Here is a 57,671-nt window from a genome sequence, read left to right as displayed (position 1 = left end):
CGTTCTAGGGGGGGAGGTTGAAGTGCCTTGCCTGATGGGGGGCGAAGGGTGCGACGGCACCTGTAAACTCGAAGTCGCCATCCCCGAAGGCGCCCAAACCGGTCACAAGGTCAAGATCAAGGGCAAAGGCATGCCGGTCCTCAATTCGAAACAGCGCGGCGACCTGCTGGTCGAACTGTTTGTAGAGACACCCAAGCATCTGAGCGCCCGCCAGAAAGAGCTTATGAAGGAATTTGCCGAAATCGCCGAGGCACAGTCTTACGCGCAGTCGCAAGGGTTCATGCATAAGGCTAAACGCTTCTGGGACGACATTACCGGCACGGCGTAGTGGCGCAGAAAATGCCGCGCGCTTAGACGCACCGCCATTTTGAAATGAGGAACTGACAAATCCGGCGCGGGTTCGCCCTTAGCCGGATTTGACTTATGCGCGCCTCCTGCCTAGAGGAGCGAACAGGTTGATAACCCGGAGTTCTAATGACCCAGATTCGTTTTGCCGTTGCCGGCGCCAGGGGCCGCATGGGTCAGGCGGTTATCCGCGTGCTGACTGAGCGCGACCTGACGATTGCGACTACATTTGACAAGGGTGATACGATCGATCTGTCGCAGGCCGATGTGGTGATCGATTTCACGACCCCGTCCTCGACACTGGCTCTGGCCGAAGCCTGCGCGCTTGAGGGGGAAAAGCGGGGCAGGGCACTGGCGCATATCATCGGTTCAACCGGGTTCATGCCCCAACAGCTCATCGCGCTCGACGCCTATGGTGAGCGCAATATCGTGCTGCGTTCGGGAAACTTTTCGCTGGGCGTCAATATGCTGATGGGACTGGTGAAACAGGCCGCAAGCAAGCTCGCCGCAGATGCCTGGGACATCGAAGTTTTGGAAGCGCATCATAAGCGTAAAGTGGATGCCCCTTCAGGCACAGCACTGATGCTGGGCGACGCGGCCGCCGAAGGACGCGGGGTTGATCTGAATGAGGTGCGCGTTGCCGCTCGTGACGGCCTGACGGGCCAGCGCGAGCCTGGCACGATCGGGTTCTCGGTCATTCGCGGCGGTGGCATTATCGGCGAGCACAGCGTACTGTTTGCGGCTGAAGATGAAGTGATAACCTTGTCTCACTCCGCGCGTGACCGCACCCTGTTTGCGCGCGGCGCCATAGAAGCCGCGCTATGGGCCGCACAGCAATCAGCTGGCCTTTACGACATGCAAGACGTCTTAGGCTTTCGCTGAACCCAGCGTCTGACGCCGAAAGCCTCAGAAACCCACACTGGAAGAATGGCCACAACACCCATCAGAACAAACTGAATGCTGTATTCCGGCTCACTGAAGTCGGGTGCAATGGGCGGCAGACCAGACAAAAGAGGCCAAAGACTGCTTAAAGCAAGGGTCAGGCACAGGGCGATTAACAGACGCGCGGCAACGGGTAACCAAAGAAGAAAGGCGGCCAAAAGGCCCGCAAGCACGGCGGGCCACAGGTTAAGCCCGTTTACCGCCGCTTCAATCAGATCACTCAGCAGTCCGTATAGGTCTAGGATATCCGACATGGCTCACCACCCAGATTCGCGCGTGAGGCGAGTTTGGGATGTTTCGCCGGTCAGGTAAACCCGGCAATACTGCACATTCGCGTGAATCGCTTTCTCAAACCCGTCCGGTCGAGCCAAAGCCGCCCGCACCGCGCTCGGTATCATCAAGGCTTTCAACCACTTCCCATTCGATACGGGCGTGACGAGCTACCACCATCTGGGCAATCCGATCACCGCGATGGATCTCGAAGTCCTCAGTCCCAAGATTGATGAGTATGACGCCAATTTCCCCGCGATAATCCGAATCCACCGTCCCTGGCGAGTTGAGACAGGTAATGCCGTGTTTCAATGCGAGGCCTGAGCGCGGACGCACCTGCACTTCAAAACCAAGCGGCACCGCAACCTTCAGACCTGTCGGTATAAGTGCGCGTCCTAAGGGCTTGAGCGTCACGACTTCGCCATCAGCTATGGCCGCGCGCAGGTCAAGGCCAGCGGAGCCTTCCGTCTCATAAGCGGGCAGGGCAAGGCCGGCCGCATGCGGCAACTGAATGATGTGAGCGGTGGGGGTATAGGTCATTTCAGCCTTGTGGTCAGATATTGGATAAGATCAGCGGCCACTTCGGCTTTGGTCAGGTGCTTGCCCGCCGTAGGGCCCGAGGCGTCGATCAGGATCATATTGGTGGTATCACGGTCGAAAACGTCCTTCGACACGTCATTGGCCAGAATGGCGTCCGCTCCCTTTGTCCGCAGTTTGGTCTGGCCATAGACCTCGACATTGCGCGTTTCCGCCGCGAAGCCGATGACGAGCTGCGGGCGCTGTTTCGGGTGGTGTCCGACACTCGCGAGGATATCGGGATTTTTGACGAGGGTGATCGTCAGTTCGCCGTCCACACCCTTCTTTTGCTTGTCCCGGGCTATGTCTCTGGCGCGCCAGTCGCCCACCGCCGCCACGCCGATGAACACATCCGCAGGTAGGGCGGCATGCACCGCATCATGCATTTCGGTGGCGGTTTCCACATCGATACGAGTGACGCCCGCCGGGGTTGCCAGGCTGACGGGGCCAGAGATGAGCGTCACGCGCGCTCCGGCCTCAGCCGCGGCGGCGGCGATGGCATAGCCCTGCTTCCCGGAGGAGCGGTTGGTGATACCACGCACGGGGTCGAGAGGCTCAAAGGTCGGCCCAGCGGTAATCAGTACGTGGCGACCCTTTAAGGGTTGCGCCTTTGGTTTAAGGGCGGACTGAATCGCCGCGAAAATAGCGTCGGGTTCGCTCATGCGACCCAGACCGTATTCGCCACAGGCCATATCGCCTTCGTCAGGCCCGGTGAACAGCACCCTGTCCGCGCGCAACGTCGCCAGATTGCGTTGCGTGGCCGGGTGATGCCACATGCGCACATTCATGGCTGGAGCCATCAGGACGCGCTTATCCGTAGCCAGAAGGAGCGTGGTCGCCAGATCATCGGCAAGTCCGTTGGCCACAGAGGCCATCAGGTTGGCGGTTGCAGGGGCCACCACCACCAGCTCGGCCTGACGAGACAGCGTAATGTGACCCATTTCGGTCTCATCGGTCAGATCGAACAGATCCGTATAGACCTTGTCTCCCGAAAGGGCGGCCGCACTTAAAGGCGTGACAAACTGCTGCGCGGCTTTCGTCAGCACAACACGCACGCTCAAGCCCGCCTTTTTAATGAGACGGATCAGCTCCAACGCCTTATAGGCCGCGATGCCGCCGCCGACGATGAGCAGGATACGAGGGGGAGTTTCAGCGGTCATGGTCAAAGCCTTTACTGGCTTTCGGATCGGTCTGGCAAGACATATGGGTGGCCTTTTCGCGTCTGGCAACGCCGCCGATCCCTGGCGCGTGAGCCGTGCGCACGCGCGACAATCCTATATTACCGGCAGGCGATCGAGAGAGGTCGTCGCATTTGCTAAGTTGAGCTTTTTTGACCCCCGCGTCGATTAAATCCTTTTTAGACAAAATGGGTTAAGGTCGGGATGAATATCAACAAACGGGCCGAGCCGTGAAATCGTTTAGTAAAACCTTGCGTGCCCTATTCAGCGTTCCCGCAGACGACCCGGAACTGGCCGTTGCGCAGTTTCGCGCCCTGTCACGCCAGGTGCCACTCCTCTATTTCTTGCTCATCGTGAGCTCTCTGGCGGTGAGTTATACCTTCTCTCACCAGGCCCCTTTGTGGTTATCCGTGTGGCTCCCGGGGTTTTTGTGCCTGATCGCAGGCGTGCGTGGCATTCATTGGTGGCGCAATCGCCATCAGGACGTCACGCCTGCCGAGGCGATCGCCCAGCTGCGCCGTACCACCCGGATGGCCGCCCTACTCGCCGTCGGCTTCATGACCTGGGGGCTTAGTCTACACCCCTATGGCAACGACCACGCGCAAGGTCATGTCATCTTCTATATGGGGATCACGGTTGTCGGTTGCATCTTCTGTCTGATGCACCTGCGGGCCGCGGCGCTTTTGGTCACGCTTATCGTCAACGTACCTTTTATCATCTTCTTTGGGATTGCCGGAGACAAGACTGAAAAGGCAATTGCCGTCAATATCGTGCTTGTAAGCGGGGCCATCTTCACGATCTTGATGACCCACTATCGGGATTTTGCTGACCTTGTGCGCTCGCGCCGGGATCTGATGGAAAAACAGGCAGAGACGCAAGCGCTGTCCGATGAGAACTTCCGAATAGCCAATCTTGACGCCCTGACCGAGCTACCTAATCGTCGTCGCTTTTTCCATGATCTCGAAAAGGCGTTTACTGAGGCGAAGGACGGCCGCTTGGGACTGGCCGTCGGTGTCCTAGACCTCGATGGATTCAAACCCATCAATGACACCTACGGGCATGCGACCGGAGATAAGGTCCTCGCTGAGACGGCACGCCGTCTGGAAAAAGCTTGCCGAGGTTTGACGGGCGTCACGGCCGACATCTATCGACTGGGCGGTGACGAATTCGGGCTGATCGTTCATAACGCGATTGCCTCAGAGACCCTGAGCGATGTGGGCGGTCAGCTCACCGATGCGATACGTCTTCCCTTTGCGGTCGGAAGCACCCACGCGCACATGGCCTGTTCTGTGGGGGTGGCGCGCTGGAGCGAAACAATTGCCTCTGCCGAAACTCTGTTTGAGAACGCAGATTACGCCCTCTATTACGCCAAGCGGAATTTGCGCGGTCAAACCGTCCTATTCAGTGAGAAACATGCCGCGGAGATTCGTACCCAAACCCAGATTGAGCGCCACCTTCTGTCGGCGGATCTGGAGCAGGAACTCATTCAGCTATTTCAGCCTATAGTGGACCTGGAAACGGGTCGCGTCTTGTCGTTTGAAGCGCTTGCCCGCTGGTATAGCCCTCAGCTTGGTCTTGTACCGCCTGATGTCTTTATCCCCGTCGCTGAGCGTGCGGGCCTTATTGGCGGTGTAACCCGCATCCTTCTGGAAAAAGCGTTGCGCGAAATGCGCCATTGGCCGGAAGATATCGGGCTCTCTTTCAATCTCTCGGCGCATGATATATGCGCGGCGGAGGGCGTGGTGAGACTTGTAGCGATCGTCAATGCCTCAGGCATAGATCCCAAGCGCATCGACTTTGAAATCACAGAAACCGTTATGGCCCATGATTTCATCAAGGCGCGCCAATCGATGCAGACCCTAAAGGCGCTGGGGTGTCACCTGTCGCTCGATGATTTCGGCACCGGCTATTCGTCTCTCAGCTACGTCCATCGCCTGCCGCTCGACCGCATAAAGGTTGATCGGAGCTTCGTCACCGATATTGAAAATGAAAGCGCAAGCAAGGTGGTGCGCTCCATGACCGGTCTGTGCGCGGATATGGGGTTAAAGTCGATTATCGAAGGCGTTGAAACCCCCGAACAGCTTGGGCGTCTTCGCCAGATGGGGTGTGATATGGCGCAAGGTTATTTGTTCGCGAAACCTATGCATCCGTCGATGATCGCCGCCTACTTGGCGGACACAAACCGCATCAAAGCCAGCCCCGCCGCTTAAAGACCCAATAGGGCACCAGCACGGCAATGACCATCAGGCCCACCGCCAAAGGATAACCAAACGCCCAGTGCAGTTCCGGCATATGGTCGAAATTCATGCCATAGATACCTGCGACCAGTGCTGGCGGCAGGAAGAAAACCGCGGTGGTCGAGAATATCTTACCGATCTGGTTTTGCTCGACATTGATCATCCCCAAAGCCGCGTCGAGCTGAAAGCTGATCTTATTCGATAAAAAGGCTGTCTGTTCGGCGATCGACTGCGTGTCCTTCAGCAGTGTCGCAAGGGCGCGGCTGTGACGCTCCTGTGCGGCCTGTGTGCCATTACGCACAAAGCCCACCACGCGTTGAAGACTCGATATGCTTTCATGGATGCGCGAATTGAGGTCTGCCAGCACCCCCAGCGACTTCAGCACGCCGTGCATGATATCTGAGGGCGTTCCCGTCTCACCTTCGAACCCCCGATCTGAAAAAATGCGTCGCGACAAGGCCTCCAGCCCCGTAATCACCTCGTCCGAATGCGACAGGGTACGCAGGACAATGGCCTCTAAAAGTCCTGTCAGGACGTCTATGCTGTTAGGGAAGGCTTTGGGTGTCAGAAGCAGATGCTCCTGCAGGGTCAAAAAGGGCGGCGGATCGATATCGCGCAACGTAATCAGAAAATCCGGAGTGAGTATAAAGGTCACCGTTCCGCACGCACGCGCTTCACGATCATCACTTAAAACCGACGCCGTCATGTAGGTCGTCCCGTCGCGCGTATACATACGGTTGAGCGCATGGTTACGCCAGGTTTCTTCACGCGTAGGCAGGGCGATATTGAGGTTTTGCGGCAGATGACGCAGTTCCTCCTCAGTAGGATTGAGAAGGTCTATCCAGACCGGCTCGTCAGGAACATTCTGATCCGCCTTTTGCTGGGCTTCAGCGATACGCTCGCCGATGCGATGGAAAATGGTGATCATTGGGCACCTCTAGCCGCCATGCTGCGCGCAAAGCTTTTCCCAATCCTTAAGGATTGTCCGACGCTTTAAGCGGCGCGGACGCCGGAAATGAACTCGTGAACATCCTTGCGCAATGTGTCGGCTTGGCGTGACAATTCACCCGAAGCGCTCAAAACTTGCGTGGCCGCCACCGTCGTCTCTTCCGTGGCCCGGGAAATGCCTGACATGTTCTGGGCAACCGCCACTGTGCTTTGAGAGGCTTCCTGGACGTTTCTCGCAATCTCCTGCGTCGTGACATATTGCTCGTCGACGGCCGCAGAAATAGCCGTTGAGACCTCCGACATCTGATCAATCGTGGCCTGAATCTGATCGATGGCCTCGACCGCTTCAGCGACAACGGTGCGAATTTCAAGCACCTGAGCCTCAATATCGGCCGAGGCTTTTGAAGTCTGTTGAGCCAGGGTTTTGACTTCACTGGCCACTACAGCGAAGCCCTTACCCGCCTCGCCTGCCCGGGCGGCCTCAATGGTGGCGTTCAGGGCGAGTAGGTTGGTCTGCGACGCGACCTGCGTAATCAAGTTCACAAAGCCTCCGATGCGCTCGGCGCCATCGGAAAGTTTATGAACGACCTCTGACGAGCGCCGGGCTTCGGCCATTGCCGTGCGGGCAATGTGGACAGAACCTTGTACCTGGCGCGCGATCTCTTGCACCGTTGCCGACATTTCTTCAGTCGCCGCGGCAACGGTTTGGACATTCATCGACGCCTCCTCCGACGCGGAAGAAACCGTCGTGCTCTGTCTTGTCGTCTCCTCGGCCCCTGAGGTGAGGCTTTCTGCCGAGGCTTCAAGTTCTGTCGCCGCCACAGAGACAAACTGGATGCTTTCGCGGGTTTGCGCGTCAAAACGCTGGACGAGCCCCTCTATGACCCGCGCGCGCGCTTCTCTCTGAGCCAGCTCTTCTTTCTCCGCCGCTTCAAGCCGCTGGCGTTCAAGCCCGTTCGCCTTGAACACCTCAACCGCACGCGCCATCTCGCCGATCTCATTACGCGCCTCCCGACCCGGGACCTCGGTCTGGTACTCACCGTTCGCCAGTCGCGACATGACGTCGGTCAACCTGTTAATGGGCAGAATGACCCGGTGGCGCACAATCCAGATACCTATGATGCCTAAAACCGCATTGATGAGTAAGGCAAGGCCTACACCCCACAAAAATCGGGTCTGGGAAATGGATGCCTTATCAAATGACTTCTTGGCTTCAGACACCTGCAGCTTAACGAGAACATCAAAGGCAGCGGTTACGGGGTCAATCGAGGGATATAACTCTGAAGACACATAGGTTTCTAAAGCTATCTGATCTTTGCGAACCATGATGTCACGCAGCTGAGCAATAGAGGCTTTTGCCTTATCCTTTTGCTCTTTGGCCGCCTGAGCAAGGGCCTTCTCGTTGTCATCCATATAGGTCAGCATGTAGGCATCAAAGAGCCCATCAGAATGCTTTAAGGCCTCGTCCATGCGACGTACGCCGTCTTCAAAGCTCACTGTGCCCGCGCGAACCTTGTGCGCATTATCGACGATCGAAACCGCATAATCGTCGCTGATGCCCTTAAGCTGCTCTAACGGTATGACCCGATCGGCGTAAACAGTTTGAAGGCCTTTGCGACCAGCTTCGGCAATCAGAAACGCCAAGCCACAGCTTAACAGAGCGCCGACAATCAAAACGATAATCACGCCTTGCAAGCGCGCGCGGATGGTACGCATAAATTCCTGCCCCAGATACACGCCGCTCAGGGAGCGGTGGATCACCTTTAGAGGATTGCCGTTATGTAAAGGTGGCGGAAGTTAGTTAACGGAAGCCTAAACCTAAAGACCAGCGCGGATCTGAGACTGACGCCTCTAAACCTTCGGCGCAAAGGGCTCACATGTACCGCGTTCAGAAATGAAAAAGGCCGATCCATAGAGTGACGCCTAAGGCGAGTACCGAAGCAATCAATGCAAGGGTCGTCACGGTTCGACTCTGGCGAAGGTCCGACCTCAGCGAGATTAGGGCCCGACGCTCACGTTCACGGTCTTCGGCATCGTCATCATCAAGCTTAAGCTTATGCACCAGCTTGTCGATCAGACGGCGGGCTTCAGCCACGGGCGAGAGTTCGGACTGAATAAAGTCGCGCACAACCGGCCGTGCCGCCTCCCAGATATCGTGTTCGGGATATATACGACGCGCAACGCCCTCGACGCTAACCATGGTCTTCTGCAAAAGGACGAGTTCGGGCCGTAGATGCATATCAAACTGGGCGGTGATCTCGAAAAGTTGCGTCAGCAAACGCCCCATCGAAACCTCCGTCGCCGCCCTGCCCAAAACAGGCTCACCCACCGCGCGAAGCGCCTGCGCAAAGGCTTGAACGTCATGGTGCCGGGGCACATAGCCGGCCTCGAAATGCACCTCAGCCACCCGCTTATAGTTGCGACGCAGGAAACCCCACAGCATTTCGGCGAGATATAGCCGTTCTTTGGGCTTAAGCCGCCCGACGATGCCGAAATCAATCGCCGTCAGCTTATCAGGCGCCTGCGCAAACAGGTTGCCCTCGTGCAGGTCGGCGTGGAACATGCCGTGATTCAGGGCCTGAGACAGGAAAGCGCGGATAAGGTTATCGGCCATGGCCTGAGGCTGCAGTCCGGGCTGCGTAAGCGCCTCAGGCCGGCTGAGAGGAATACCTTTCGCCCATTCGATAACCAGAACGCGCTTAGCCACATAGTGCCATGCCACTTTGGGTGCGGACATATAGGGTTCTGCATTGATAATCTGGCCGAGCTCGTCGGCAGCAGACGCCTCAAGGCGCAGGTCGAGCTCCAAAAGGAGTGACTGCGCCACTGTCGCGACAAACGCTTCGGGTTCTAAACGCCGGGAGGCAGGCGACAGGAAAGCGATGATCTTAGCCGCCAGCGTCATCATCGCTATATCGTCGGCAATAATCTGTTCGATGCCGGGCCGCAGTATTTTCACGGCGACCTGACGTCCGTCTTTCAGGATGGCACGGTGCGCCTGCGCGATGGAAGCGGCACCGATGACTTCGCCAAATTCAAAGAAGATATCATCGACCGGCTTTTCCAGAGCCTCTTCAACCAAACGCCGCGCGGTTGCAGCATCAAAGGGCGGTAACTGATCTTTTAAGTGGCTGAGGTCGCGTATAAACTGATCGCCGAAGATGTCGCCACGCGTTGAGAGGACCTGGCCAAGTTTGATGAAGGCTGGGCCCAGCTTTTCGAACGCACGCGCATAGCGCAGTCCCACCCGGTCTTGCGGCCCGCGGCGGGCAAAGAAAAAGCGCAAGGCATTGGAAAAGAAACGCGACGGCGGATTAAGCTGATAACTGAGTTCGCGCGGGATAAAGACATCCTCGCGCATCAGGACGAACCCGGCCTTGATCAGGCGGAAAAACGAAGCGAACACCGACGCCAAAACTTACGCCCAGCCGTAATGCAGGGCGCACACCCCGCCCGTGAAATTGGTATAGCCCGTACGCCGGAAACCCGCCTTATCCATCATGCCGCGGAAGGTCTCCTGGTCGGGGAAGCGCTTGATGCTCTCGACCAGATATTGATAGGAATCGCGGTCATTGGCGATCATCTGCCCCATAAAGGGAATGACGTTGAAGGCATAAAACTCATAGCCGCTTTCAACGAGACCGGTCGTCGGGTGCGAGAACTCCAGACAGAAGAAGCGCCCACCAGGCTTCAGAACCCGTTTGGCCTCATTCAACGCCACCTGCACATCAGCGACGTTACGGATACCGAACGAGATGATGTAGGCATCAACGCTATTATCGGCGATCGCGAGGTTCATTGCATCACCTACCGACCACGTGATTTCCGGTTCAGATCCTTTTTGGATGCCGGCTTCAATCATGGCCTGATTATAGTCAATGATGCGGATTTCGGCGTCTTTTCCGCCTCTGCGGGCTTTGGCCGCACGCGCCAGCTTTGACAGACGGCGCGCAATATCACCCGTTCCGCCCGCGCAGTCGATGATGACCTCGCCAGGCTGAGGGTTTAGTTTGGCGCAGGCCGCATCCTTCCAAAGATGATGGACGCCCACTGACATAACATCATTCATCAGATCATATTTAGCCGCGACGTTTTTGAAAACGCCGTGGACAAGATTGACCTTTTCCCTCGCCTCTACGTCGCGGAAGCCGAAGGTGGACATTTTAGGGGTTTCGGAAGGGGCCGTCTGTTCGCTCATGCCACGGTTTTTAGACCAGCCGCACGGCTTTGGCGATAAGGAAAGTCCTTATTTGGAGGCCTGCGTCGTTTTTTCCCGCCCGATCAGAGCCAGAGCCGCCTTCGCACGGTACTCGTCTAGCGACACCTTATGGTCTTCATTGTCGTCATAGAGCGAGATGAAGAACTTAGCATCGGCCTTTATCGCCTCGGGGTCATTGCCCGTATGTGGCAGGCGCGGGGCCTCTTCTTCGGTGATAAAGCCGTCGCGGTTACGGTCAAATTCGGAAAAAATTCGTTTAATTTCCGCTTCACGCTGCGCAGGCGTCATCTTGTCCGTGCGCTCGGTAAAGTTGGGCTTTTGCTTAGGGTCGATGACGTCCTGCGCCACCACCGCGCCTGGCACAGACAACAGAGCCAGTGAAATCAGGGTCGCACGCATGAAGAGTCTCCCGAACGGCGCTCAGAGAACATATGAGGATTTATGCTGCCTATTCAATGGGGCCGCAATACGGCATGAGGACGCCGGAGCTGCCCCTCAAAAGAGAAAGTGAAGCTTCACTTGTAAATTCGTGCGCAATTCTGGCCCTCTAAAGGTTGATTTTCGCGTCCAACTCGCCCCCTCACGCAATGCAATCCCGTTGTAAAGTCTGCGTCTTAGAAGACTATGTTGGACGCGAAAAGGGGTGTGTTTTGAATGCGATTTGACACCGATGGGGTCAGTTTGTAAAAACTGTCACCTCTGACGCGGCAGATCGTATCGGGATGGATTTCCCGCGTTGCTTCCGTGGCTTACGGCGCATTTTCGCCGTCGCGATACACGCGCTGGCCAAAAATCGCCTTGAGGCGGTTTTCTTCAGATTTCAAAGACCTTCAGACGCACGATGGCACACACCGGCGGACGTGGGAAGACCGGATTCAGGCTGGCTGAGAGGAAGATAGGGCGGATATCAGGCGATGGCGCTGAGGCCGTTCTTACGGACGACGGACAGAAGCCGCAGCGCGGGACCGCCAGGACGCTTCTGGCCGCGCTCCCAGTCCGATACCAGGTTCGCCGACACGTTCAGATACCGAGCAAACACACCCTGTGAGACGTGCTCATGCTCGCGGATGGCGCGGATGTCCTCCGGGCTCAGCATGGGTGCCGGTGCCAGGCAGGCCTCATCGAAGTGACGCATTGTCCGCTTGTCGATTGCACCCTCATCATGCAGCCCTTCCATCATCTCGTGCAGGGCCGCAAAGGCTTCGCTCTTATAGGTCTTCGTCATCGCTCGTCACCTCTACCCATTTGCCTGTCTCCACCTGGACGGCTATCTGTGCCTCGGTCAGGCCCAGCACAAACCCGGCGGCCAGACGATATTCCTTCAGTTCCTCCGGCCCAAGATTGGCCTTGTCGTTCTTGGCGAAGCCATAAACGAACACGGCTCGATCCTGCGCCTTAAACAGGATGATGGTTCGGAAGCCACCGGATTTCCCGGCACCAGGCCGTGCCACGCGCTGCTTGATCACCCCGCCGCCAAGGTCAGCGTCGATCAGACCTGTTTCGGCATTTCGGATCGCCTCAACAAGCGTCGTGTCCTCGATTTTCTCTTTCCGCGCAAACTTCGCGAACCAGGCATTCTTGTAGATGCGCGCGGAGGGAGGCTGGGATGTCATGTAACCTTCTATCACACCTAGTGTGAGTTTTCAAACGCCGTCCCGGTCGTCGTCATCGTCGTCCGACAGGATCAGGTCGAGGCCCTGCAAGTCGGGCGGCGGCAGGCCGTCACCCGGTGTGCGCAGGCTTGTGGCTCCCGGAGGCGTGCGGGCATGGATCGCCTGAAGCTGGGCGACGGAGACGCGCGTATAGACCTGAGCGCTCTCGAGGTGTAAATTCGTGCGCAATTCTGGCCCTCTAAAGGTCGATTTTCGCGTCCAACTCGCCCCCTTAAGCAATGCAATCCCGTTGTAAAGTCTGTGTCTTAGAAGACTATGTTGGACGCGAAAAGGGGTGTGTTTTGAATGCGATTTGAAATTCCAGAGTGCCGCGCGCGCCGTCAGCATGGAATCCATGAGTTCGGACGTCATTTCGTCGGCCTTAACGGCTTCGCGTACGGCAGCATCGAAGCGGCCCCGGCTGGTATCTCCCAGACGGATACCGAAGGCCTTGAGCGAATGACGGATGGTGTTTTCAAGGTCGAGAAACTTACGCTTGAGGTTACGACGCTGGATCAGAAGGAGACGTACCCGGTAAACGGCCTCGCTCTTGATATAGGCGGTTTTGAACCAGCCGGTGCGCACGATATGGGCCAGTCCCAGCGCGTCCGTGGCGTCGGTTTTGTTACGCTGAGCCCTCAGGGCGGACCGCACATGATGGGTTTCCAGACAGATGGCGGGAAGACCGCGCGCCACCAGTTCGGGCTGCAGCCACGGCGACAAGGCCCCGGCTTCGTGACCGACCCGCTTGAGTTTGGGCAGGTAGGGTTTGAGCGTTCGCCACAAGGTATCGGGGTCGGTCGCCACCGAGGTTTGCAGCACCACGGTGCCTTTGTCGTCGACGACGCAGACCGCTGTGGTGTCGATGGATACGTCCAGTCCGCAGAAATAGTCCATAACGCGCCTCCTTTGGGGTTTGCGCTGAACAGTATCGCTGATTTTAAGGCCAGGCGGATCGGCAGCTTGTCTGACGCCAATTACATCAGCATGCGTAAACAGCGGTAAAGTCTCGAACCGTTATCCGCGCTTTTGTTTAAACAGAAAGGAGGACAAAGCTTCAAGCGCGACCAGAGTCAGAAAAATTGCCGGGAGGCCAAACACGACTTTAGCATGCTCCACGTCGGTCACATAAACAGTGGTCCCGTGATTATCGAACGGCTGCGTGTAGACAGAAGTAGGTTGAAGAATACCTCTGGCGCTCAAGAATCTAGTCATGTTCACCCACCAACTCAACGCGGCGATTCCCAAGCATGCGATCAAAAAACGGCAAACCCAAAGTATTCTGACGCGCATTTGGAACCCCTATTGTATAGCTGTACAAGATCGACCCGTGCAACCTGCCGAGGGTACGACGGCTGGAATAGCATCTGGGGCCAGACAAGAACGACCGGTGCAAGGAGATGTCGGAGGCGATGCTTTACCACCTGTTGCAACGTCGACTATGGAATAACTAGCACCTTTAGTCGCACCAAGACCCACGTCGCCGATAGAAACTGTTGCGGAATTCACAATTTTACCATCGCTCGTCCCGCTTGCACTCGTTATTCCAATAACGCCGCCCTTGAGATTTGTAGTCGAAAACGCACCGGCTTGATCTTTCATAAGGCCGTTTGCCGCAGTTCCATACAAAGTCACCCCCGGTCCTGGAGTAGACGCCCCTGCCGCCGTAGCGCCCTCCACAATAATTCCGGCGTTACCCTTAGTGTCGAAAGCCACGCCCATACTAAAGCTACCTTCGGCAACACCCCTAGACGCTCCCGCCGAGGCGCCAATGATAAACGTCTGTCCTGACGCCAAATTGGCGTCAACTGGAGGCGGAGGTTGATAGCCTCGCCCGGATGGTGGAACTGTAGAAGGCTGGCACGGGGTAGTCTTATCACGACCGCAAGTCCCGGCTGGATCGCTTTTATTTACAGGATCACCCCCCGTGTATCCATACAGGTTCAGGTCATCTTTTGATCCTATGGGGTCGGTTTGTAAAAAGCGGACCCAGACTTGATCGTACCTGCAAGATTAGAAAATTAGCGGCTGTCCGGGCCATAATTGGTAGCCGCGCTATCGCTCGCTACGGTTTCAGCGGCAGCCGTGGCGGTGGCCTCGATTTTTAAAGCCTGAGGAGCAGCGGCCTCAACCTTTGACGGCGCGTGAAGGTCGTCGCGCACATAGTGGTACATGCGTTCATCCGAGCAGGCGCAGACGCGGATATGTTGGGTGCCGTCACGCCAGATGACCAGTGGATATCGGATCTGCACGCCGTTATCGCCCAGCAGCGGTTCAAGCTTCGCAATGAAATCACGGCTCGCCTGTACCACCGCCGAACGCGCAAGATCGCCGTCGGCAGCACGGAAGGTCGGTTGCCACGCCTCTTCATTTGCCGCCCGCCATTGCTTATAGAGAGGATAGGAACGGTTAAGCCAAATCTCAGCGATGGTCGACCGCTCAGACGCGGTGGTCGTCACCTTGCCCTCGACGTCCATCGGGGCAAAGGGCACGATGCGGATGTCGGCAGAGGCCGCCTCAAACTTCGGGAGCTCCTGATCTTCCCATACCTTGCAGGTGGCGCAATTGCGATAGGTGATGACCCAGATTTCAGGGCCCTCCTTACCCGAAGCCGCATAGCCCGACGATTCCAGAAGTTCCTGAATATCTTTCTGCTTTTGCGTGATCGTAACGGGCTGCCAGCGCACAAAATTATCCCAGTAGAGCCAGTAGCCGGCAATACTCAGCACAGCGGCCACGATCAGGAAAATTATAGCGTAGAGTATGTGCTTTCTGGTCATCCGGCGCTCAGCCCCTCTCGAACCCGATGACTATACGCGCGTTATGCGCCTTCTGTTAAGGGTTTGGTTAACAGATTCAGCCCCATGACAAGGCCACAAGAGCGAATATGATGCCGGTGAGGGCCGCAAACCACAGCCAGAGATAAGGGCCCCGTGCCTTTAAGCGGCGGGAATCCTGACTTTTGGATGATGGTTTCGGGGCATGCGAAGCAGTCATAAGGTGAGGCTTAGCAAGAATGCGGGCACCGCGAAAGCCACGCATACTGGGGAGGGAAGACGAAATGGCGCTACCAAAGCCGCGTAACATTGTCGAAGAACTCATTATCGAACGCGCCCCAGGTTTCGCCTCTTCAATTGTCTGGCCTTTGGTTCGGCCAGCCCTTTATGGCCTTCTCGGATACAAGCGGGCCGTGGATATGGCTAAGGCTGTGGCGGATCTCTCCGGGCCAGAGGCGCTGGACTACATCTCACAACTCTTATCGCTCGTCCTCAAGGCCCGAGGGAGTGAGCGCATTCCAAAGACAGGGCGCTGCGTCGTTATCTGCAACCATCCAACAGGAATCGCTGATGGCATTGCCGTCTATGACCTTCTACGTCGTGTAAGATCAGATATCATTTTTTTCGCGAATGCTGATGCGCTACGGGTCAATCCGCGTTTTTCTGAGGTGCTGATCCCAGTCGAATGGGTGGAAGCAAAGCGCACTCGGGAAAAGACCCGCATCACACTCAGTTCAGCCCGTTGCGCATTCGAAGCGGAAAAATGCGTCGTTCTGTTTCCGGCCGGGCGTCTGGCGCGGAGAGGCCCGGACGGACAACTCAGCGATCCTGCCTGGCAAACGACCGCCTTGTCTTTGGCTCAAAAATATGATGCGCCACTCGTCCCCGTGCACCTATCGGGCCCAAACTCGATTTGGTTTCACAGCTTCAATCGCTTCTCGCAGGAACTTCGCGACATCACCTTGTTTCATGAGTTCTTGAATAAGGCCGGCAAACGCTTCGATGTGACGGTAGGGCCCGTCATCTCTTCCGAACAGCTTCAGGGCGAAGTGGGTCTGTTGTGTGAGCGCCTGAAGGCTTATATCGAACGGCAACTCCCGTTTGATCCGGACCTGCCTGCCCTATGAGCTTTTCTGATGATTGTTTTCTGGCTGACGACGCGGCCACAGCCGACTGGGGCGCGTGGCTTGCCACACAGCTTAAATCTGGCGATGTTGTCTATCTTTTGGGGGATCTTGGGGCCGGAAAATCGACGCTGGCGCGAGGTTTGATCAGGTCTCTGACGACGCCTGACGAAGATGTGCCCTCGCCGACCTTCACGCTCGTTCAAACCTACGAGGGCCGCGAACTCGATGTGGCGCATTTCGATTTATACCGCCTGACAGATCCGGAAGAGGTGTATGAGATCGGCCTCTTTGAGTTAGTCGAAACGCATCTGTGTCTCATCGAATGGCCCCAGAGGTTGGGACAATTCGCCTTTGACGCGCCATGGATCGTGCGCCTAAAAGAAGAAGATACGGGCCGACGCGTGACGCTTGAACGGCCCCTTTCGTAAGACCTTAGCCTGAAAGTTCGCATGACTGACCGTGAAGACCTCCGAGTTCGTTTTCTTCAACGGGCGGGCCTTACCGAAGCAAAGCGCCACCCCCTTCCTGGTGACGCCTCGACGCGGCGTTATGAGCGGCTGACACGGACAGACGGCACAACCCTGATGCTTATGGATCAGCCACCGACGGGCGCTCTCCCCTGCCCGCCAGATGCAAATTCAGAGGAACGTCAACGCCTTGGCTATTTTGCTCAGACCCGTCTGTCTGCAGGAAATCTGACAGCCTTTGTGGGGGCCGCCACCTATCTGCGCGCACAGGGATTTTCAGCACCGGCCATCTACGAAAGCGACATGGAAAACGGCCTCATTCTGCATGAAGACCTGGGCAATGCGCTTTTCGCCCGTCTGATTGAAGAGGGCGAACATGAAGCGCCCTTGTACCTTTCGGCGGTGTCTGTCCTGGCCAGGCTACATGAGGTTTCGCCCCCCTCCACTGTCGGCGACTGGCCACTGCTCACCTATGACGCGCTGGCGCTGAAAACCGGGGCAGACCTATTTCTGGAATGGCTGCCGCAGTATGATCCCGGCTTGCGCTTTTCCGAACAGGCGCGCGCCGATTGGGACGGGCTGTGGGCCCCCTTGCGCGCCGAAGCCGAGGCCGGAGCCAGCGTCTTCATCCACCGCGATTACCACGCCGAGAACCTCTTGTGGCTGGGGGATCGTGAGGGCGTGGCGCGCGTCGGCCTGATTGATTTTCAGGACTGCCTTAAGGCGCATCCGGCCTGGGACCTGCATTCGCTGTTGCAGGACGCGCGCCGCGATGTGTCACCTGAGGTGGAGGCGCTTTGTCTCGACCACTATTTCAGCCTGCGCCCCGAACAGAACCGCGAAGCCTTTATGCGGCTCTACACGGCGCTGGCGGCGCTCAATCAGGCGCGTATTCTGGGTGTCTTCTCCCGTTTGGTGACGCGCGATAAAAAGCCCCGCTATGAGGCCTTCATGCCGCGCATGTGGCGACATCTGGGGCGTAATCTCACGGCACCCGCACTGGCGGGGGTGCGGAACTGGTTTATGGCCCACGGTCTGGGGAATCGCATCGCATGACACAGATTAAAACCGCAATGGTGTTAGCCGCAGGGCTGGGCACGCGGATGCGGCCGCTGACCGATGACCGGCCCAAGGCACTGGTCGAAGTGGGGGGGCGCACCCTGATCGACCATATGATCGACCGGCTGAAAAGCGCGGGTGTCGAACGCTTTGTGGTCAATGTCCACTATTTCGCCGACCGGCTGGAGGCTCACCTTAAAAGCCGCAGCGATGTCGAGATCATCATTTCCGATGAACGCGAGAAGCTTCTGGAAACCGGCGGCGGACTTAAAAAAGCACGTCCGCTCCTGAGCGATGATCCGGTCTTGGTCGCTAATATTGACAGTGTGTGGATTGAGGATGAGAACCAGGATCGTGCTATTGCCGACATGCTTGTCCAGTGGCAGCCGCAAAACATGGATGCCCTCCTTCTCCTTGCCGATATGAACCGTTCCAGTGGCTTTGACGGGGCCGGCGACTTCTTCCTGGCTGATGATCAGCGCTTAAGCTTCCGTGGTCAGGCTATGTCGGCCCCTTTCAACTACATGGGCGTGCACATCACCCATCCTGACATCGTGGCTGAGGTCGCTGAGGAGGCTTTTTCGCTCACGCCTATCTGGCGTCAGAAGGCGACAGCCGGCCGGCTATTTGGGGCGCGGATGCAGGGCGACTGGATGCATGTCGGTGACCCCGCCGCTCTTGATGCCGCGCAAGCGCGATTAAAACGGACATGAAAAGCCGCAACCTCTTTGTCACGCCCGCTCCACGCTGGTACTCCATTGCGTCGGGACGGCCGTTTCTGGACGATCTGGCAAGAGGCCTTTGTGAAGCACTCGGCGAAGAGCTACCACACGCGCTCATCCTCACCCCCACCCGCCGCGGGGCGCGCCAAATGGCGCACGCCTTTACGGACCAGTGCCGCGCCAAAGCACTCCTTCTGCCTCAGGTGCGTGCTCTGGGTGATCTTGAAGAGGGTGAACCCCCCTTTGATCTTGAGCATCTGGGCCTTGACCTCCCGCCCGCGCTTTCGTCCACGCGGCGCCGCTTTGAGCTTGCGAAACTTATCAAGGCGCACTACGAAAGTGATGTCGCCCTCAACGCTCGGACCGCGTTAGAACTCGCTGATTCATTAGCGAAATTTTTTGATTCCCTGGCACTGGAAGAGGTCGATGCCTCTGAGAGACTGGACCGTCTTGTCCATGACCCGGATCTGTTACACGAAGGGCTAGGGGCCCTGGCCGAACACTGGCAGGTGTCGGCACGGTTTCTGGCGATTGCTGTTGATCTGTGGCCCAAACGTCTGGCGGAGCTCGACATGATGGATCCGAGCCAGAGGCTCGTAACGCTGATCCATCGCCTGGGCGACCAATGGGAAAAGACCCCGCCGACACATCCTGTTATCGTGGCCGGCACCACCGGCACAACCCCTGCCACTGCCCGATTAATGGGACTTGTTTCGAGGTTCGAGCAAGGCGCAGTCGTTCTCCCCGGCCTTGACCTGTCACTGGCTGAAGAGGTCTGGGAACAGGTGGGTGATTCACATCCTCAGGGCGCCATGAAGTCCCTGCTCGACCGGCATCGCGTCACTCGCCAGGATGTGAGAACCTGGCCTGCGTCCATTGAATCAGATCGCGCCCGCCATGCGCGCCGACGGGTGCTCAATGAGGCGCTACGCCCTGCCGAAGCGACTAAGGACTGGCGCACCCAGATCGCCGCCCTAAAGGCCGGATCTGAAGACGCCATCCGGGATGGCTTAAGCGGGCTGACCCACATTGAGGGCCGCAATGATGAAGAGGTCGCCGCCGTCATTGCGCTTTTGATGCGCGAGGCTCTGGAACGACCCGGCCAGACCGCCGCCCTTGTTACGCCTGATATCACCCTGTCACGGCGGGTGACGGCGCGTCTGTCGCGTTGGGGACTAAGGCCCGACTCTTCAGCGGGGGACGCCCTCATCCATAGTCCGGTCGGACGCTTCCTGCACAGTCTGCTTGATCTCGTTCTGGAACCCTTCGACGCGGTGAGACTTCTGTCTTTACTGAAACATCCACTGTCTCGCTTCGCCGAAAAAAGAGAAATAAATACTCTGGAAATCAAAGGCTTGCGTGGTGCCAAACCGCGAGATGCCGACGAGGTTCTGAGCCGTCTTACCAAGGCAGAGGCCTTTGAAGCCGCTGCACTGTGGCAAGACTATATCCAAACGCACACTATCTGGACCACTCAAAAGACAGACCTGTCCGATTATGTGCGTGCCCTCACTCAGTGGGCCGAAGCCTTAGGCACACACGAGGGTGAGGCCTTGTGGAGCGGTGCAGCCGGGGCCGCCGCTTCAGCGCTGTTAGCTGATCTCATCACCGAGGGGCGCGATTTCAGAGTTGAGGATGATCAGGTCTTCGTCGACATCTTAAGGCGCGCATTGCGCACCTGCACGGTGCGCACCGGTGGCTACACCCATCCGCGTTTGACAGTGTTGGGCGCCATTGAAGCACGCATGTTTTCGGCTGACCGGTTGATCCTCGCTGGCCTGGAGGAAGGGGTGTGGCCGCAGGCTGCGGAGATAGATCCTTTTCTCTCCCGCCCCATGCGAAAGGCGCTCGGTCTGCCGTCACCTGAACGTCGCACCGGCCTGTCGGCGCACGACTTTGTACAAGGCGCCAGCCAGCCAGAGGTTTGGATGGTAACGCGTCAGCGCCGGGAAGGCGAGCCGCAGGTCAAATCGCGCTGGCTGTGGCGACTGGAAACCCTGACGACCGGTGCCGGAGAACATCTGCCAACCCAGCCCCATTGGCTCGATTGGGCCAGACGCATGGATGGCCCTTTATCTTTAGTTCCGGAAGCTCTCAAGCCAGCGACCCGGCCACAACCCGCCCCCCCGGTTGAAGCCCGCCCACTGCAACTGCCGGTGACCCAGGTTGAGATGCTGGAACGTGACCCGTACGCGGTCTATGCCCGTTATGTGTTGCGCCTTAAACCGCTTGATCGGCCCAATGAACCGTTTGAAGCCTTGCGCCGTGGCACGGCCATACACGCCGTTGCCGAAGCCTTCGCTGCCGACGATATGCCGCTGGGCGAAGCCGGGATAAAGGCCTTTTGCGATCTGTTAGAGGCGCAATTGCGCGCTGAAAATCTCAGCGAGGCGCAACTGGCCCTGCAACGCCCGCTGTTTTCTTTGCTTGCACGCGAATATGTGGCCTTTGAAACCGAGCGGCGCGTGGGGCGTCCACGTCTTTTGATCGAACAGTCCGGCAGCCTGACGATTGACTTGCCGCGGGGCGCGTTCACGTTGACCGCCAAGGCTGATCGGGTAGAGATACACGAGCGCGGTGTGGACGTAATTGACTTCAAAACGGGTCAACCCCCCTCGCCTAAGGCGGTGATCGCAGGCTTCTACCCGCAGCTCACCCTCACGGCTGCCATATTGAAATACGGCACCTTTGGCGGGTTTGAGGCCTTGCATCGTGAAAAGGGTCTTAGGGAGCTTATCTACGTACGGTTAGGACAGGATGTCGTTAAGCCTCGGGTGGTTTTCGACAAAAAAAACCCGCTGAGTGCGGATGAGATGGCTGAACGCGCTCTGAAGCGGCTTAAAACCCGCCTTATGCAATACGAAGATCCAAAACAGGGCTATCTGTCCTGGCGCGCTCCACAATATCGGCTGGAGCGCGGTGGCGATTACGACCAGCTGGCACGCCTCTATGAATGGCACGTCCTGGGCGACCGTGACGCGGACCCTGCGACCGAGGAGGGTGAATGAACCCGCAAAACGCCGCCGCCGACCCGGAAGTCTCGTGCTTTCTCACTGCTAATGCGGGCTCGGGAAAAACCTCAACGCTTGTCAATCGCGTGGCGCGCCTTCTGTTGCGAGGCGCAAGGCCCGAGCATATTTTGTGCGTTACCTATACCAAGGCCGCTGCCGCCGAAATGCAGGGCCGCCTTTATGAGCGACTGGGCGGCTGGGCCGTGGCCGAAGACGATGCCCTGGCCGAAGAGCTCCGCAAGATCGACGAAAATCCCGATGACCTCGCCAAGGCCCGGGCTCTGTTTGCCAAGGCGCTGGAGACCCCCGGGGGCCTTAAGATCCAGACCATACATGCCTTTTGCGAAAAACTTCTGCGGCGGTTTCCACTGGAGGCGGGTTTAAGCCCCTCATTTCAGGTGCTAGACGATCTGATCGCGCGTGATCTGGCGCAAAAGGCGCTTGAAGGTCTCCTGACTCTGCCCGAAGGCGCACACCGTGATCATCTGATCCGCACGCTGAAAGCCCAGAAGTTTGAGCAACTCCTGTCGCAGTTCATCTATCAGCACGATCGTATCCGCGAAGCGCTCGATAGCGTTCTGGCCGAAGCCGAACAATATGATCGGTCCTTCAGCGCCCATGTGTTTAAACGTCTCAACCTCGATCCGCCTATGACGCCAGAACAGGTGGTCGACGCGTTCGCCGAGGGGCTGAACTGGGACCTTATGCCGGAAATGGCGCGGTCACTGGCCACCATCAATACCAAGGGCAATCAGAGCCTGTCGGAAACCCTGCTGCGCCTTTCTGAGGCGCGTAGAAACGCCGAACCATTTGATTTTGAAGAAATTTATAACCTTTTTTACACGGCTAAGGGCGAGCCGCGCAAAGAGGTGTGTTCAGTCAAGAGCCACCCGGCCGACCGCGAAGCTTTGGAACGCTGGCGCGAACCGCTGGCCGATGCGGTTGAAAAGCGCAAAGCCGCCGAAACCGCGCTCAACACCCTCTACACACTGCGACTGTTTGAAGATTTCAGCGCCATCTATCAGGATCTGAAGCGCCGCACCGGCGCACTCGACTTTCAGGATCTGATCAGCCGCGCCAAGCGTCTCCTGTCGGGCGCCTCAATGTCGCAGTGGGTGCTGTTTAAGATGGATGGCGGTCTTGAGCATGTGCTGGTGGATGAAGGACAAGACACGTCCGCGGACCAGTGGGATATCGTTAAGGCCCTGACCGGTGACTTTTTCTCCGGCGCAGGCTCATCTGTACTTTCCGGGCGTACTGATCGCACCGTCTTTGCTGTTGGCGATGAAAAGCAATCTATCTACGGGTTCCAGGGGGCCAAGCCTGACCTTTTCCTTGGCATGCGCCGTCACTACCAAAAACTTGCGGAGGCAGCCAAAAAGCGATTTGAAGTGCCACAACTGGTCCAAAGCTGGCGCTCCCTCCCGGAGGTTCTGGGTTTCGTCGATAGCGCCTTTGATGCCCCGGACCTTTCCGAAGCGCTCAACTTCACGGCCGTTCCCATCATCCATGACGCGCGCCGAAGCGAACGGCCTGCGACGGTGGAGTTATGGCCACCTGTCTATCCCCTGCCGGTGCCTGACCTTAACGAAGAGGACGATGACGAGATTGCCCCGGTTGACGCCTCAGGCGCCGCCCCGGCAAAGCGCTTGGCCCAGCAACTGGCCTTTCATATTGCGCAGGAAATCAGACAGGGGCGCAGCGTCATAGACAAAGCGTCACGCGAACCGCGCCCGATGCATGCCGGCGATGTCCTCGTCCTGGTGCGCAAGCGAGACGCTTTGTTCGAGCATGTGATCCGCGAGCTTAAACAGGCAGGTGTCCCGGTCTCCGGGGCTGACCGTCTTAAGCTGTCGGACCATATTGCTTTTCAGGATCTGCGCGCCCTTATGCGCGTGTGTTTGCAAGCGGGCGATAGCCTGTCCCTGGCCTCCGTCCTGCGAAGCCCCCTATGCGACCTGAGTGAAGACGACCTCTTTGCACTCACGCGAATCGAAAAGGCCAACCTTTGGCAGGCCCTGAACCGCCTGGCTGAGGACAATTCGCGATTTTCAGAGGCCCAGAACTTCATAGGCTGGGCGCTCGCCGAAGCCCCACAGCGCACAGCGTTCGATTTTCTAGGGCTGGTACTTAATCGCCGCGATGCTCAGGGGCGCACCCAGCGCCAGCGTTTCGTCACACGCCTTGGTGTTGAATGCGAAGACGTGCTGGATGAGACGTTGAATCTGGCCCTTAAGGGCGAAGGAGTGGGTGCGATCGGTCTGATCGACTTCCTCAACCTTTGCGAATTCAATGCCTCAGAAATCAAGCGTGAACAGGAGGAGGGCGGCGACCGTGTGCGGGTCATGACGGTCCATGGCTCCAAGGGCTTAGAAGCGCCGTGGGTTATTTTGCCGATGGCACCCGGTTTTAAATCGACTCGTAATGACGATTTGCTCCTAATGTCTGATGAGGGCGATCTCGTCTTGTCGGCCCGAGGCAAAGACGGCGATCCGCAATCCGTCAGCGCGTTGAAGGCCGCGCGCAGTTTGCGCGAAGCCAAGGAGGGGTTGCGGCTGTTCTATGTGGCGCTGACACGGGCACGCGACCGTCTGACCCTATGCGGCTATCGCGGCAGCCGGGCCACTCATGGCCCCTTCCCTGACTGGTACGATCTGGCTGAAGCCGGGTTTAGGCGTCTACCAGGCGAAGATGTAAGCGCCGAGGCGCTTGGCATGATCGTCGAATTCGGAACCCCCAAAGATCAGGAACCCACGAAAACGACCGAGGTCGTTCTGTTTGGTAAACGCGCGCCTTTAATGCCCGCACAGGCGCAGGCTTTGCAGGCAAAGACCGATTTACCTGCTTTTGTCACCGCAGCGCCGACGCCCGATCCGGAAGCGGATGTGGTGTGGCGCGCGGTGTCGCAACTGAGCGACGAAGACCGCTCCGCCGAGGACCGCGCGCCTTCGCCGCTGGCGCTACAGAAGGGACAGGGACGATTTGGCCGCGGACTGAAAATTCATAAACTGTTTGAAATCCTGCCCGCTCTGCCCGTGGCTGAGCGCGACGATGTGGCCACACGCTGGCTGAAGCGTCAGCCGGATCTTGATGATCCTCAGCGCGAAGAGATCCGCCAGTCTGTCATGGCAGTCCTGACCGATGCGCGCTTTGCCGACGCCTTCGGACCCCACTCGAGGCCAGAGGTCGCTCTTGCCGGGCAGGTCGGGATCAATGCACGCGGCGAAGCGATCTTTATGTCCGGACGTATCGACCGGCTGGTGGTCGGGGATGAGCGCGTTTTAGTGATCGATTACAAATCGAACCGTCCCGCTCCGGATAGCGCCGAAGAGGCAGCCGCTGATTATCAGCGTCAGATGGCCGGTTACGTCGCCCTTTTGCGTCAGATCTATCCGGACAAGACGGTTGAGGCCGCGCTTTTATGGACCGACGGACCGAAGCTCACCCCCTTAAGTGAGGCTTTAGTAAATCTCAGGCTCGCGGAAATTCAGGGCCATTGATTTCTGAGGCGGGCTTACTTACCTTTGTGACAAGTTTGAATCTGTGCCCATTTCGGGCGAGATAGGAAGTGCACCCATGTCCACCGCCACCGTCAAGGTTACCGACGAGACCTTTGAAAACGACGTCCTTAAATCCGACAAGCCGGTTTTAGTCGATTTCTGGGCCGAATGGTGCGGCCCGTGTAAGCAAATCGCGCCCATCCTCGATGAGGTGGCAGAAGCCTATGGCGACAAGCTCACCGTGTCGAAGATTAACATCGACGATTCCCCCCTGACGCCGTCGAAGTTCGGCGTGCGCGGCATCCCGACCATGATGCTATTCAAGGACGGCAAGATGACCTCGATGAAGGTTGGCGCTATGCCAAAGTCGAAGCTCGTCGAATGGCTGGCTGAAGCCGGCATCGCCTAGTCTTAAAGACTAATGCTGATAGGGTGCGGGCGTGGAGTTCAGGCTTCACGCCCGCATTGTTTTTTTGCACTCACCCCGGCACATCAGCCATATGGCGGCGACAGCGTATAACATTCTGATCAATGGCAAGGCGGGCACGGTCCTCAATCTGGGCCACGACTCCATAACCGCAGCGATTGAAGCCAGCGGCATGGCGGTGAACGAACTCATGTTCGCCGAACCCGCTGAGATGGAAGCCGCTCTCGACCGCTTTGCGCAATCTCCCAACCCCTTACTTGTCGGGGGCGGCGATGGCACTTTACGGTCATGCGCCGATACCTTGAGCCGTAAGAACAAGGCTTTTGGCATCCTGCCGTTTGGCACGATGAACCTTCTCGCCCATGACCTCGGCATGAATACCCTGGATGAGGCTCTCAAGGCCTATGCGAAAGGTGCGACGCAAACGCGGATCGACGCCGGTGAGGTGAATGGCGAGCTGTTCTTATGTTGCGCCTCAGTGGGGGTGATGCCCGAAGCCTCGGTCTTTCGCGAACAGCACCGCACCAACAACTTTCTTTTAATGGTGCCCTATCTTTTCTGGTTCGTCGCCGACTATCTGGAACGGCGCAAAAATGCTCGCGTCGGGCTTCAGATCGGCAAGCGGCTGCATCGCTTCCGTTCGCCCGCCGTGGTGATTTCGGCCAATCGCTATGCTGACACGACGCGCATCGATGAGAGCAACTTTAAACGCAACGACCTTCAAGGGGGCGAACTGGCGGCCTATATCGCCTCGACCAAGACGCGGGTATCACATCTTCGCTTCCTGACGCGGCTTCTGGTCGGCAACTGGAAATCAGACCCGGATCTGACGGAACTTACCGGCACGCAGATGACGCTATGGACGCGCCATCGCAAAGAGAAGGTCTCGGTCGATGGCGAAGTGACAGATCTCAAAACCCCGCTCGAAATCAAACTTAAGCCACGCTATGTGCCGCTGCTGACCCCGTCGCGCGAGGCCTGAATGCGCATAGCCCACATATCCGACCTGCATTTCGGTGCGCATGATCGTCTGGTGACCGAAATCCTGACCCAGACCCTGATGGAGCTTGACCCCGATCTCGTGCTGGCCAGCGGCGACATCACCCAGGACGCCACCGTGCCAGAGTTTGCCGAAGCAGCTGATTTTTTCAGACGTCTGCCCATGCCGGCTTTCGTGATACCGGGCAATCATGATCTGCCAGGGCTTGACCTTCGCCGCTTCGTCCAGCCATGGAAGCGATACCGCGACCATATTGCCAGAGACCTTGAACCCGAACTGCATGCGGATCTGGTGGACATAAAGGGTATCAATTCGGCCCGTATGATCCTGCCGGCGCTTAACTGGGCCTATGGCTCGATCAGCGCCCGTCAAAGGCAGGACATCGCCAGTTTTTTTGCCGCCTCAACGACGCCATGGCGTGTCCTGACACTGCACCATCCCCCTCTTAACCCGTCGGAATTTCCGCTTGATGTGACGGTGTTCAACAGCGAAAAACTATTAAAAACGCTCGGCGAACAGAAGGTCGATATCGTCCTATCCGGCCACCAGCATCACGCCTATGTCGAGACACGGGTAATGAACGGTCACACCACTTTGTTTGTGTGCGCCTCAACGGCCATGTCGATACGCGTGCGCAAACAGCCACAAGGCTTCAACCTTCTGGATTTCAGCGACAAAAGTGTTCGTATCGAGCTGCGACAGTTAAGCGGAGAACGCTTCCTGCCCTATTCGGCTGTAACCCACACCAAGGTATAGTCTCGTCATCTGAATGCGGGGCCTTAAAAACCGGCATCTGTGCGTAAGGCGGCGGTTGTTACGCCTCGACAAGTTGCAGGATCTACGAAATAAGCCCCTATGTTCTCCGCCCTGCCTGTTGATCCCTCGAAATACACCGCCTTTTTAGGGGCGATGTTTCTTATGGCCATTACACCGGGCCCAGCCAACCTGTTTTGCATCTCAACTGGTTTAGGTCGTTCCGCCCCAAAGGTTCTGATGGGTGTGTTCGGCATTAATACGGCCACCCTGATCTGGTTTGTTGCCGCCGCCTTCGGCCTGCACATACTGATCACCACCTTGCCGGTCGTCTTTCATGCAATGACGGTTGCCGGGGCTGTCTATCTTTTGTGGATCGCCATCAAAACGATCCGAGCGCGCAAATCGCACAGCGTGCACGAGCTTGACCTGCCCGGGAACGCTCAGAACCTCGCCCGCGAAGGCCTGTGGGCGACGTGGAAAGACGGTTTCATGGTGCAGTTCCTGAACCCCAAGGTCACCCTCTTTTTCACTGCGGTCCTGCCGCCCTTTCTGGCACTCGACCGCCCGATGGCCACGCAGATGCCGGTGTTCGCCGCAACGGCCATTGGTATGGACGTCATTACCATGACGACCTATGGCCTGAGTGGTCTTGCCCTGACGCGCTTTCTCAGTCGAGGCCGAAACCGCGAATACTTCGAGATGTTCGTCGGTGGGCTTTTGGGCCTGATTGCCGTTCTTATACTCACGCACAGCGCCACTGAGATGTTTAAGTAGCCTCTACATTTTCGCTTGATTTTCTTTTGGTCTATGAGACCCTTCTTTCCAGGTTCAACAGCGAAGGGAGGTGATCCGATGTCTAATCGTCATAGGCCGAAGACGGCGTTTAAGGGGATCTCAGTCCTGTCGTCAGGATTTAATCACCCTTTATCCTGGTAGCGCATCTGAAAGCGACTTCGCCTTCTTTATGATAGCGCTCCAAAAGCCGGGACGGCTAAGGACGGAAAAGAGGACCCCGCAGCTGGCGAGGTCCTCTTTTTTATTGGGCACGTGGCTTACTTCATTACAAACCCGTAGTCTTGTCGATGGTTTCTCTGACGTCATACTCGCGATCATCGTCCTGACCTGTGAGGGCATCAGCATCAAGGTCTTGACCGGTGTCTTTATCAAGGGGTGTCAGGCCGTCCTCATCTTCCTCAAGGCCCTCATCCTCGGTATCGTCTTCCCCGAGACCATCGTCCTTGAGGATATCGTCGTTTGTGAGGTCGTCTTCTGCGTTGATATCGGACTCATCAGGCGTAATTTCGGACGCCTGACCAATAGCGTTAGCCGGATCGGTGTCTGCGGGAATTTGGGTCTGTTGCATCACGTGGACTCTCCTTTGAAAGCCTCAGTGTGCGCTCTTTAACAACAAGGATCGAAGCGGAGTGTGGGTTACACACATAAGGAATAGCCGCCTGAAGCGTGCGATGACTTTTTTAGGTTTTCGTAAACAGGTCTTAACCCTTTGCATGCGATTAACCGGACTTAACCATAAGTCTAGAGTCTGCCCCGCATGAGCACGGTTACCGCCCTCGTCTGGAACCATCTGGAGTCCCGTTTCACCTACATCTGGCGCTCGGTGCCAATGGCACGTCTGCGTGGCGCGCTGGTATGCCTTCTGGGCCTGGCCTCATTGATGGCCTACGCGTCCTATCGCGCGACAGACGCGAGCTGGAATACGGCGACTGCCGAGCCTGTGCATAATTTTCTGGGCGGTTTTGGTGCGATTATTGCTGATCTCGGCCTGCAATCTCTGGGACTGGCAGCATGGCCAATGGCCGCGCTGATGACGTGGTTCGGTCTGGCGCGTCTGATGCAGCTTGATCCGGATGAAGGCCGTCGCACCCTACGCATCCACAGCCTTTATGGCGCCCTGTTCGTGCTGATGCTGGCGGCCGCACTGGCGCCTTTGCATATGGGAGACGCTAATTCGCCCTCTATTGGCGGCTTCTGGGGTACAGGCACCCACCACCTGCTCAAAAGTGTATTCGACTTCATGCGTTTGCCCGGCGGTGAGTTGATCGCAAGCCTTATCTTCGGCGCGGCCGCCTTGTGGGCGTTCAATCAGGCCTTGCGCCTGACATCAGAAAGCTATGTCCGCGCTGCCGGCTTTGTGCTCGGGGGGTTCAGGGGCGCTCTAACGGCCTCCGGGCTGCCGGAAAAGGTGAGTGCGGCGGTAACACGTGAGCCCCGGGCGCCTAAGGCGGCGCGCGGCCAGAAAGCGCCACAGCCCTTCCTCGACGAAGCCGACTACACGCCCGATACCATTCCCGAACCCCAGGTCAACAGCCGCGCGCCTGCCGCTTCGCCTGCCTATGACGAAGACGCGCCACCCTTCGATATGGATGAGCTGGACCCGCAGTCGGAGCGGTTGGCCCCGGCACCGCGTCAGGCAGCACCGGAACCTAAGATTCGCATGGAGGCCCCGCGCGCAAGACCGTCGGCGCGCGAACAGGACGAGCGTCAGTCGAGCTTTGAGTTCCTGAAGCCTGGCAATTTCCGGCTCCCTGAGCTGTCCATTCTCGCCAAGCCTAAGCCGCGCGCCGCTGGCTATGACGAGGCGGCCTTGCGCCAGAACGCGCGGATGCTGGAAAGCGTTCTGGCCGAATTTGGCGTTAAGGGTGTGATCGACCAGATCCGGCCAGGCCCGGTCGTTACCCTCTATGAACTTGCCCCGGCCGCCGGGGTGAAGGGCGCGCGTGTCGTGGCGCTGGCCGATGATATCGCCCGCAATATGTCGGCCCGTTCCTGCCGCGTTTCCATCGTGCAGGGTCGCAACGCCATCGGTATCGAGTTGCCAAATGCCGTGCGCGAAACGGTTTACCTGCGCGACATGCTGGCCTCTGCCGAGTTTGAGAAATCAAGCCACATCCTGCCGATGGTGCTGGGTGAAAACATTGGCGGTGAGCCCTATGTCACCGACCTTGCCAAGATGCCCCACCTCCTGATCGCCGGTACAACGGGTTCGGGTAAGTCGGTCGGCGTGAACGCGATGATCCTGTCGATCCTCTACCGGCTCGATCCGGAACAGTGCAAGTTCATCATGATCGATCCGAAGATGCTGGAACTGTCCGTCTATGACGGCATCCCACACCTGATAGCTCCCGTTGTGACCGACCCAAAAAAGGCCGTTGTGGCGTTGAAATGGGTCGTTAAGGAAATGGAAGACCGGTATCGGCGCATGTCGAAGATCGGCGTGCGCAATGTCGCCTCCTTTAATGAGCGCGCCAAGGCGACCGCCGCAGAAGGCAAGAACTTTATCCGCAAGGTCCAGACGGGCTTTGACGAAACGGGTCAGCCCATCTTCGAAATCGAGGAAATGGTGCCGGAGCCCATGCCCTATATCGTCGTGATCATCGACGAGGTCGCCGACCTGATGATGGTGGCTGGCAAGGACATCGAAGGCGCGGTTCAACGCCTCGCGCAGATGGCGCGCGCCGCCGGTATCCACCTGATCATGGCCACGCAGCGCCCGTCGGTCGATGTCATCACCGGCACGATCAAGGCCAACTTCCCGACGCGCATCTCCTTCCAGGTGACATCCAAGATCGACTCGCGCACCATCCTTGGAGAACAGGGGGCGGAACAGCTCCTTGGTCAGGGTGACATGCTTTACATGGCGGGCGGTGGGCGCATCACCCGTCTGCACGGGCCATTCGTCGCCGACTCCGAGGTCGAGGCCGTGGCCGAATATCTGCGCTCGCAAGGTTCGCCCAACTACCTCGAAGACATCACCGCTGGCGGCGACGATGATGGCGACAGCGAGTCCGGCGGCTTCGGCGGTGACAGCGGCGGCTCGGGCGACGACCTCTACGACAAGGCCGTCTACTACGTCACCATCGACCGTAAGGCCTCGACCTCCTACATCCAGCGGAAGCTGCAGATTGGCTATAACCGCGCCGCCTCCCTGATGGAAAAGATGGAGCAGGAAGGCGTCGTCGGCCCTGCCAACCACGTCGGCAAACGCGATATTCTGGTCGGCCCGCCGCCCGGGGTTTAGGTTTAGTTGAAGGGCGCCGCAGGGCAGGGGCAGAGCCCCTTCAGCACCCATGACGATTAGTACGTAACTGCCACCCCTCCCCAGTTCAATCGGGAGGGGGACCGAGCGACCCGCCATAGGCGGTGAGATGTGGTGGTGTGGATACTTAACTCTCTCCATCCATATCAAAGGCGCTACGCACCACATTCACGAACACTGGACAGCGCGCGTCCTGACGCGGCATAAATCGCTTATGAGCTCTGAACCCGCCTTCTACGCCTATCCCTTTGACGCACCCTTTTCCGAGGCCGTGCGTATCGGCGACACTCTTTACCTGTCCGGCCATATCGGCGATGACGACGATGGCAATCTCGCACAGGGCTTCGACGCCGAAGTTGCGCAAATGATGGCCAATGTGACGGCGTCGCTGGCCCGTTTCGATCTGGAGCTGGACGCCCTGATCTCCATACGTGTCATGCTCACCGACATGAGCCAGCTCGACCGTTTCCACACCCTGTTTGCCGCCTGTTTCGGGGATAAACCCCTCCCGGTTTGCTCGGCCTTCGGTGTCTCGCAACTGGCGCTCGACGCGACGGTCGAAATCGAATGTGTGGCCAATCTCTGACACAGACACCCTCTTTTGGTCCCTGCTCATCCTGACCTTTTTTGTGGCCGGACTGGTCAAAGGCGTCACCGGCATGGGCCTGCCGACCGTCGCCATGGGCGTATTAGGGGCCATCATGCCGCCGGTGGCCGCCGCAGCACTTCTGGTGGTGCCGTCCTTCGTCACCAATGTCTGGCAACTCGTCACCGGTCCCGATGTCCGCAGCCTTATGCGCCGCCTGTGGCCGATGATGCTGGGCATAGTCGCGGGCACCTTGCTCAGCGCGTCGCTCCTGACGCGAGGCGATACGCACCTGACCACCGCCGCGCTGGGGTTCGCCCTTCTGGCTTATGCGCTCTATACCCTTTTCGCCAAACAGATTTGCGTCCCACCCCGGCTGGAGCGCTGGCTATCGCCGCTGAGCGGGATGACCACGGGAGTCATTACCGGCGGCACCGGCGTTTTCGTCATCCCCGCCGTACCCTATCTTCAGGCACTGGGCCTCAGCCGTGATGACCTCATTCAGGCGCTGGGCCTTTCCTTCACCGTCTCAACTATCGCGCTCGCTGCCGGTCTGGCCCTGCACGGCGCGTTCAATGTCGGTAATCTATGGCAGTCGGCTCTACTGGTCGTCCCGGCTCTGATGGGTATGGTCGCCGGGACGTGGCTTAGACAGCGCATTAGCCCGGCCCTGTTCCGCAAAGGCTTCCTGGTCTGTCTGGCGCTTCTGGGCGCGGAGCTGGCTTCGCGAGCGTTTCGCTAAGCAAAGCGCCTCCCGAAAAGTGCGCAGCGATTTTGGGAATCAGATGGGCACCTTGAATAGACTATTCACCGCCCGTTTAGCTTACGGCCATCTTGTGCGGTCCTTATGTCATTTTGACGCCCTCAACCCGTCATCATAGCCGGTTAGGGTCTTTCTCAAGACTTCACAACGCCGTATGAAAGACATCATGACCGAGCTTACCAAACGCGCCCTGCTTACGGGCCTGACCGCCGCCAGCCTGTTGACCACCGCGCCCGCGTGGGCGCAGGGGCGCAATACGATCCAGCAGTTCGTGACCCCGCCGAAGTTCAGTGCGCAGGATCAGGCGCGCATCGAACGCGCCGTCGCCTATCTGCAGTCCTTAGGCACAGGCGGCGGGCGATTTGAGCAAACCGATTACAAGGGGCGGACCACTGCCGGTAACTGGTGGCTGCAACGCCCCGGCAAGATCCGTTTTGAGTACGATGCGCCCTACTCGCTGGTGGTCGTATCAGACGGCAAGACGGTCAATACCTGGGACCCGCGCCTGAAGGCCTTTAACCAGTATCCGCTCAACGCCACGCCGCTGTCGCTGTTCCTGTCGAAGCAGATTCGCCTCGATCAGGGCGTCATCGTCACCGAGGTCACGCCGACCACGGACGGCTTCCGCCTTAAGGCCCGCGACCGGCGCCGCGATGTCGAAGGCTCGATCCTGATGACCTTCATCGAGCGCGGCAATGCCCTGCAACTGGGTGAATGGACGGTGACGGATCAGCAGGGAAAGGGCACACGCGTCAAGCTCGTCACCTTTGACCGCAATGCCGCCGTACGCCCGGACCTGTTTGTGCTGAAGAAGCCAAAGGGCGCCAACTAAGGCCTTGTCTGCGCAATCGCTTTGACCCGCACGCGCGAGCGGCTGGTGACGCCGTCGGCATCGACGACGCTGACCTCATAGAACCCTTCAGCGTCAGGCCGCCATTCGACGCGGCCTTCCGTATCGGCCACAATCGGCTGGCCATTAACGTACCAGCTCAGTGGGCCCTTGCCCCGCGCAGAGGGTTTCAACCCGCGCGTGGCGCGAAGCTTGCCACCCGTCACCTGCCCCTCGACATAGACAGTAGCCTGATCCGGCGGAAAGAGGATGGACGGCCCGCGCACGGCGGGTTTGAGTGCCTTCAATGCTTCCGGCGCCGCCGAAGGCGTCAGGCTTTGCGGGGCCTGCGACGGGGCATTGATCTGATCGAAAACATCAAACAGCAGAGGTGCCGAGGCTTCGCGCCCCGTCTGATCGGCGCGCGAACCGCCATCGGGGCGGCCGGTCCACACCAGTACGGCATAGCCGCCCGCCACCCCGACCGCCAGTGCATCACGAAACCCGTAGGAGGTGCCGGTCTTGTAGGCCGGGCGGCTGGCCGTCTTCATCAGATGCGCGGGCAGACGTCCAGCCGGCGGCGGGGTTTCGCGCAGGATGCTGATGACGCGTGACGCTGCATCCGCGGCCATCAGTCGCTGACCGGGACGGCTGAGATTGGACCTGGCGTCGGCTTCCGTCCAGGCCAGGGGCTTCATCAACCCCTTATCCCCCAGAGCCGCATACAGCGCCCCCAGGTCCTGCAACTTTATACCGGCTCCACCCAGGGCCAGAGCCAGACCGGCATCGCGCAGGCCCGTCTTGGGGCGGATCAGGTGTACCCCCACACCTAGCAGACGCGATTCAAAGGCTCCGGCCCCGATGCGATTGAGCACCGCCACGGCGGGCACATTCAGCGAGTGCGTCAGGGCTTCCTTGGCCGACACCTCACCGTGAAACACCTTGTCGAAGTTTTCCGGCTGATAGTCACCAAAGCGTGTTGGGGCGTCCATCAGGCGCGTATCAGGCGCGATGATCCCCTCTTCGAAGCCGAACCCGTAGATGAAGGGTTTGAGCGTCGAACCGGGAGAGCGTATGGCCTGCACCATGTCGATCCAGCCGCCTGTGCGATCGAGGCCCGCCGACCCAACGCTGGCCCGCACAGCCCGCGAACGGATTTCAATGACGAGGATGGCCGTCGAAGAGTTCGACCCCTGCGCCACCGCTGTTTGTCGCGCCAGCGCTTCCAGTCGCGCCTGCAACGGCGCATCAAGGGTCGTCACCACCGTCGCCTGAAGGCCCCTGGCCTCTGAGGCGAGGCGTCCCGCTGCATGCCAGCCCAGCGCCGGGAAGGCGAAGCGCTTGACGACCATGGGTTCGGTTTTGGCTTCGGCTACCTGAGCGGCACTGAGCACGTCCTTGGCCGCCATACGATCGAGCACAAGGTTGCGCGCCCGCAAGGCGCGTTCCGGGTGGCGATCCGGGCGGCGCGCTTCAGGGGCTTGCGGCAGGGCAATCAGCAGTGCCTGTTCACCGAGCGTCAGGCTTTCGGGCTCATGACCGAAATAGGACAGGGACGCCGCGCGCACCCCCTCCAGATTGCCGCCATAGGGGGCCAGAGTGAGATAGAGCGACAGGATATCGCGCTTGGAAAAGCGCGCCTCCAGTTGCCACGCCCGGAAGACCTCGATCAGCTTCGACAGGTAGTTGCGGGGCTTGGGCTCCAGCAATCGTGCCGTCTGCATGGACAGGGTCGAGCCACCGGAAACGATGCCGCCCGCGCTGAGGTTGGAACCAAAAGCGCGCGCAATGGCCACAGCATCGACCCCCTGATGCCACCAGAAGCGCTCGTCCTCGACCTTGAGGAGGTTTTTGACAAAGGTCGGATCTGTGCGGTCCAGGTCGGCACGGATACGCCAGGTCCCCCCTTCGACTGGCAGTGCCCTCAGCCACGCACCGTTGTGATCGAGCGCCACCGCCGATGCGGCTTTAGCGCGGGTCAGGTCAGGCGGGAGGGCCAGATCGGCTACGCAAACCGCCACCTGAAAGGCCACAAAGCCGATCAGGGGTTTGACCAGTCGAGGGATCAGGGCGTCGGGACTAAAGCGCATGGGTTACCTATAAAGCGTCCCCCCTGATTACAGGGGGGACACCGCTGTTACAGCGGAGGGGGGCAAAAAGCGACACGAACCCCACCCCCGGCCTTTACGGCCGGTACCTCCCCTGAAATCAGGGGAGGGGCTTCTATCTTATCGTGGCGCCACCGTCAGACGACCACCGGCTGTACGCGCATAGAGGTCCTGACGATAGAGGTCCTTCACCTCCACACCGGGCAAATAGTATTCACCCGGCGTGACCGCACGTGCCACATAGGCCATGGCAAAGCCGCTATTGGCCGACACGTCCAGCGCCGCCACATAGCGGTCGTCGCGAGCTTCCTGCACATCCGGCTGGCTAAGGTCGCCCACGAAGCGGAAGGGTCCGTTCTGAGCGTCGTCGCGCGACAGGGTCATTTCAATCTCGAATCCAGCCGGCAAGGCGTCATCGATTACGACCGGACGGGTTTCAGCGTAGTTCGTCCGTCCACTGATGACCACCAGCACCTTCTGGCCCTGCACGACCTGAGACGGGTCGATGCGCTGCCCCTGAAGCGTATAGTAGGCCTTGTCGATCGTGAAGCCCTTCGCCTCTGCCGGGGGCGGGGCCACCGGCACACCGGTGACGGTGATCGTGCGCCACACCGCTCCCTTGCCCTGATTGGTGAACTTCGCATCCTTCACCGCAGAGATCTGGAAACGTTGCAGGCTCGACTTGCCGTCCAGCGCCTTGACATTCTCGCCCTTGATGCTGAGCGGCCCGGACTGAGCCAGCATCAGGGAGGCCGCCTTAAGCACCTGTGCCTGTTCCTGCGTGTTCATCTCGTCCGGGCCTTTGACGTGGCGTTCCAGCAGCGGGATGAGGGCCTTAGCCGTGTCAAGCTCCCCGGCCTCATAGGCCAGAGCAATGACGGCGGCCACGTCGCGCAGAGGCGACTGATACCAGTCATAGGTGGCCTTATAGCCCATGCCCTGCGCCGCCTGACGAAAGGCCGATCTGGCCCGCGCCTTGTCGCCCATAAGAGCCAACGCGGCCCCAATCTGCGCCTTCGATACCGGAGACCGCTCCGCCTTGAACTGCACATCGTGATACCAGCGCAGGCGCGCCAGATCGCCAGATCCGGCCTTGGCCATCACGTAGAGCGCGTAGGCCGAGGCGCGTGAACGCATTTCTTCGGAGACGGTCTTGGCGGCCATGGCGTTCCACCACGGACCTTCCTCGATCTTGAGGCGGTAGGACACCGAGGTGAATCCTTCCGGTTTCGACATGTCGCGCATGGCGTTCATCGCCTTGTCGATGACGTCCTGCGGCACATAGACGCCGCGCTTGCGCGCCTCGATCAGGAAGTCTGTGGCATAGGCGCCGATCCAGCCTTCGGCTTCGCCGTCGCCAGCGCGCCAGAGCCCAAACGCGCCGTCAGCCGACTGACGATCCAGAAGACGGTTCACCGCCCCCTTAAGGATGGTCTGGGCCCGCGCCGCATCGGCGCCGCTGACATAGAGCCACGGATAGGCTGCCGAAACGATCTGTTCGGTACAACCATAAGGGTAACGGTTGAGCGCCGCCGCGAGCGGCCCCGGGTCAATGCCGCGGAACGGTGAGTAGGACACCTGCACCGTCGCGGACCCCGGCTGCAAGCCCTTAAGCAGGTCCTGAGGCAGGGCAAAAACCGCCCCCGGTGCCTGCTGGTCGATGAAGGTGCGCGTCTGCGCACCCCAGCCCATGCGGGTCTGAATCTGATAATCCTCATCAAAGCCATAGCCCTGACCCGACAGAGCCAGATTGATCTTCGACACGCCGACCGTCGCCGGGGCCTGAATGAGAATGCCTTCCTGCACGCGCTGACCCTGACCGATATTGAAAGCCTTCTTGAAGGCCGTAACGATACCGTTGAAGCCCTTCACAAGGCTCTCATATAGGCCTGGCTTGCCCTCGACGTTGTTCAGCTCAAGCGTAGCATAGGCCTTATCACCCGGTGCAAGGAAGCGCGGCAGGGCCAGTTCGGCCACCACCGGCTGACGCACCGTGAGCTTATCCTCGGCCGAACCGACCGCATCGTCAGTCCAGGCAACGGCCATGATCTTCAGCTCGCCATTGAACTTGCCGACCGGCAGCTTGATATGGGCTTTGCCATCGAGGCCGGTATTAACGACCCCCGACCACAGGGCGACCGTCTTGATCGGCGTGGTGGTCAGGCCATCACCACCGATCTGATCGCCCCCGAAAACGTCAGCGGCCGCACCGAGATTGGGATCAAGCAGACGGCCATAATCGTCACGATATTCCAGCCCCAGCGCCCGCTTGCCGAAATAGAAACCGGCAGGATCGGGCGTCTTGAACTTGGTCAGGTTGATAATGCCCTGATCGACGACGGCGAGCGACACACGCGCCGTCTTGCCGAGGCCGGCGCCTTCGACCTTTACCGGCACGTCGATAATGGCCTGACCCGATTTCGAGAAGTCGGGACGCAACACCTTGTCTTTAAGATCGAGCGTGACGTTCAGCTTGCGGTTTTTCGGATCCAGCGGCACGTAGATCAGGCCCATAGCCCGGCGCGGCTTGGAGGCATCAACCGGGTCGCGCGGCTGTACGACGCTGACCATCACATACGCCCCGCCGCCCCAGCGCGCGTCGGTCTTGAGCCGCACGGTGGTGCCATTATCGCCCACACTGACGGTTTTCAGGTCGATCAGCCGGTCATTGGCCACCGCAATCTGCGCCTCGCCGCGATAGGGCGATTTGAGCGTCAACGAGATGGTGTCGCCCTGCGCATAAGTCTGCGATCCCGCCGTCAGGCGCACAAAATCCGGCGCCTCGGTACCGTCGGACGGCGCGCCCCAACCGGCGGCGAAGCGAATTACGGTCTTCGCGCCCGTTGAAGCCTGTGTAATTTCGAGACGGTAATCGCCCCAGCCCAGACGCTTTTCAAAGCTGAGCGGCGACGACGCCGCGATTTCATAGTCCTTGTCCGATATCACCACGTCCTTAGAGGTGCGACGCCACTGCCAGCGTCCATCCTGCTGATACCAGTCGTAGTTCCAGTTTTCCGCGATCAGCTTGACCTTAACGCCGCGCGCCGTCACCGGTGCCCCTTGCGCATTAAGGGCGATCAGGTTGAAGGCCGTGATAGGGTCTTCGCCGCCCTTGGCATCTTTGGTGTCGAGTTTCACACCGACATAGACCGGCTTGGTTCGAATACGCAGGGTCTCCACCTCGCTGACCGGCCGACCACCCGGTTCGAACACCGAGGCGGTGACAAGCGCGGTCAGAGGCTGATCCGTGTCGAATTTCGAGGCAAACGGCAGAACGGCCCTGCCGTCGGCATCGGTCGCCGTTTGCGGCAGATCCGAATATTGCTCATCGAACGGCGTCTGTTCATTGCCGAAGCGATAGTCTTTGTATTTGGGGAAGGGATTGCGATCGACGCGTACACGCGCGGAACCCGAAACGCTCAGTCCGGACCCCGACGCCCCATAGAGGAAACGAGCAGCCACCTGTACGGCGCGCGTCTCATTGACGCCAGTCAGCGGTCGATCGGCATCGGCCTTCATATCCACGCCAAGGCGCTGTGGCGCAAAATCTTCGACGGCGAACCCGGCACTGCCCTGTTCTTCGTCAATCCCTTCGATCAGGAGCTTAGCACGCCATTGCCCGCGCGGTGCCGACTTCGGCAGGGCGATATTGGCATAGGCAAAGCCCTGAGGCGTCTGAGCGAAGGGATAGCGGAAGGCTTCGACACCCGACGGGCGATAGACGACCAGTGCGCCCTTGCGGTCCTTAATAGCCTTTCCGTCCGGATCGCGCACCAGCGCCACCAGACGTACGGTCTCTCCGGGGCGATAGATGCCGCGATCGGTATAGAGATAACCGTCCACCAGCGCATTCGCCGTGCGGCCATCGGTCAGCTTCTCATCTGAACGTCCGCCCACGCCCTGGGACGAGAAGTCCATCGGCGAGGCATGAATATCCATAGCGGTGAAGTCTTCCGCCGGGCCATAGGCCATGATCATCTTGGGCGACAGGGCATCTTCGCCCTTCAAAAGGGCTTTGTCGAAATGCACACGGCCATCGGCAGTCGAATTGGCCGAGGCCAGTTCTTCGCCATTCTGGGCCACCAGCGCCACGCGCACCGACCCCATCGGGCGGGCGGTTTTCAGCGAGCGCACCACCACATCGACACCCGTCGTGCCCGTATAGGTGGTCAGGGCCATATCGGTGAACAATATCCAGCGGCGCGCCTGTGCCGGCTGATCACTCTCCTTCTTGTCGCGGCCACCCGAAGCGTCACGCACTTTCACCACATAGGCCCCGGCCTTGAGGTCTTTTAGCACAGCCCCCAGCGGGAAGACGGTGGTAACGCGCTCACCCGCGCCACCCTTGACCGCCACCTTACCGGACCAGATCTTATAGCCTTCGCCCTTGGGGCTGTCCTCGCCCCATTCATAATCGTAATCGCCCTCAGCGGTCGCGTCCGGCGCGCTGATCGTTTTGCGCACAAGATTGCGGTCGCCGACACGCCAGACCTCAAACGCCAGTGTTGAGACGTTAAGGCTTTCTACAGCCACCCCGTCCGATTCCTCGCGCGGCAAAATGACACCGTTGCCAGCAAAGCCGACATAGGGCGGCTTTTCCCCGAAAGTGAAATCGACATCGGCATTCTGTTTCAGCGTGTCCTTACCCGCTGAAGGCAGGCCCTTGAGCAGGGTGACACGGCGGTCGGTAAAGCCGAACCCACCAACGCACAGTTCGGACCCCTTTACCGTGACCGCCGGGGCCGACGGCAGCTCCGGTGACACCAGTACGTAGTCGCCATAGGATTTGGAGGCATCCAGCGGTCTGGAAAATTCGACGCAGGCCTGCGGTGAGGATCCGGACGTATCAAGCCGTTGTTTCCAGACGGCAAAACCGGCAGGCTTCATGCCGCCGGAGCGGGGAGCGTTCTTATCGCGAACCTTGCCAAAGAGCTTGCCCATGGTTTCGGTAATGGGGATCTGACCCCCGGGCGCGGGCGATTTGAAGCCACCTTCGGTCGCTTTGGCCGTCAAGAACCCCACGCAGAACCCAGAAATCAAAACAGCCGCAGCGGCGCTGATGACGGTACGATTACGCCAGTCGATCATTGGGGATCCCCCTTTATGTTGCGGCGGAGTATGGTCCGGTTCCGCGCGGGCGTCAAAACCCTCTGTTCAAGAGGATGTGAAATTTTTTTGGCGGTACAGGTCATAAAAAGCGTCTATTAACCTATCGCTAAGTTTAATGTTTTCGTTAAAGGGGAGGACCGGACGGTTCAAACCGGTGTCCTTTAGGGCTGTGAGGACTGAGTGAGTAACTTTTCGCGTGTTCTGGCGCTGGTCGTTGACGACAACCACTATATGCGGGTGATTGTCTGCACCATGTTGCGCGCCATGGGCATCACCAATATCCGCGAAGCGTCCGATGGCGCCGAAGCGCTGGAAATCGTGCGCGACTGGCGCCCTGACGTCATCATTACCGACCTCGTTATGGAAACGCTGGATGGCATTGAGATGACGCGCCTTATCCGCACGGGGTCAGACAGTCCACATCCCTATGTACCCATTATCATGATGACCGGTCATACCGACCGCTCACATGTACTGGCGGCGCGCGACGCAGGGGTGAATGAGTTTGTGGCTAAGCCGTTGACGGCGCGCGCCCTGATCGACCGCATGAAAAGCGTCATCGACAACGAGCGCTCCTGGGTGAAGTCAGCCAGTTATACTGGCCCCGACCGCCGCCGCCGCAAAAACCCGGATTACCGTGGCCCCATGCGCCGCGCCACGGACAAGACCGAGAAAAACTAGAGCACAATCGGAAAATGCGCCAAAAAACTAAACCAGGCCATTTCTTGATAATTGCGTTATAAACCAATAATTTAGAGACATGCTACGGCTCACCTAGCCGACGAATACTCTAGCCACGGTCGTTTTCAAACAAACAGTCTCACCCCTGACATCGCCCCGTGGCAGGTCTCGTATCGTAATCCGTCACCGGGCGATATCAGCCGGCAGCAACTTTCAGATTCAGGACAACAGGCTCCAGCTCACGGCATTTCGGCCTTGCGCTTATTTATTGAATGTTTTAATGGGTGGCGTTCAATATAATGACAGTGCCAGGCTCCTGCATGTTTTTACCGCTCTGCGGCCACCGCGCCCTTCCCCTCGCCGTTCGCTTACTGACCGCGACTGCAATCACCAGCGCGATTGCAGGTCCCGTGTGGGCGCAGGAGGTGACCGAGGTCGTGGTCACCGCACGCAAGAAGCCCGAAACCCTTTCCCACGCCCCGCTTTCGGTGGCCGTTATCACCGGTGAACAGATGCGAGGTGCCGGCGCTTACGACCTGCGCGACGCACAGGTTCTGACGCCGTCGCTGCTGATCACCTCCACCGCCAACGAAGCCCAGACAACAGCCCGTCTGCGTGGTGTCGGCACGGTTGGCGACAATCCCGGTCTGGAATCGTCAGTCGGCGTGGTGATTGATGGCGTAGTGCGCGCCCGCACCGCCACGGCCATGAGCGATCTGGGGGTCGTGGAGCGCATCGAGATCCTCAAGGGGCCGCAGACCAGCCTGTTCGGCAAGGGGGCGTCAGCGGGCATTATTCAGGCCGTCACACAGGCTCCGCGCTTTACACCCGAACAGGTCTATGAGCTAACGGCGGGCGAGCGTGGCACCTTCGCGGCCACTGCCTATGTGTCAGCGCCGCTGGCCGATAAATGGGCCGGGTCCTTGTCGCTGGTCCACCGGCAACGCGATGGCCAGTACCGCGTTACTACGGGCCAGGGTCCGCGCGGCGAGACCCGCGACGGCGATCAGAACTACGACTCCCTGCGCGGTCAGCTTCTATACATGGACGCCGACCGTCTCGGGGTGCGGCTGATTGCCGACTATACGGCGCGCGACGAAAACTGCTGCACCGGCACAGTGGTTCAGGTGGGCGCAACCGCGCCTTGGATCAATAGTCTGGCGGCAGGCAACGGCGTGGCCACCACCGCCGATATCGATGGCCGACGCGCCTTCAGCAACCGTTCGACCGCTCAGCGTATCCAGGATGGCGGCCTGTCGGCGGAGGTCAACTGGCGGCTCGACAGCGGTCCGACCCTGACCAGCCTGACGGCGGTGCGCCGCTTCGATCATCGTCAGGGTTATGATGCCGACTTTTCAGGAGCTGACATCTATTACCGCATCCCCGCCGATTTCGGCACGCGCTTCGATACGCTCAGTCAGGAATGGCGGCTAGCGGGGAAAAACGGCCCGCTCGACTGGCTGACCGGCGTCTATCTGTCATCAGAAAAGGTGACCCGGCGCGATTCCTACGTCTATGGCGAAGACTATGAGCCTTATCTCAGCCTGCTCCTGTCCGCCGGGGCCTCGCCCACCCGCGTCGCCAGTCTGACGGGGCTTAGCGCTGGCAGCGCCTATCCCATCGGGGGCGGCGCGCGCGACATCCATCGTCAGACGGAGCGCAATGCCGCCCTGTTCGCCAATCTCGACTGGGCGCTGACGAGCGACGTGTCGGCGGTACTTGGACTGCGCTTCAACCGTCAGACCAAGACGCTGAACTCCGCCTATAGCAATACGGATGGCGGCGTCGGGTGTGCGGCGGCGCAGTCGAGAAGTGCAACGAGCCTCGGCACGTTGTGTCAGTCCTTTTCCAATCCCGCCTTCAACCGCCTCGATCTGAGGCAGAAGCTATCGGACGACGCCGTCACTGGCACCTTCAAACTAAGCTGGCAGACCACGCCTTCGGTGATGAGCTATGCCTCGGTGGCGCGTGGCTGGAAGGGCGGCGGCTTCAATCTCGACCGGGAACAGACCAGTACCTTTGCCGCTGACCGCGACACCTCGTTCCGGCCCGAAACCGTCACAGCCTTAGAGGTCGGGCTGAAAGGCCGCTGGTGGCGCGGGCGTCTGGCCTTTGATGCCGCCGCCTTCCATCAGCAGTTCCACGATTTTCAGCTCAATACCTTTCTGGGGGCGACCTTCCTTGTCACCTCGGTGCCGGAGTTGACCTCGCATGGTTTAGAGGCAGAAACGCGCCTGACGCTGAAGAACGGCCTGCGTCTGGTCAGCGGCGTTACCTGGTCTGAGAGCCAGTTCGGACCGCAGCCTGTGCCTGGCCTGCCGCGCCTCACCGAGGCACGCGCGTCGTTTGCGCCCAAATGGTCGGCGACGCTTCAGGCCGATTATCACCGCGAATGGCAAGGTCTGAATTGGGGCGCGGCGCTCGATGCCCGCTATAATTCCGATTACAATACCGGTTCTGATCTCGCCCCTATCAAGATCCAAGGTGCCTATACACTAATGAATGGACGGCTCAGTGTAGCGAACCGCGATGAGACGGTGGCGCTTGACCTGTGGGGCACGAATCTGACCGATGAGACCTATTATCAGGTGGTGTTCGGTGCACCTCTGCAGTCGGGCACGTTTAATGCCTTTTTGGGGCAGCCGCGCACGATTGGCCTGACGCTGCGTTTGCGGCGTTGATGGCCTCAGGCATCGTTAAGGCACAGGCGATTTGCGGGCGGTAGGGGTCTGTGCTATGGCCCCGCCCAATGAATGATCTGCCTGAACACTCCCCTGAGACCGCCGCGCCCTATCGCGTATCGGTACTGACCATGTTTCCGGAAGCCTTTCCCGGCCCGCTGGGGGTATCGGTTCTGGGCAATGCCAGCAAAGAATCTCAGCTTTGGGCGCTTGAGCCTGTGGACATTCGGACATTTTCGAGCGATAAGCGCGGCTTTCTCGACGACACCCCTGCCGGGGGCGGTCCCGGACAGGTGCTGAAGGCCGATGTGATCGCCAAGGCGCTTGACAGTCTGGGGGCCGATGACCGGCCCAAAGTCTATATGAGCGCCCGGGGACGGCGGCTCACTCAGGACAAGGTCAGGGAATGGTCGAAGGCTTCGGGCCTGATCGTTTTGTGCGGTCGTTTCGAAGGCGTTGATCAGCGCGTGCTGGATGCGCGCGGCTTTGAGGAAATCAGCGTCGGTGACGCCGTCCTTGCGGGCGGAGAGTCGGCGGCGATGGTCACCATAGAGGCAGTTGTGCGGCTTATCCCAGGGGTTCTGGGGGCCGCCGAGAGCCTCGATACCGAAAGTTTTGAGGATGGTCTCCTCGAACACCCGCAGTACACGCGACCGCGGACGTTTGAGGGCCTCGACATCCCCGAAGTGCTTTTGTCCGGCGATCACAAGAAGATGGCCGCATGGAAGCAAAAACAAAGAGAGGCAACCACGAAGGAACGCAGACCAGACCTTTGGGCGGCGTATCTTTCCAAATCACAGGCAAAAGGCGCTCCCAAAGGGGAGTAAGCCCAAAATTGGAGTTACATCATGAACCTGCTTCAAAAGATCGAAGCCGAAGAAGTAGCCAAGCTGAAGGCTGGCAAGACCGTTCCGGCCTTCCAACCGGGCGACACCGTCCGCGTCAACGTGAAGATCAAGGAAGGCGACCGTGAGCGCGTTCAGGCCTATGAGGGCGTCGTGATCGCCCGCGCCGGCACGGGCATCAACGAAACCTTCACCGTCCGCAAGATTTCCTTCGGCGAAGGCGTGGAGCGTAAGTTCCCGCTGCTGTCGCCGAACATCGACTCGATCGAAGTCAAGCGTCGCGGCGTCGTGCGTCGCGCCAAGCTGTACTATCTGCGCGATCGTCGCGGCAAGTCGGCTCGTATCGTCGAGCGTTCGCAAAACTCGACGCGCGGCTCGAAGGGCGACGAACTGCGCGCCCAGATGGCGGCCAGCGAGTCCACCGAGGGCTAACTCTCTACCGCTTGTCGGAATTGAAAACCCCGCTGGTTCGTCCGGCGGGGTTTTTTCTTGCTCTATCAATCCATTATGCAATCGGTTTTTAACTGGCGGCCGTATCAGGGGGTGCTAATCTCGCGCAAACCCCTGCGAAAAGAGGCCCTGATGAAACGCCGAGATCTGATGCTCACCGGTCTGAGCCTGACGCTGCTCCTGACCACCCCCGCCTGCGCCCAGACGGCCAGCCGCCCTGCGCCTGAGTCGAACGCCTTTGAAGCTCGAGTGTTTGCCGAAGGTATAGAACAGCCGTGGGGCATGGCTTTTCTGCCTGACGGGCGTTTACTGGTTACGGAAAAAGCCGGTGGGATCAAGCTGATCAGCAAGGACGGCAAGAGCCTTCAGTCGATTTCCGGCGGCCCCTCGGTGGTCGATTACGGTCAGGGCGGTCTTTTAGGCGTCGCGGTTGATCCGAAATTCAGCGAAAATGGCCTCGTCTATTTCAGCTTCTCTGAAGAAGGCGAAAACGATACGGCGGGCACGGCGGTGGCGCGCGGCAAGCTCGACGGTTCGGCCATTACCGGTATTCAGGTCATCTGGCGGCAGACGCCCAAGGTCGAAAGCCCCAACCACTGGGGCTCGCGCATCGTCTTTTCCAGAGACGGACAATATCTGTTTATCACGGTCGGCGACCGCGCCAATCAGCGGCCTCTGGTGCAACGGCTTGATACCACGATCGGCAAGACGCTGCGCATCCGCCCGGACGGCTCGATCCCCAACGACAATCCGTTTGTGAAGACTCCCGGGGCCAAGCCCGAAATCTGGAGCGTCGGGCACCGCAATCAGCAGGGGGCCTTTGTGCACCCGAAAACCGGCGATCTGTGGACCAATGAGCACGGCCCACAGGGCGGGGACGAAATCAATATCGTCAAGCCGGGCAAGAATTATGGCTGGCCCCTGATCACCTATGGCGAAGAATATGGCGGCGGCAAGATCGGTGAAACGGCGAAGGACGGGCTCGAGCAACCGCTCTATTACTGGACGCCGTCAATGGCCCCCGGCAATATGGTCTTCTACACTGGGCCTTATAAGCAGTGGCAGGGCAAGGTGTTTGTCGCCTCGCTGAAATTCCGTTATCTCGGTATGATTACGTTGGAAAACGGCAAGGTGGTGAAAGAGGAAAAGCTCCTCACCGACTTCAAAGAACGCATTCGCGACGTCGTGCAGGGTCCGGACGGTGCGCTTTATGCGGCGTTTGACAATGCCGAAGGGCGCATCGTGCGTGTGGTGCCGAAGTGACACTGATCGTATCGGGGTGAAGGCGTCCTGACCGCTTCATCTTATCTAACATTAAGAAAGGGCGATCCCCTCGAGGGGTCGCCCTTTCTTAGAGTTCCAAGAGGAGGGGCCATTGGTCCCTCGACCCCGATAAATCCGGATTACATCCCGCCCGGACGCGGACCCATGCCCGGGCCGCCCATCATGCGCCACTGATTTTGTTGCGCATTGGCTGGGGTCGGACCACCAAAGGTGTAACGCAGACCTACATAGAAGACGCTTGCCTGCTGGCTGCGGGAAGATTCTGAATAGACCGTCTTAGTGTCCGTATAGCTCACCGACTTACCCGTATTCAGCGGGTCGCGCACCGTCACCGTCAGCGTCGCCTTTGGCGTCAGCTTGCGGGCATAGGTGATGTTCCCCATGCCAAAGGGCTCGGTATAGCCCTGGCCGGTCAGGGTCTTGCCGCGCGCAAAGAAGAAGGCTTGGAGCGTATCCTTCGGCGTAAGAGTGTAGGTGAAGTTCATGCGCCCATTGACCGAGTCCGCCTCCTGCGTGCCATTGGCGGGCGTGGTCAGCTCCGTGTGCGACACGTCCCCGCCCAGAGACAGGTTCAGCTTAGGCGTCACCTGTCCATTGACGTTGACTTCGACGCCACCGGCCGTGCTGGAGCCGCCGTTCTCCTGCGTCGTCAAAAGCACATTGCCGGTGATGAAGCGGCTCGTTTGCGTGATGACATCGTTGTTTTCGCGATAGTATCCGCGGATCTGATAATTGATCTTGGGCTTTGTCACCTCATAGCCCAGTTCGAATGAGTCCGTCTCCTGCGGCTTGAGGTCAGGATTGCCCTGGCTGACGTTCTGCGCATCGACATAGGTGATGGCCGCATTGAGCGCCTGCGGGTTCGGACGCTGCAGACGACGCGCATAGGAGAAGCGAAGCTTGGCGGTGTCCGATAGCAGATAAGTGGCGAAGAAGCTGGGGCTCACCTTAGTGTAATTTACGCTCGTCTGCGTACCGGTGTTGGCAAGGAAGGTGTCGAGATCGAGGTTTTCGACGCGCACACCGCCTAAAACGACCCACTTTTCACCAAACGGCTTTTGATAGGTGGCATAGGCCGCGCTCAGGGTCTGCTTATACTGGAAGCTATTGGACAGGAGCGTATTGCCAAGGCCATCCGCACCAATACCGGTCGATTCATTATTGACCGTATTGTCATCGCGCGTGATCTGGATACCGGTGGTCAGCTGATCGGTTCCCACCGGGCGGTTATAATCCACGCTGAACACGGCGCTGCTGAGGGCGCGCGATGACACTTTCGTATCTGTAGTCGTGGAGACAGTCGGGAGCGTGAAGTTGTTGATATTGACGTACTCGCTCGATCCTGTTGACCGACTGATACGCAAATCCGCCTTAAGCGTTTCGCCGGGCAGGTTACCCGTATGGCTCCAGGTCAAGGCGAGGCTTTGATCCGCACCCGGATTCTTAGAACGTGTCTCGTTCGTGAAGGCTCGGGTTGCTGCGCCCAGAGCATTATAGCTCGCCGTGACGCCCGTGCCTTCTGTTGTAAACTCACGCTTGTTATAGGTGACCTGAGCGCTGAGCGTATTGGTGTCGTCCAGATTATAGTCGATACCGGCATTGACGTTGAAGTTGGTGAAACCACCTGTACCGGAACCGTTTGAGTCCGTACGCGAAATGACATTGCCATTGGTGTCGCGATTAATCAGACGGCGCGTATTGCGGCCAAAACCACTTTCGTCGCGGTAGTTGATACCGCCGTTGACCGAAATCTTGCCCGCCGTGTAGCTACCATTGACACCGCCATTATATCGGCCATCGCCCACGGCGACATTGGCGGAACCGAAGCCACCTGGACGGCGGTTCTTGCGCATCACGAGGTTGATAATGCCACCGGTGCCTTCCGATGAGAACTGCGCACCAGGGTTGTTCATGACTTCAACCGACGAGATATCACCGCCCGACATCGCCTGAATGGCCCCGGCGCGATTGTCGCCCTGCATCATGGCTGAAGGCTTGCCATCGATATAGACTTGGACATTTGTGTTGCCGCGCAGAGCGACATTGCCATTGGCGTCGACCGTAACGCCCGGCACCTTGTTCAGCGTGTCCGCCGCCGTGCCGATGGCCGCATCGGCATTCTTGGTGTTATCATAGACCTGACGGTCAATTCGGTTCTGAGCCTTGGCCCCCGTGACGGTGATGGTGGTCGGCTCATCAGCCTTTTCAGGTGCCTTTTCCGGGGCCTTCTGTTCGGCGGGCTTTTCAGCGGTGGGCGCAGCCGTCTGTGCCGCGGCGGCAGATACAAGCAAAAACGAGGCGAGGACGGACAGGCTGGTGCCGGCAAGGCGCTTGGAAGAGGACATGTTGGGTGCTCTGAATATGTATGATCGGGACAAGCCCGCCGTCTTTATACGACGCAATGGCCCACCCCCGTTGCTTCCTCCATACATTATTTTGCAGATATGACCCGTTAAACGTTTGTAATTTTGGGTAATTTTTGGACGATTGTTGCAGACGCGAAATATATTTTCTTGGTTGGTAACAGGGATATAGGTTTTCAAAAGGCCTGCGACGGCTCGGAAACAAAAACGTCCGACAGTCTAACGCACCTTAAGCCCCAGTTCTGAAAGCAGTTCTGCGGCCTGGGCACGCGAAATGGTCGCGCCTTTGAACCGGCGCGCATCCTCCAGACGCACGCCACCAATATCCGTACCGCGCAGGTCCGCCCCTTCAAACCGGGCATGATCGAGCAACGCATCACGTAGGCTGCAGTCCTCAAACATCACCTGCCGAAAGTCGCAGCCCTGAAGGTCGGCATTGGTCAGATCAAGCGATTTGAGCGTCTGTTTGACAAAACCGATGCCCCTCAGGCGGGCATCATTGAGGCGGCAGTCTTCGAAACGGATATCGACATGTCGGCTATGGGTGAAATCCGCCCCGGTCAGTTTACAGCGGATAAAATGCGCCTGCGCCAGACCGGTCCCCTTGAACGGGGTGTTGTTGAAATCGCAAGCTATAAAGTGCGCCTCGGTCAGATCGGCAGACGTAAAATCGGCCTGCCCGCCCTTACAGGAAATAAAGTGCGCCTGCTCGAGCTTCGCCCCGCGAAACTTCGTCTTGCGCAGAATACAGTCTTCGAACACCCAGCCGTTCAGAATAAAATCGCTGAGGTCCAGTTCCTCCGCCTCGCAGCCGACCAGCCGTGTGGGCTCCCCCTTGTTGGCCAGAAGCAGGATCGCGCCCCGGTCGAGGATTTGCTCGCTGAGTGTATGCATGGGATAGCTTTAACGCTTTGCAGTCATTGGGTCGAGGGGCCTGTGGCCCCGTCGTCTTCATTCAAAAACGGTATTATGTAGCAAACACACCAAGCGGGAGGCATGAATGAGCCTCCTAGCTTTCGTATTCGCCATCCTCAAAATCGTGACCTGCTGGCAATTTCCTGAATTTTCTCCTATTTCGGTCATAACGGCGCGTGAAACCGGTTACGCGAATAGTTCCGTTTGCGTCTCTATAATGGACCGTTCCGTCATAAAACAACTCAGTATCACCATTGATAATAGATCGAAACAAGTATGGGCTAAACGAGTGATTTGTTGTCCACTCAATAAAAAATTGCTCTCCAGGAATTATAGCTCTTTGCTCATGGTCCTCGGTATCTGGCCCAAGATAATTTTGGAAGTCTCCGTTTTTTATGATAAAGCCCGCGCTAATGAGAAAAATATTGGCGTTAGTTTCTCCAAAATTTATCATAGTCACGTTGCAGGTCAGCGGGATGTTTGGCCCAAATTTGTCAAACTCGCAGGTATTAAACCTAAGGCGCGGTCGATGAGTCGCGATGTATTCCTTTCGCGCCAAATTAACGGCCTCAACGGTCGCTTCGGCACTCTTGTGGGACTCCCAAGCGGCCCAAGAGGCAGCAGCCAAGGTAAGCACAAGCGCGATGAAGTTGACAAACCCAAGCCAATAGTTACTTCGGGCGCTTTCAGCTGCGAGCCACTGCGCGCGAAGATCGCTTTCGGCGCGCTTTACGTTCTCACATTCAGCTTTTGCGCGGGCTGCTTCATCGGCATCGGCCTTATCTTCAATGGAGATTTTAAGGCGCGTTTTTGGCGATTGTTTTTCGGCGGAGTGATTCTCGCTATCAGCCTTTGGGGCCTTCTTTTGCTTACAGTCCCAAACGAAATTGTAGGTGAAGTTTTCTGGCTTTAAAATCGGCCTTGTCTGCCATGCAGCAAATATAAATGCGGCCAATATAGCAAGTGCTACAAATCCAAATGCAGCGTATTTGACCCGATCGCGCTTAGACATTGCAGGAGATATGCCGCCGTGAATTTGCCCCTAGAGAGCTTATTCCGCACGTTAACCTCTTTCTCGTCAACTCCGATTGCAGCGAGCTTGTCTACAAGCTGCGCGTAAGTAACGCCCTTGCGTTTTAATTCGGCCTTCAAAAGGTTTGCCGCCTTCATCTCCCAATCCGTTTTTTCGGCCATGGCGTAACGCTCCTGATTAAAAAAGTATCGTTTGCGATACATATGCCCTTGTCAGAGATACGTCAACGCACTATATACGATACATAGGTATCGGATATAATGACAATGGCTCAACATTTCCTCCTTTCCTCCGCCGCTCGCACCCTCTCGCTGGTGAAAGTGATGCGCCTGTCGGACGATCAAGCCTTTGAAGCGTTCAAGGCTATCCGTTGGAGCGACAACGGCGGGGAGCCCTATTGCCATAAGTGCGGCTGTGTCGCGGTTTACAAATACGCGACCCGCAAGGTTTTCAAGTGCAAGGCTTGCAACGCTCAATTCAGCGTCACGTCCGGGACGATCTTTGCCAGCCACAAACTGTCACTGCGCGACATCCTGTCCGCTATCGCCATCTTCACCAATGGCGCTAAGGGCTATTCAGCGCTTCAACTGAGCCGTGATCTGGACGTGCAGTACAAGACGGCCTTTGTGATGGCTCACAAGCTGCGTGAGGCCATGGGCGCGGCTTCTGATCGTTCTAAGCTGGACGGCCAGGTTGAGGTAGACGGCGCGTACTTTGGTGGCTACGTGAAGCCCGCCAATGAGAAGGAAAACCGCCGCGACCGTCGCAAGACCGCTAATCAATCGGGCAAGCGTCAAGTCGTCGTTATCATGCGCGAGCGTGATGGCCGTGCCATGCCATTCGTCACCAAGTCAGAGGCGCATGGCGTGAGTTTGGTGGCCGCTAATGTGGATCAAGGCGCGACGGTTCATGCCGACGAGGCGACCCACTGGGATAACCTGTCTACTCGCTTCATGACGAAGCGTATCAACCACAGTGACGCCTATTCACTGGACGGCGCTTGCACTAACCAAGCCGAAAGCTATTTTAGCCGCCTACGTCGCGCCGAGACGGGAACTCACCATCATATCGCCGGTAAATACCTTTCGGCCTATGCAAACGAAATGGCGTGGCGCGAGAACTTCCGTCGCGTGTCCAATGGTGAGCAATTTATGATGATTGTTGGCGCGGCGACTGCGCAACCTGTGTCGCGTCAATGGAAAGGCTATTGGCAACGCGGGTATTAAGAGAAGCCTACGTTACAGTTTGAAATCGGATCAACTTGCGGTATTCACTAAACGATGCATCCCCGTGACTGGAAAAAATTCTTCGACCAAGGCTATGACCGGGAAATAAGACCCGTTCAGGTACCACTGCCGATTGTGAATTATTTGGGGGCAAGCTCACGCAACCTGATTGTGCACCATAGTTATGTTTTCAAGGCTCTCAATAAGCATGATATACCATTTGAACAGTTTCCCATGATTTTTGAAACTGTTGATCATGGAACGGCGATAAAAGACAAGCCGCGACATGTTACATTTTTCCATTTCGACAAAACGGAGTGGAATAGGTGGTTTCAAGTGACCATAAAAGTTGCGGGGGAAAATCGAGACCTCTATCTTTGCACATTCTACAAAACAAAAGAAACTGAAGTGCGCAGGCGTATGAAAAACGCAGAGATTATAAAATAGAAAGGGCGGCACTAGGCCGCCCTTTATTACGCAGTGGGGACTCCAAAATCCCCCCACATGGCACCCCAATTTTATCAAAAAAGGGGGTTACGGCATGGAGTTTCACCGTGTCATGCGCACCGTCAACTTATTGCACGAAGAGATGATTCGCAAGCGCGAATCTTCCTCACGGACTCCGTTCTGTCGTGGAGTCAAGAGAAAAAGATAAGAACACGCATGCATTGCGTTTTTAAATGCTCGAATAAACAAAGCTTTATATGGTTAACCAGACCAAAACCTACCCTTGTAATTCCCCAACCGCGCGACCTCGGACACGACGTCCTCAATGCGTAGGTTTTTCAGAATAGCCCCTGTCCGCTTACGCAGGATAACCAACGTCGCCTCTCGTGCGTAAAGACCCCTGTAGGCAACCCAAACCTCTGTGATGTCCCGGCTTGGAATGCGCGCTGTGGTGTCTCTGTTTCCGTGACGCGCGTATCGCATGAAGAGGGCTACCAGACCTTGCGGGGTTCCCATAGCACTGTGCGCGTCCCGGCCTGCTGTTCAGGGCAGGAAGGGACAATTCGTTATGTCACCGAGGGTTGTTACAAGCAATAAAAAACGCCGCTCCATTTCTGAAGCGGCGCAGCCGATACAAATTAAAAAGGCAGAGGCAAAGTATCATCGGGCGGGGCGTCGGGATGTCTTTTTCCGGTAAGCACTTCCGACACACGTCCCTGATTAATGCCAAGTAATGCGGCAATTTGGTGCTGATAAAGTCCTTGGCTGATCCTCAAAAACCTAATCTTAGAGGCCATTTCAGGATTTACGTGGGGGGATGGTTCTCTTTCCATGAGAATCGCTCCTGCTCAAAGTGGCAGGGGCTTGACAACGCGTGCCTAGAGAAAGAGAATCTCTCGGCGAAAGCTGGTGCGCCCGCAGCCCCTGAGCTGGTTGCGGAGTGTTTCCAAAAAAGGCACCGAGGATTAGGTCCCTCGGTGCCTTTTCCGATTCGGAGAACACCGTCACTTACAAGCATCGCGATTCCCCATGCGAATTGCAAGTGATTCTTTTCGCTGAACTATTTGAAAGAGAATCTTTTTGAAGCAGTTATAGATGGTTCACTCGCCAAATCTTCCGCTTGCCGATTTCTCCTATTTGCTCAACCTTGGTGCGCTCGTATCAAACAGGATCAATGTCTTTGATCAAGCGCCACATTTTCCGCTTTCCCATCTCCCCTACCTGAACAACCACGCCCTTTGTGCGCAGTTTGCACAACGCTGATCGGACGCGGCGGCGCAGATCGTTGCGAATTTCGGGATTGGTGATGAGGCCCTTGTGGTTTGCCCATGAGGCAACGATTTCCGGCACCGTAACAGGCCCGCTGGCCTCCCGTAGGTAAGACACCATGAAGCGATAGCGCTCGGTGACGTATCCGCGCTTCCGCTTCCTCGACTGGCTGTTTTCAAAGATGCTGATGGACGCGTCTATCGTCCTGATTTGCTTGGCCAGCAAAGCCATCTGCCTCCGCAACTCTTTGCGCTTCGCTATCAAGCCAGAGATTACATTCGGTCTTTCCATGACCGGAACATAACCGTAGACGCACGTTAAAACATGACATTTGTTGGTGTATTTGCTACATAATACCGTTCAAAAAGAAAAGGCGGCCCCAAACGGGACCGCCCTTTACTTTGCCTAAGGCAAGGGGGCACAGCCCCCTTGACCCGATTAGTCGCGGCGGGGACGACGCGAGCGGCGCGGACGGTCACCGCCCGAACGCTCTTCGCCACCCTCATCGCCGTCAGCTTCCGGCGCTTCGCCTGAAGCCGCGCGGGCCTCGTCACGGGCAGCCTTTTCGGCAGCCAGCTTTTCGGTGAGGTCTTCGCCGGTTTCCTGATCGACGACCTTCATCGACAGCTTGGTCTTGCCGCGATCGTCAAAGCCCAGGAACTTCACCTTCACTTCGTCGCCTTCGCTCAGGACGTCCGAGGTCTTGGCGACCTTTTCGTTCTTGATCTGCGAGATGTGGACGAGGCCATCCTTAGCACCGAAGAAGTTCACGAACGCGCCGAAATCGACGACCTTCACGACCTTGCCCTTATAGATGGCGCCGATTTCCGGCTCCGAAGCGATGGACTTGATCCAGTCGCGGGCCGCATCGATCTTCGACTGTTCGGAAGCCGCGATCTTTATGGTGCCGTCTTCGCCGATGTCGATCTTGGCACCGGTCTTCTCCACGATTTCGCGGATGACCTTACCACCCGACCCGATGACTTCACGGATCTTGTCGGTCGCGATCTTGATCGTCTCGATCTTCGGCGCAAATTCACCCAGCTCTTCGCGGGCGCCCGAAATAGCCTTGTTCATTTCACCGAGGATGTGCAGACGGCCTTCATTGGCCTGACGCAGCGCCTTGGTCATGATCTCTTCGGTGATGCCCGGGACCTTGATGTCCATTTGCAGCGAGGTGATACCGAGCTCGGTACCGGCCACCTTGAAGTCCATGTCGCCGAGGTGGTCTTCGTCACCCAGAATGTCCGACAGAACCGCATAGCCGTCCTTTTCGAGGATCAGACCCATGGCGATACCCGACACCGGACGCTTCAGCGGCACGCCGGCGTCCATCAGAGACAGCGAGGTGCCGCAGACGGTGGCCATTGAGGACGAGCCGTTCGACTCGGTGATCTCGGAAACGACACGCAGGGTGTAGGGGAATTCTTCCGCCGACGGCAGCATCGGACGGATGGCACGCCACGCCAGCTTGCCGTGGCCGATTTCGCGGCGGCCAGGCGAGCCCATGCGGCCCGCTTCACCCACCGAGTACGGAGGGAAGTTGTAGTGCAGCAGGAAGCGTTCCTTATAGGTGCCTTCCAGCGCGTCGATGAACTGCTCGTCTTCGCCGGTGCCGAGTGTGGCCACGACCAGAGCCTGAGTCTCACCACGGGTGAACAGGGCCGAACCGTGGGTGCGCGGCAGGACGCCGACTTCCGACACGATCTGACGGACCTTATCGACGGCACGACCGTCCACGCGCTTGCCGTGGTCGATGATGTCACGGCGCAGGACGTCGGCTTCACATTCCTTGAAGGCCGAACCGAAGACGGCGGCTTCGACGCCTTCCGGGTTCTCTTCGGACTTCACCAGAACAGCCGCGGCCTTCTTCTTGGCTTCGCCGACAGCGGCGTGACGCTCGTGCTTACCCTTATGGGCGTAGGCAGCGATGATGTCGGAACCTACCAGTTCCTTGATCTTGGCCACAACGTCCGAGAAGTCTTCGGCTTCGAATTCAAACGGTTCCTTGGCGGCGTGTTCCGCCAGCTCGATGATGGCGTCGATGACCGGCTGCATACCGGCATGGGCGAACATCAGCGCGCCGAGCATCTTGTCTTCGGACAGTTCCTGCGCTTCGGACTCGACCATCATCAGGGCGTCCTGCGTACCAGCGACCACGAGGTCGAGCGCGCTTTGCTTCATCTGATCCAGAGTCGGGTTCAGGACATATTCGTCATCGATGACGCCGACGCGGGCGCCGCCGATCGGGCCCATGAAGGGCACGCCCGACAGGGTCAAGGCCGCGGAGGCGGCGACCATGCCGAGGATGTCCGGATCGTTTTCCATGTCGTGCGACAGCACGGTCACGACGACCTGAACCTCGTTCTTGAAACCCTTGACGAACAGGGGGCGGATCGGACGGTCGATCAGGCGCGAAACGAGCGTTTCTTTTTCGCTCGGGCGACCTTCACGTTTGAAGTAGCCGCCCGGAATCTTGCCGGCGGCGAAGGTCTTTTCCTGATAGTTGACCGTCAGGGGGAAGAAGTCCTGACCCGGCTTCGGCGCGCGGGCATAAACCACGGTCGCCAGCACGGTGGTCTCACCGTAAGTAGCCAGCACGGCGGCGTCCGCCTGACGGGCGATACGACCGGTTTCGAGCGTCAGTTTGCGCCCGGCCCACTCGATGGTTTTTCTCTTGATGTCAAACATGTGTGTCTTTCTGTCACCCGGCAGGCCCATTCCTGACGGGGTGGCTGAAGGGTGGCGGCCTGACTGGGCGGCGACCCGGTGTAAGGAAGGGCGAATCCCTTCCCGAAAACGTCTGCCGTATCATCCGGCAAACCTATATCTGTCCCGATTTGATGGGACCGTCACGCGAATTCTATGCCCGGATCGCGTTCCGGGTATCCATAATACAATCAGGGCCTGACGTTGCGTCAGGCCCTGAGAGATAGTCTTAGCGACGCAGACCCAGGGTCTCGACGATCGCCGTGTAACGGGCGGTGTCGGTGGCCTTGAGATAGTCCAGCAGGCGGCGGCGTTGCGACACCAGCTTCAGAAGGCCACGACGGGAGTGGTTGTCCTTCTTGTGCGTCTTGAAGTGCTCGGTCAGGTTGGCAATGCGCTCCGACAGGATGGCGATTTGCACTTCGGACCCACCCGTATCGTTTTCCGAACGGGCGTGGGTCTTGATCAGTTCAGCTTTACGCTCAAGCGTGATCGACATCGGGGTCTCCTTTCACGGACAAGGTCCGCAGGGTTACAGGTTGATAAGGCGTGTGGGGTAAAATTGCCCCAGCCGCAATTCGCCCAGGGCAACGATGTCTCCGTCCCGGTGCGCCCAAAGGGTACGCCCGTGCTCCGATTTTCCCGATTTTGACCGGATTTTCAGAGCGTCTTCCGCCGTTTGCGTGCGGGAGAAGGACAGGGGAATTTCGCGACCCTGTTTGAGCCTTGTGGCCTCGTCTTCCGTCACAGGCAGGGCCGGGATGTCGTCCAGCGCCGTCTCTACGGGAAGCAAAGCGTCCAAAGCGGCGTCTCTATGCCTCAAATCCTCTAACTTATCCACCCCTGCGGACAAATTAATGTCGAAGCCGCCGACGCGCTCACGGCGCAGTGCGCTGACAACGCCCAGCACGCCCAACTCCAACGCGAGGTCGCGCGCAATGGCCCGCACATAGGTGCCCTTGCCGCAATGGAGGCGAAACTCGGCCTCATCGGCGGAGAGAATACGCTCCAGAGTGAGGTCGTGCACGACCACCGGCCGCGCCTCCAGCTCGACTTCCACACCTTCGCGCGCCAGATCATAGGCGCGCTGCCCATCGACCTTG

46 protein-coding genes and 2 pseudogenes (2 of these 48 only partly in view) are annotated in these 57,671 nt (G+C 58.4%); 24 read left to right on the top strand and 24 right to left on the bottom strand.

The window, feature by feature from the left end; genetic code table 11:
* Positions 1-328 carry the 3' end of a molecular chaperone DnaJ gene (gene dnaJ, locus AACH73_RS00790; protein WP_272739835.1) on the top strand. 839 nt of this gene lie to the left of the window's left edge, so only the last 328 of its 1,167 coding nucleotides appear in the window; its start codon lies beyond the left edge, outside the window; its stop codon occupies positions 326-328.
* A 146-nt stretch (positions 329-474) separates the two neighbouring features.
* Positions 475-1,227, top strand: coding sequence for a 4-hydroxy-tetrahydrodipicolinate reductase (dapB, locus tag AACH73_RS00785; protein ID WP_338735110.1), 753 nt, complete (start codon positions 475-477; stop codon positions 1,225-1,227).
* Here the strand turns inward: dapB and AACH73_RS00780 are convergent.
* The 3 genes from AACH73_RS00780 to coaBC all read right to left on the bottom strand — a co-directional run bounded on the left by AACH73_RS00780 (position 1,194) and on the right by coaBC (position 3,293).
* Positions 1,194-1,541, bottom strand: coding sequence for a hypothetical protein (locus tag AACH73_RS00780; protein WP_272739833.1), 348 nt, complete (start codon positions 1,539-1,541; stop codon positions 1,194-1,196). The genes dapB and AACH73_RS00780 overlap by 34 nt on opposite strands.
* A 94-nt stretch (positions 1,542-1,635) precedes the next feature.
* Entirely contained in the window at positions 1,636-2,097 is a 462-nt protein-coding gene (gene dut, locus AACH73_RS00775; RefSeq protein ID WP_272739832.1) for a dUTP diphosphatase, read from the bottom strand.
* Complete coding sequence (gene coaBC, locus AACH73_RS00770) at positions 2,094-3,293, bottom strand: bifunctional phosphopantothenoylcysteine decarboxylase/phosphopantothenate--cysteine ligase CoaBC (protein WP_272739831.1); 1,200 nt, start codon at positions 3,291-3,293, stop codon at positions 2,094-2,096. Before coaBC ends, dut begins: the two co-directional genes overlap by 4 nt.
* Before the next feature lie 248 nt (positions 3,294-3,541).
* Between coaBC and AACH73_RS00765 the strand changes: the two genes are divergently transcribed.
* Entirely contained in the window at positions 3,542-5,521 is a 1,980-nt protein-coding gene (locus AACH73_RS00765) for an EAL domain-containing protein (protein ID WP_272739830.1), read from the top strand.
* Here the strand turns inward: AACH73_RS00765 and AACH73_RS00760 are convergent.
* The 10 genes and pseudogenes from AACH73_RS00760 to AACH73_RS00715 form a co-directional block, all read right to left on the bottom strand.
* Positions 5,499-6,476: a magnesium transporter CorA family protein gene (locus tag AACH73_RS00760; RefSeq protein ID WP_272739829.1), complete on the bottom strand. Its 978-nt coding sequence runs from the start codon at positions 6,474-6,476 to the stop codon at positions 5,499-5,501. The genes AACH73_RS00765 and AACH73_RS00760 overlap by 23 nt on opposite strands.
* A gap of 65 nt (positions 6,477-6,541) precedes the next feature.
* Complete coding sequence (locus AACH73_RS00755; protein ID WP_272739828.1) at positions 6,542-8,212, bottom strand: methyl-accepting chemotaxis protein; 1,671 nt, start codon at positions 8,210-8,212, stop codon at positions 6,542-6,544.
* A gap of 172 nt (positions 8,213-8,384) precedes the next feature.
* Positions 8,385-9,902, bottom strand: coding sequence for a 2-polyprenylphenol 6-hydroxylase (gene ubiB, locus AACH73_RS00750; protein WP_338735735.1), 1,518 nt, complete (start codon positions 9,900-9,902; stop codon positions 8,385-8,387).
* 12 nt (positions 9,903-9,914) lie between these two features.
* A complete protein-coding gene (locus tag AACH73_RS00745) occupies positions 9,915-10,658 on the bottom strand; it encodes a class I SAM-dependent methyltransferase (protein WP_272740051.1) in 744 nt (247 codons plus the stop codon).
* A gap of 84 nt (positions 10,659-10,742) precedes the next feature.
* A complete protein-coding gene (locus AACH73_RS00740; protein WP_272739827.1) occupies positions 10,743-11,114 on the bottom strand; it encodes an EF-hand domain-containing protein in 372 nt (123 codons plus the stop codon).
* Between the two features lie 508 nt (positions 11,115-11,622).
* Positions 11,623-11,940, bottom strand: coding sequence for a DNA-binding transcriptional regulator (locus AACH73_RS00735; RefSeq protein WP_272739826.1), 318 nt, complete (start codon positions 11,938-11,940; stop codon positions 11,623-11,625).
* Positions 11,924-12,328 (bottom strand): type II toxin-antitoxin system RelE/ParE family toxin, encoded by a 405-nt coding sequence (locus AACH73_RS00730; RefSeq protein ID WP_272739825.1) that lies wholly within the window; start codon positions 12,326-12,328, stop codon positions 11,924-11,926. The genes AACH73_RS00735 and AACH73_RS00730 overlap by 17 nt, the downstream gene beginning before the upstream one ends.
* A gap of 360 nt (positions 12,329-12,688) precedes the next feature.
* Positions 12,689-13,264: pseudogene (locus AACH73_RS00725) on the bottom strand (transposase); the annotation flags it as partial.
* A 405-nt stretch (positions 13,265-13,669) separates the two neighbouring features.
* A pseudogene (locus AACH73_RS00720) lies at positions 13,670-14,359 on the bottom strand (RHS repeat-associated core domain-containing protein); the annotation flags it as partial.
* A 29-nt stretch (positions 14,360-14,388) separates the two neighbouring features.
* Positions 14,389-15,147 carry a hypothetical protein gene (locus AACH73_RS00715; protein ID WP_272739824.1) on the bottom strand — a complete coding sequence of 253 codons (759 nt, stop codon included), beginning with the start codon at positions 15,145-15,147 and terminating at the stop codon, positions 14,389-14,391.
* A 281-nt stretch (positions 15,148-15,428) separates the two neighbouring features.
* Between AACH73_RS00715 and AACH73_RS00710 the strand changes: the two genes are divergently transcribed.
* The 10 genes from AACH73_RS00710 to AACH73_RS00665 all read left to right on the top strand — a co-directional run bounded on the left by AACH73_RS00710 (position 15,429) and on the right by AACH73_RS00665 (position 27,987).
* Positions 15,429-16,271, top strand: coding sequence for a 1-acyl-sn-glycerol-3-phosphate acyltransferase (locus AACH73_RS00710; protein WP_272739823.1), 843 nt, complete (start codon positions 15,429-15,431; stop codon positions 16,269-16,271).
* On the top strand, positions 16,268-16,699 hold the full coding sequence (tsaE, locus tag AACH73_RS00705) for a tRNA (adenosine(37)-N6)-threonylcarbamoyltransferase complex ATPase subunit type 1 TsaE (RefSeq protein WP_272739822.1): 432 nt from the start codon (positions 16,268-16,270) through the stop codon (positions 16,697-16,699). The genes AACH73_RS00710 and tsaE overlap by 4 nt, the downstream gene beginning before the upstream one ends.
* Positions 16,700-16,720: 21 nt before the next feature.
* Positions 16,721-17,794, top strand: a complete 1,074-nt coding sequence (gene amgK, locus AACH73_RS00700) for an N-acetylmuramate/N-acetylglucosamine kinase AmgK (RefSeq protein WP_272739821.1) — start codon at positions 16,721-16,723, stop codon at positions 17,792-17,794.
* Positions 17,791-18,510, top strand: a complete 720-nt coding sequence (murU, locus tag AACH73_RS00695; protein WP_338735109.1) for an N-acetylmuramate alpha-1-phosphate uridylyltransferase MurU — start codon at positions 17,791-17,793, stop codon at positions 18,508-18,510. Before amgK ends, murU begins: the two co-directional genes overlap by 4 nt.
* The gene (locus AACH73_RS00690) at positions 18,507-21,527 is read left to right on the top strand and encodes a PD-(D/E)XK nuclease family protein (RefSeq protein ID WP_338735108.1); all 3,021 of its coding nucleotides are present in this window, start codon (positions 18,507-18,509) and stop codon (positions 21,525-21,527) included. The genes murU and AACH73_RS00690 overlap by 4 nt, the downstream gene beginning before the upstream one ends.
* The gene (gene addA, locus AACH73_RS00685; protein ID WP_338735107.1) at positions 21,524-25,030 is read left to right on the top strand and encodes a double-strand break repair helicase AddA; all 3,507 of its coding nucleotides are present in this window, start codon (positions 21,524-21,526) and stop codon (positions 25,028-25,030) included. Before AACH73_RS00690 ends, addA begins: the two co-directional genes overlap by 4 nt.
* Before the next feature lie 76 nt (positions 25,031-25,106).
* A complete protein-coding gene (gene trxA, locus AACH73_RS00680) occupies positions 25,107-25,439 on the top strand; it encodes a thioredoxin TrxA (RefSeq protein ID WP_126422138.1) in 333 nt (110 codons plus the stop codon).
* A gap of 91 nt (positions 25,440-25,530) precedes the next feature.
* Complete coding sequence (locus tag AACH73_RS00675) at positions 25,531-26,439, top strand: diacylglycerol kinase family protein (protein WP_338735106.1); 909 nt, start codon at positions 25,531-25,533, stop codon at positions 26,437-26,439.
* Positions 26,440-27,213, top strand: coding sequence for a metallophosphoesterase (locus AACH73_RS00670; RefSeq protein ID WP_338735105.1), 774 nt, complete (start codon positions 26,440-26,442; stop codon positions 27,211-27,213).
* 99 nt (positions 27,214-27,312) lie between these two features.
* Positions 27,313-27,987 carry a LysE family translocator gene (locus tag AACH73_RS00665; protein WP_338735104.1) on the top strand — a complete coding sequence of 225 codons (675 nt, stop codon included), beginning with the start codon at positions 27,313-27,315 and terminating at the stop codon, positions 27,985-27,987.
* Between the two features lie 286 nt (positions 27,988-28,273).
* Here AACH73_RS00665 and AACH73_RS00660 read toward each other — a convergent pair whose 3' ends face one another.
* A complete protein-coding gene (locus AACH73_RS00660) occupies positions 28,274-28,579 on the bottom strand; it encodes a hypothetical protein (protein ID WP_338735102.1) in 306 nt (101 codons plus the stop codon).
* A 186-nt stretch (positions 28,580-28,765) separates the two neighbouring features.
* On the opposite strand from AACH73_RS00660, the gene AACH73_RS00655 reads away from it, so the two are divergent.
* The 4 genes from AACH73_RS00655 to AACH73_RS00640 all read left to right on the top strand — a co-directional run bounded on the left by AACH73_RS00655 (position 28,766) and on the right by AACH73_RS00640 (position 33,451).
* Positions 28,766-31,252 carry a DNA translocase FtsK gene (locus AACH73_RS00655; RefSeq protein ID WP_338735101.1) on the top strand — a complete coding sequence of 829 codons (2,487 nt, stop codon included), beginning with the start codon at positions 28,766-28,768 and terminating at the stop codon, positions 31,250-31,252.
* A gap of 232 nt (positions 31,253-31,484) precedes the next feature.
* Positions 31,485-31,856: a RidA family protein gene (locus AACH73_RS00650; RefSeq protein ID WP_272739812.1), complete on the top strand. Its 372-nt coding sequence runs from the start codon at positions 31,485-31,487 to the stop codon at positions 31,854-31,856.
* Entirely contained in the window at positions 31,840-32,598 is a 759-nt protein-coding gene (locus AACH73_RS00645) for a sulfite exporter TauE/SafE family protein (RefSeq protein WP_338735100.1), read from the top strand. The genes AACH73_RS00650 and AACH73_RS00645 overlap by 17 nt, the downstream gene beginning before the upstream one ends.
* A gap of 187 nt (positions 32,599-32,785) precedes the next feature.
* Positions 32,786-33,451 carry an outer-membrane lipoprotein carrier protein LolA gene (locus AACH73_RS00640; protein ID WP_272739810.1) on the top strand — a complete coding sequence of 222 codons (666 nt, stop codon included), beginning with the start codon at positions 32,786-32,788 and terminating at the stop codon, positions 33,449-33,451.
* On the opposite strand, the gene pbpC is transcribed toward AACH73_RS00640, so the two are convergent.
* Both pbpC and AACH73_RS00630 read right to left on the bottom strand, forming a co-directional pair.
* Positions 33,448-35,538 carry a penicillin-binding protein 1C gene (pbpC, locus tag AACH73_RS00635; RefSeq protein ID WP_338735099.1) on the bottom strand — a complete coding sequence of 697 codons (2,091 nt, stop codon included), beginning with the start codon at positions 35,536-35,538 and terminating at the stop codon, positions 33,448-33,450. The genes AACH73_RS00640 and pbpC overlap by 4 nt on opposite strands.
* A gap of 138 nt (positions 35,539-35,676) precedes the next feature.
* Complete coding sequence (locus AACH73_RS00630) at positions 35,677-40,644, bottom strand: alpha-2-macroglobulin (protein WP_338735097.1); 4,968 nt, start codon at positions 40,642-40,644, stop codon at positions 35,677-35,679.
* Between the two features lie 201 nt (positions 40,645-40,845).
* Here AACH73_RS00630 and AACH73_RS00625 point away from each other — a divergent pair, with 201 nt between their 5' ends.
* The 5 genes from AACH73_RS00625 to AACH73_RS00605 all read left to right on the top strand — a co-directional run bounded on the left by AACH73_RS00625 (position 40,846) and on the right by AACH73_RS00605 (position 46,585).
* On the top strand, positions 40,846-41,346 hold the full coding sequence (locus tag AACH73_RS00625; RefSeq protein ID WP_272739807.1) for a response regulator: 501 nt from the start codon (positions 40,846-40,848) through the stop codon (positions 41,344-41,346).
* Between the two features lie 320 nt (positions 41,347-41,666).
* The gene (locus tag AACH73_RS00620; RefSeq protein WP_272739806.1) at positions 41,667-44,027 is read left to right on the top strand and encodes a TonB-dependent receptor; all 2,361 of its coding nucleotides are present in this window, start codon (positions 41,667-41,669) and stop codon (positions 44,025-44,027) included.
* A 68-nt stretch (positions 44,028-44,095) separates the two neighbouring features.
* Positions 44,096-44,854 carry a tRNA (guanosine(37)-N1)-methyltransferase TrmD gene (trmD, locus tag AACH73_RS00615; protein WP_338735094.1) on the top strand — a complete coding sequence of 253 codons (759 nt, stop codon included), beginning with the start codon at positions 44,096-44,098 and terminating at the stop codon, positions 44,852-44,854.
* A 21-nt stretch (positions 44,855-44,875) separates the two neighbouring features.
* The gene (rplS, locus tag AACH73_RS00610; RefSeq protein ID WP_013477725.1) at positions 44,876-45,304 is read left to right on the top strand and encodes a 50S ribosomal protein L19; all 429 of its coding nucleotides are present in this window, start codon (positions 44,876-44,878) and stop codon (positions 45,302-45,304) included.
* Positions 45,305-45,454: 150 nt separating this feature from the next.
* Positions 45,455-46,585 (top strand): PQQ-dependent sugar dehydrogenase, encoded by a 1,131-nt coding sequence (locus AACH73_RS00605; RefSeq protein WP_272739804.1) that lies wholly within the window; start codon positions 45,455-45,457, stop codon positions 46,583-46,585.
* Between the two features lie 140 nt (positions 46,586-46,725).
* Here AACH73_RS00605 and AACH73_RS00600 read toward each other — a convergent pair whose 3' ends face one another.
* The 4 genes from AACH73_RS00600 to AACH73_RS00585 form a co-directional block, all read right to left on the bottom strand.
* Positions 46,726-48,951, bottom strand: coding sequence for a TonB-dependent receptor (locus AACH73_RS00600; RefSeq protein ID WP_338735093.1), 2,226 nt, complete (start codon positions 48,949-48,951; stop codon positions 46,726-46,728).
* A gap of 237 nt (positions 48,952-49,188) precedes the next feature.
* Positions 49,189-49,863: a pentapeptide repeat-containing protein gene (locus AACH73_RS00595; RefSeq protein WP_338735092.1), complete on the bottom strand. Its 675-nt coding sequence runs from the start codon at positions 49,861-49,863 to the stop codon at positions 49,189-49,191.
* A 115-nt stretch (positions 49,864-49,978) separates the two neighbouring features.
* Positions 49,979-50,896 (bottom strand): cell envelope integrity protein TolA, encoded by a 918-nt coding sequence (locus AACH73_RS00590; RefSeq protein WP_338735091.1) that lies wholly within the window; start codon positions 50,894-50,896, stop codon positions 49,979-49,981.
* Positions 50,851-51,078, bottom strand: a complete 228-nt coding sequence (locus AACH73_RS00585) for a DUF6471 domain-containing protein (RefSeq protein WP_338735090.1) — start codon at positions 51,076-51,078, stop codon at positions 50,851-50,853. The genes AACH73_RS00590 and AACH73_RS00585 overlap by 46 nt, the downstream gene beginning before the upstream one ends.
* Before the next feature lie 105 nt (positions 51,079-51,183).
* On the opposite strand from AACH73_RS00585, the gene AACH73_RS00580 reads away from it, so the two are divergent.
* Both AACH73_RS00580 and AACH73_RS00575 read left to right on the top strand, forming a co-directional pair.
* Positions 51,184-52,143: an IS1595 family transposase gene (locus AACH73_RS00580; RefSeq protein WP_338735089.1), complete on the top strand. Its 960-nt coding sequence runs from the start codon at positions 51,184-51,186 to the stop codon at positions 52,141-52,143.
* Positions 52,144-52,197: 54 nt separating this feature from the next.
* Positions 52,198-52,590 carry a hypothetical protein gene (locus AACH73_RS00575; RefSeq protein ID WP_338735088.1) on the top strand — a complete coding sequence of 131 codons (393 nt, stop codon included), beginning with the start codon at positions 52,198-52,200 and terminating at the stop codon, positions 52,588-52,590.
* A gap of 1,161 nt (positions 52,591-53,751) precedes the next feature.
* On the opposite strand, the gene AACH73_RS00570 is transcribed toward AACH73_RS00575, so the two are convergent.
* The 4 genes from AACH73_RS00570 to truB all read right to left on the bottom strand — a co-directional run.
* Positions 53,752-54,090 carry a hypothetical protein gene (locus AACH73_RS00570; protein WP_338735087.1) on the bottom strand — a complete coding sequence of 113 codons (339 nt, stop codon included), beginning with the start codon at positions 54,088-54,090 and terminating at the stop codon, positions 53,752-53,754.
* A 207-nt stretch (positions 54,091-54,297) separates the two neighbouring features.
* The gene (gene pnp, locus AACH73_RS00565) at positions 54,298-56,550 is read right to left on the bottom strand and encodes a polyribonucleotide nucleotidyltransferase (protein ID WP_272739801.1); all 2,253 of its coding nucleotides are present in this window, start codon (positions 56,548-56,550) and stop codon (positions 54,298-54,300) included.
* Positions 56,551-56,797: 247 nt separating this feature from the next.
* Positions 56,798-57,067 carry a 30S ribosomal protein S15 gene (gene rpsO / locus AACH73_RS00560; protein WP_013477720.1) on the bottom strand — a complete coding sequence of 90 codons (270 nt, stop codon included), beginning with the start codon at positions 57,065-57,067 and terminating at the stop codon, positions 56,798-56,800.
* Between the two features lie 33 nt (positions 57,068-57,100).
* Positions 57,101-57,671 carry the 3' portion of a tRNA pseudouridine(55) synthase TruB gene (gene truB, locus AACH73_RS00555; protein ID WP_338735086.1) on the bottom strand. 383 nt of this gene lie beyond the right edge of the window, so the window shows 571 of its 954 coding nt (coding positions 384-954); the start codon falls outside the window, past its right edge; the stop codon is at positions 57,101-57,103.

The sequence above is a fragment of the Asticcacaulis sp. DW145 genome (assembly GCF_037101385.1).
Taxonomy (GTDB): Bacteria; Pseudomonadota; Alphaproteobacteria; order Caulobacterales; family Caulobacteraceae; genus Asticcacaulis; species Asticcacaulis currens.
Note: the sequence above shows the minus strand (reverse complement) of the source record. Positions and strands in the feature narration are given on the sequence as shown.

Bases quoted from the DNA above. Each gene is read 5' to 3' on its own strand.
- AACH73_RS00650 (WP_272739812.1), top strand. From the start codon at position 31,485: ATGAGCTCTGAACCCGCCTTCTACGCCTATCCCTTTGACGCACCCTTT.
- AACH73_RS00735 (WP_272739826.1), bottom strand. From the start codon at position 11,940: ATGACGAAGACCTATAAGAGCGAAGCCTTTGCGGCCCTGCACGAGATG.
- AACH73_RS00710 (WP_272739823.1), top strand. From the start codon at position 15,429: ATGGCGCTACCAAAGCCGCGTAACATTGTCGAAGAACTCATTATCGAA.
- AACH73_RS00595 (WP_338735092.1), bottom strand. From the start codon at position 49,863: ATGCATACACTCAGCGAGCAAATCCTCGACCGGGGCGCGATCCTGCTT.
- AACH73_RS00740 (WP_272739827.1), bottom strand. From the start codon at position 11,114: ATGCGTGCGACCCTGATTTCACTGGCTCTGTTGTCTGTGCCAGGCGCG.
- AACH73_RS00620 (WP_272739806.1), top strand. From the start codon at position 41,667: ATGTTTTTACCGCTCTGCGGCCACCGCGCCCTTCCCCTCGCCGTTCGC.
- AACH73_RS00570 (WP_338735087.1), bottom strand. From the start codon at position 54,090: ATGGCTTTGCTGGCCAAGCAAATCAGGACGATAGACGCGTCCATCAGC.
- AACH73_RS00745 (WP_272740051.1), bottom strand. From the start codon at position 10,658: ATGTCCACCTTCGGCTTCCGCGACGTAGAGGCGAGGGAAAAGGTCAAT.
- trmD (WP_338735094.1), top strand. From the start codon at position 44,096: ATGAATGATCTGCCTGAACACTCCCCTGAGACCGCCGCGCCCTATCGC.
- AACH73_RS00640 (WP_272739810.1), top strand. From the start codon at position 32,786: ATGACCGAGCTTACCAAACGCGCCCTGCTTACGGGCCTGACCGCCGCC.
- AACH73_RS00580 (WP_338735089.1), top strand. From the start codon at position 51,184: ATGGCTCAACATTTCCTCCTTTCCTCCGCCGCTCGCACCCTCTCGCTG.
- coaBC (WP_272739831.1), bottom strand. From the start codon at position 3,293: ATGACCGCTGAAACTCCCCCTCGTATCCTGCTCATCGTCGGCGGCGGC.
- pnp (WP_272739801.1), bottom strand. From the start codon at position 56,550: ATGTTTGACATCAAGAGAAAAACCATCGAGTGGGCCGGGCGCAAACTG.
- dut (WP_272739832.1), bottom strand. From the start codon at position 2,097: ATGACCTATACCCCCACCGCTCACATCATTCAGTTGCCGCATGCGGCC.
- amgK (WP_272739821.1), top strand. From the start codon at position 16,721: ATGACTGACCGTGAAGACCTCCGAGTTCGTTTTCTTCAACGGGCGGGC.
- AACH73_RS00730 (WP_272739825.1), bottom strand. From the start codon at position 12,328: ATGACATCCCAGCCTCCCTCCGCGCGCATCTACAAGAATGCCTGGTTC.
- AACH73_RS00585 (WP_338735090.1), bottom strand. From the start codon at position 51,078: ATGGCCGAAAAAACGGATTGGGAGATGAAGGCGGCAAACCTTTTGAAG.
- AACH73_RS00575 (WP_338735088.1), top strand. From the start codon at position 52,198: ATGCATCCCCGTGACTGGAAAAAATTCTTCGACCAAGGCTATGACCGG.
- AACH73_RS00605 (WP_272739804.1), top strand. From the start codon at position 45,455: ATGAAACGCCGAGATCTGATGCTCACCGGTCTGAGCCTGACGCTGCTC.
- trxA (WP_126422138.1), top strand. From the start codon at position 25,107: ATGTCCACCGCCACCGTCAAGGTTACCGACGAGACCTTTGAAAACGAC.
- AACH73_RS00755 (WP_272739828.1), bottom strand. From the start codon at position 8,212: ATGCGTACCATCCGCGCGCGCTTGCAAGGCGTGATTATCGTTTTGATT.
- rpsO (WP_013477720.1), bottom strand. From the start codon at position 57,067: ATGTCGATCACGCTTGAGCGTAAAGCTGAACTGATCAAGACCCACGCC.
- tsaE (WP_272739822.1), top strand. From the start codon at position 16,268: ATGAGCTTTTCTGATGATTGTTTTCTGGCTGACGACGCGGCCACAGCC.
- pbpC (WP_338735099.1), bottom strand. From the start codon at position 35,538: ATGCGCTTTAGTCCCGACGCCCTGATCCCTCGACTGGTCAAACCCCTG.
- AACH73_RS00690 (WP_338735108.1), top strand. From the start codon at position 18,507: ATGAAAAGCCGCAACCTCTTTGTCACGCCCGCTCCACGCTGGTACTCC.
- dapB (WP_338735110.1), top strand. From the start codon at position 475: ATGACCCAGATTCGTTTTGCCGTTGCCGGCGCCAGGGGCCGCATGGGT.
- AACH73_RS00760 (WP_272739829.1), bottom strand. From the start codon at position 6,476: ATGATCACCATTTTCCATCGCATCGGCGAGCGTATCGCTGAAGCCCAG.
- AACH73_RS00655 (WP_338735101.1), top strand. From the start codon at position 28,766: ATGAGCACGGTTACCGCCCTCGTCTGGAACCATCTGGAGTCCCGTTTC.
- addA (WP_338735107.1), top strand. From the start codon at position 21,524: ATGAACCCGCAAAACGCCGCCGCCGACCCGGAAGTCTCGTGCTTTCTC.
- AACH73_RS00675 (WP_338735106.1), top strand. From the start codon at position 25,531: ATGGCGGCGACAGCGTATAACATTCTGATCAATGGCAAGGCGGGCACG.
- AACH73_RS00630 (WP_338735097.1), bottom strand. From the start codon at position 40,644: ATGATCGACTGGCGTAATCGTACCGTCATCAGCGCCGCTGCGGCTGTT.
- AACH73_RS00715 (WP_272739824.1), bottom strand. From the start codon at position 15,147: ATGACCAGAAAGCACATACTCTACGCTATAATTTTCCTGATCGTGGCC.
- AACH73_RS00780 (WP_272739833.1), bottom strand. From the start codon at position 1,541: ATGTCGGATATCCTAGACCTATACGGACTGCTGAGTGATCTGATTGAA.
- rplS (WP_013477725.1), top strand. From the start codon at position 44,876: ATGAACCTGCTTCAAAAGATCGAAGCCGAAGAAGTAGCCAAGCTGAAG.
- AACH73_RS00600 (WP_338735093.1), bottom strand. From the start codon at position 48,951: ATGTCCTCTTCCAAGCGCCTTGCCGGCACCAGCCTGTCCGTCCTCGCC.
- AACH73_RS00665 (WP_338735104.1), top strand. From the start codon at position 27,313: ATGTTCTCCGCCCTGCCTGTTGATCCCTCGAAATACACCGCCTTTTTA.
- murU (WP_338735109.1), top strand. From the start codon at position 17,791: ATGACACAGATTAAAACCGCAATGGTGTTAGCCGCAGGGCTGGGCACG.
- AACH73_RS00590 (WP_338735091.1), bottom strand. From the start codon at position 50,896: ATGTCTAAGCGCGATCGGGTCAAATACGCTGCATTTGGATTTGTAGCA.
- AACH73_RS00670 (WP_338735105.1), top strand. From the start codon at position 26,440: ATGCGCATAGCCCACATATCCGACCTGCATTTCGGTGCGCATGATCGT.